At 68.1% G+C, this 51,542-nt stretch carries 81 protein-coding genes and 1 other RNA gene (1 of these 82 running past the window's edge); 30 read left to right on the top strand and 52 right to left on the bottom strand.

What is annotated here, in order from left to right; all coding sequences use genetic code 11:
* From AB0Q96_RS37585 to AB0Q96_RS37455, 27 genes are all read right to left on the bottom strand, one after another.
* Positions 1–689, bottom strand: partial view of a hypothetical protein gene (locus AB0Q96_RS37585; protein ID WP_365333598.1) — the 5' portion only. 241 nt of this gene lie to the left of the window's left edge; 689 of the gene's 930 nt are visible here — the first part of the coding sequence; the start codon lies at positions 687–689; its stop codon lies off the left edge, out of view.
* A 133-nt stretch (positions 690–822) separates the two neighbouring features.
* Entirely contained in the window at positions 823–957 is a 135-nt protein-coding gene (locus tag AB0Q96_RS37580) for a hypothetical protein (RefSeq protein ID WP_365333596.1), read from the bottom strand.
* Positions 958–1,112: 155 nt separating this feature from the next.
* Positions 1,113–1,415, bottom strand: coding sequence for a hypothetical protein (locus tag AB0Q96_RS37575; RefSeq protein ID WP_365333594.1), 303 nt, complete (start codon positions 1,413–1,415; stop codon positions 1,113–1,115).
* A 24-nt stretch (positions 1,416–1,439) separates the two neighbouring features.
* A complete protein-coding gene (locus AB0Q96_RS37570) occupies positions 1,440–2,081 on the bottom strand; it encodes a hypothetical protein (RefSeq protein ID WP_365333592.1) in 642 nt (213 codons plus the stop codon).
* A complete protein-coding gene (locus AB0Q96_RS37565; RefSeq protein WP_365333590.1) occupies positions 2,074–2,613 on the bottom strand; it encodes a hypothetical protein in 540 nt (179 codons plus the stop codon). Before AB0Q96_RS37565 ends, AB0Q96_RS37570 begins: the two co-directional genes overlap by 8 nt.
* Positions 2,613–3,047, bottom strand: coding sequence for an ATP-binding protein (locus AB0Q96_RS37560; protein WP_365333588.1), 435 nt, complete (start codon positions 3,045–3,047; stop codon positions 2,613–2,615). The genes AB0Q96_RS37565 and AB0Q96_RS37560 overlap by 1 nt, the downstream gene beginning before the upstream one ends.
* On the bottom strand, positions 3,044–3,478 hold the full coding sequence (locus AB0Q96_RS37555; RefSeq protein ID WP_365333586.1) for a hypothetical protein: 435 nt from the start codon (positions 3,476–3,478) through the stop codon (positions 3,044–3,046). Before AB0Q96_RS37555 ends, AB0Q96_RS37560 begins: the two co-directional genes overlap by 4 nt.
* Before the next feature lie 167 nt (positions 3,479–3,645).
* Positions 3,646–4,890, bottom strand: coding sequence for a helix-turn-helix transcriptional regulator (locus AB0Q96_RS37550; protein WP_365333584.1), 1,245 nt, complete (start codon positions 4,888–4,890; stop codon positions 3,646–3,648).
* A 138-nt stretch (positions 4,891–5,028) separates the two neighbouring features.
* Positions 5,029–5,412 (bottom strand): hypothetical protein, encoded by a 384-nt coding sequence (locus AB0Q96_RS37545; protein ID WP_365333582.1) that lies wholly within the window; start codon positions 5,410–5,412, stop codon positions 5,029–5,031.
* On the bottom strand, positions 5,409–5,729 hold the full coding sequence (locus AB0Q96_RS37540) for a hypothetical protein (protein WP_365333581.1): 321 nt from the start codon (positions 5,727–5,729) through the stop codon (positions 5,409–5,411). Before AB0Q96_RS37540 ends, AB0Q96_RS37545 begins: the two co-directional genes overlap by 4 nt.
* Positions 5,726–6,919, bottom strand: coding sequence for a hypothetical protein (locus tag AB0Q96_RS37535; RefSeq protein WP_365333578.1), 1,194 nt, complete (start codon positions 6,917–6,919; stop codon positions 5,726–5,728). Before AB0Q96_RS37535 ends, AB0Q96_RS37540 begins: the two co-directional genes overlap by 4 nt.
* A 7-nt stretch (positions 6,920–6,926) precedes the next feature.
* Positions 6,927–7,130 carry a hypothetical protein gene (locus AB0Q96_RS37530; protein WP_365333577.1) on the bottom strand — a complete coding sequence of 68 codons (204 nt, stop codon included), beginning with the start codon at positions 7,128–7,130 and terminating at the stop codon, positions 6,927–6,929.
* Complete coding sequence (locus tag AB0Q96_RS37525) at positions 7,127–7,282, bottom strand: hypothetical protein (RefSeq protein WP_365333575.1); 156 nt, start codon at positions 7,280–7,282, stop codon at positions 7,127–7,129. The genes AB0Q96_RS37530 and AB0Q96_RS37525 overlap by 4 nt, the downstream gene beginning before the upstream one ends.
* The gene (locus AB0Q96_RS37520; protein WP_365333573.1) at positions 7,279–7,524 is read right to left on the bottom strand and encodes a hypothetical protein; all 246 of its coding nucleotides are present in this window, start codon (positions 7,522–7,524) and stop codon (positions 7,279–7,281) included. Before AB0Q96_RS37520 ends, AB0Q96_RS37525 begins: the two co-directional genes overlap by 4 nt.
* The gene (locus AB0Q96_RS37515; RefSeq protein ID WP_365333571.1) at positions 7,521–7,856 is read right to left on the bottom strand and encodes a hypothetical protein; all 336 of its coding nucleotides are present in this window, start codon (positions 7,854–7,856) and stop codon (positions 7,521–7,523) included. Before AB0Q96_RS37515 ends, AB0Q96_RS37520 begins: the two co-directional genes overlap by 4 nt.
* Positions 7,853–8,320: a toprim domain-containing protein gene (locus AB0Q96_RS37510; RefSeq protein ID WP_365333569.1), complete on the bottom strand. Its 468-nt coding sequence runs from the start codon at positions 8,318–8,320 to the stop codon at positions 7,853–7,855. Before AB0Q96_RS37510 ends, AB0Q96_RS37515 begins: the two co-directional genes overlap by 4 nt.
* A gap of 34 nt (positions 8,321–8,354) precedes the next feature.
* Positions 8,355–8,792, bottom strand: coding sequence for a CHC2 zinc finger domain-containing protein (locus AB0Q96_RS37505; RefSeq protein WP_365333567.1), 438 nt, complete (start codon positions 8,790–8,792; stop codon positions 8,355–8,357).
* On the bottom strand, positions 8,789–8,926 hold the full coding sequence (locus AB0Q96_RS37500) for a hypothetical protein (RefSeq protein WP_365333565.1): 138 nt from the start codon (positions 8,924–8,926) through the stop codon (positions 8,789–8,791). The genes AB0Q96_RS37505 and AB0Q96_RS37500 overlap by 4 nt, the downstream gene beginning before the upstream one ends.
* Positions 8,923–9,069: a hypothetical protein gene (locus AB0Q96_RS37495; RefSeq protein ID WP_365333564.1), complete on the bottom strand. Its 147-nt coding sequence runs from the start codon at positions 9,067–9,069 to the stop codon at positions 8,923–8,925. Before AB0Q96_RS37495 ends, AB0Q96_RS37500 begins: the two co-directional genes overlap by 4 nt.
* On the bottom strand, positions 9,066–9,440 hold the full coding sequence (locus tag AB0Q96_RS37490) for a hypothetical protein (RefSeq protein ID WP_365333562.1): 375 nt from the start codon (positions 9,438–9,440) through the stop codon (positions 9,066–9,068). Before AB0Q96_RS37490 ends, AB0Q96_RS37495 begins: the two co-directional genes overlap by 4 nt.
* Positions 9,441–9,498: 58 nt before the next feature.
* Complete coding sequence (locus AB0Q96_RS37485) at positions 9,499–10,365, bottom strand: AAA family ATPase (RefSeq protein WP_365333560.1); 867 nt, start codon at positions 10,363–10,365, stop codon at positions 9,499–9,501.
* 62 nt (positions 10,366–10,427) lie between these two features.
* Positions 10,428–10,865: a hypothetical protein gene (locus tag AB0Q96_RS37480; protein ID WP_361831731.1), complete on the bottom strand. Its 438-nt coding sequence runs from the start codon at positions 10,863–10,865 to the stop codon at positions 10,428–10,430.
* 23 nt (positions 10,866–10,888) lie between these two features.
* A complete protein-coding gene (locus AB0Q96_RS37475) occupies positions 10,889–11,026 on the bottom strand; it encodes a hypothetical protein (RefSeq protein WP_365333558.1) in 138 nt (45 codons plus the stop codon).
* Entirely contained in the window at positions 11,023–11,493 is a 471-nt protein-coding gene (locus tag AB0Q96_RS37470) for a hypothetical protein (RefSeq protein WP_365333556.1), read from the bottom strand. Before AB0Q96_RS37470 ends, AB0Q96_RS37475 begins: the two co-directional genes overlap by 4 nt.
* Before the next feature lie 46 nt (positions 11,494–11,539).
* Positions 11,540–12,475 carry a hypothetical protein gene (locus AB0Q96_RS37465; protein ID WP_365333554.1) on the bottom strand — a complete coding sequence of 312 codons (936 nt, stop codon included), beginning with the start codon at positions 12,473–12,475 and terminating at the stop codon, positions 11,540–11,542.
* Positions 12,463–12,738, bottom strand: coding sequence for a hypothetical protein (locus AB0Q96_RS37460; protein ID WP_365333551.1), 276 nt, complete (start codon positions 12,736–12,738; stop codon positions 12,463–12,465). The genes AB0Q96_RS37465 and AB0Q96_RS37460 overlap by 13 nt, the downstream gene beginning before the upstream one ends.
* Positions 12,739–12,958: 220 nt before the next feature.
* Complete coding sequence (locus tag AB0Q96_RS37455) at positions 12,959–13,408, bottom strand: hypothetical protein (protein ID WP_365333549.1); 450 nt, start codon at positions 13,406–13,408, stop codon at positions 12,959–12,961.
* Positions 13,409–13,677: 269 nt separating this feature from the next.
* Here AB0Q96_RS37455 and AB0Q96_RS37450 point away from each other — a divergent pair, with 269 nt between their 5' ends.
* The 3 genes from AB0Q96_RS37450 (at position 13,678) to AB0Q96_RS37440 (ending at position 15,702) form a co-directional block, all read left to right on the top strand.
* On the top strand, positions 13,678–14,526 hold the full coding sequence (locus AB0Q96_RS37450; protein ID WP_365333547.1) for a hypothetical protein: 849 nt from the start codon (positions 13,678–13,680) through the stop codon (positions 14,524–14,526).
* Between the two features lie 44 nt (positions 14,527–14,570).
* The gene (locus AB0Q96_RS37445; protein ID WP_365333545.1) at positions 14,571–15,245 is read left to right on the top strand and encodes a hypothetical protein; all 675 of its coding nucleotides are present in this window, start codon (positions 14,571–14,573) and stop codon (positions 15,243–15,245) included.
* A gap of 124 nt (positions 15,246–15,369) precedes the next feature.
* Positions 15,370–15,702, top strand: coding sequence for a hypothetical protein (locus AB0Q96_RS37440; protein ID WP_365333544.1), 333 nt, complete (start codon positions 15,370–15,372; stop codon positions 15,700–15,702).
* 48 nt (positions 15,703–15,750) lie between these two features.
* On the opposite strand, the gene AB0Q96_RS37435 is transcribed toward AB0Q96_RS37440, so the two are convergent.
* The 24 genes from AB0Q96_RS37435 to AB0Q96_RS37320 all read right to left on the bottom strand — a co-directional run bounded on the left by AB0Q96_RS37435 (position 15,751) and on the right by AB0Q96_RS37320 (position 35,834).
* Entirely contained in the window at positions 15,751–15,978 is a 228-nt protein-coding gene (locus tag AB0Q96_RS37435; RefSeq protein WP_365333542.1) for a hypothetical protein, read from the bottom strand.
* Complete coding sequence (locus AB0Q96_RS37430; protein WP_365333540.1) at positions 15,975–16,760, bottom strand: peptidoglycan-binding protein; 786 nt, start codon at positions 16,758–16,760, stop codon at positions 15,975–15,977. The genes AB0Q96_RS37435 and AB0Q96_RS37430 overlap by 4 nt, the downstream gene beginning before the upstream one ends.
* 72 nt (positions 16,761–16,832) lie before the next feature.
* Entirely contained in the window at positions 16,833–17,183 is a 351-nt protein-coding gene (locus AB0Q96_RS37425; RefSeq protein WP_365333539.1) for a DUF2746 domain-containing protein, read from the bottom strand.
* The gene (locus tag AB0Q96_RS37420; protein WP_365333537.1) at positions 17,173–18,297 is read right to left on the bottom strand and encodes a tail fiber domain-containing protein; all 1,125 of its coding nucleotides are present in this window, start codon (positions 18,295–18,297) and stop codon (positions 17,173–17,175) included. Before AB0Q96_RS37420 ends, AB0Q96_RS37425 begins: the two co-directional genes overlap by 11 nt.
* A gap of 157 nt (positions 18,298–18,454) precedes the next feature.
* Complete coding sequence (locus tag AB0Q96_RS37415; RefSeq protein WP_365333535.1) at positions 18,455–18,685, bottom strand: hypothetical protein; 231 nt, start codon at positions 18,683–18,685, stop codon at positions 18,455–18,457.
* Positions 18,686–18,701: 16 nt separating this feature from the next.
* A complete protein-coding gene (locus AB0Q96_RS37410) occupies positions 18,702–19,415 on the bottom strand; it encodes a hypothetical protein (RefSeq protein ID WP_365333533.1) in 714 nt (237 codons plus the stop codon).
* Between the two features lie 374 nt (positions 19,416–19,789).
* Entirely contained in the window at positions 19,790–20,104 is a 315-nt protein-coding gene (locus AB0Q96_RS37405; protein ID WP_365333531.1) for a hypothetical protein, read from the bottom strand.
* A complete protein-coding gene (locus AB0Q96_RS37400; RefSeq protein WP_365333529.1) occupies positions 20,098–21,276 on the bottom strand; it encodes a siphovirus ReqiPepy6 Gp37-like family protein in 1,179 nt (392 codons plus the stop codon). The genes AB0Q96_RS37405 and AB0Q96_RS37400 overlap by 7 nt, the downstream gene beginning before the upstream one ends.
* Positions 21,277–21,304: 28 nt before the next feature.
* On the bottom strand, positions 21,305–22,150 hold the full coding sequence (locus AB0Q96_RS37395; RefSeq protein WP_365333527.1) for a phage tail family protein: 846 nt from the start codon (positions 22,148–22,150) through the stop codon (positions 21,305–21,307).
* Positions 22,151–26,134, bottom strand: coding sequence for a hypothetical protein (locus tag AB0Q96_RS37390; RefSeq protein WP_365333525.1), 3,984 nt, complete (start codon positions 26,132–26,134; stop codon positions 22,151–22,153).
* Positions 26,135–26,137: 3 nt separating this feature from the next.
* Positions 26,138–26,443, bottom strand: a complete 306-nt coding sequence (locus AB0Q96_RS37385) for a hypothetical protein (protein WP_365333523.1) — start codon at positions 26,441–26,443, stop codon at positions 26,138–26,140.
* 65 nt (positions 26,444–26,508) lie between these two features.
* Positions 26,509–26,847, bottom strand: a complete 339-nt coding sequence (locus AB0Q96_RS37380; RefSeq protein ID WP_365333521.1) for a phage tail assembly protein — start codon at positions 26,845–26,847, stop codon at positions 26,509–26,511.
* A 99-nt stretch (positions 26,848–26,946) separates the two neighbouring features.
* Complete coding sequence (locus AB0Q96_RS37375) at positions 26,947–27,687, bottom strand: hypothetical protein (protein WP_365333519.1); 741 nt, start codon at positions 27,685–27,687, stop codon at positions 26,947–26,949.
* A 69-nt stretch (positions 27,688–27,756) separates the two neighbouring features.
* On the bottom strand, positions 27,757–28,254 hold the full coding sequence (locus AB0Q96_RS37370; RefSeq protein ID WP_365333517.1) for a hypothetical protein: 498 nt from the start codon (positions 28,252–28,254) through the stop codon (positions 27,757–27,759).
* Positions 28,254–28,637: a hypothetical protein gene (locus AB0Q96_RS37365; protein ID WP_365333516.1), complete on the bottom strand. Its 384-nt coding sequence runs from the start codon at positions 28,635–28,637 to the stop codon at positions 28,254–28,256. Before AB0Q96_RS37365 ends, AB0Q96_RS37370 begins: the two co-directional genes overlap by 1 nt.
* Positions 28,637–28,972: a phage head-tail adapter protein gene (locus tag AB0Q96_RS37360; RefSeq protein ID WP_365333514.1), complete on the bottom strand. Its 336-nt coding sequence runs from the start codon at positions 28,970–28,972 to the stop codon at positions 28,637–28,639. The genes AB0Q96_RS37365 and AB0Q96_RS37360 overlap by 1 nt, the downstream gene beginning before the upstream one ends.
* A complete protein-coding gene (locus AB0Q96_RS37355) occupies positions 28,969–29,424 on the bottom strand; it encodes a hypothetical protein (RefSeq protein ID WP_365333512.1) in 456 nt (151 codons plus the stop codon). The genes AB0Q96_RS37360 and AB0Q96_RS37355 overlap by 4 nt, the downstream gene beginning before the upstream one ends.
* Positions 29,425–29,496: 72 nt before the next feature.
* Positions 29,497–30,579: a hypothetical protein gene (locus AB0Q96_RS37350; protein WP_365333510.1), complete on the bottom strand. Its 1,083-nt coding sequence runs from the start codon at positions 30,577–30,579 to the stop codon at positions 29,497–29,499.
* 96 nt (positions 30,580–30,675) lie between these two features.
* Positions 30,676–31,173 (bottom strand): hypothetical protein, encoded by a 498-nt coding sequence (locus AB0Q96_RS37345; RefSeq protein WP_365333507.1) that lies wholly within the window; start codon positions 31,171–31,173, stop codon positions 30,676–30,678.
* A gap of 1 nt (position 31,174) precedes the next feature.
* Positions 31,175–32,275 carry a hypothetical protein gene (locus AB0Q96_RS37340; protein ID WP_365333506.1) on the bottom strand — a complete coding sequence of 367 codons (1,101 nt, stop codon included), beginning with the start codon at positions 32,273–32,275 and terminating at the stop codon, positions 31,175–31,177.
* A complete protein-coding gene (locus tag AB0Q96_RS37335; RefSeq protein WP_365333504.1) occupies positions 32,272–33,696 on the bottom strand; it encodes a phage portal protein in 1,425 nt (474 codons plus the stop codon). The genes AB0Q96_RS37340 and AB0Q96_RS37335 overlap by 4 nt, the downstream gene beginning before the upstream one ends.
* 35 nt (positions 33,697–33,731) lie before the next feature.
* Complete coding sequence (locus tag AB0Q96_RS37330) at positions 33,732–34,733, bottom strand: terminase (RefSeq protein ID WP_365333502.1); 1,002 nt, start codon at positions 34,731–34,733, stop codon at positions 33,732–33,734.
* Between the two features lie 40 nt (positions 34,734–34,773).
* A complete protein-coding gene (locus tag AB0Q96_RS37325; RefSeq protein ID WP_365333500.1) occupies positions 34,774–35,385 on the bottom strand; it encodes a hypothetical protein in 612 nt (203 codons plus the stop codon).
* A gap of 20 nt (positions 35,386–35,405) precedes the next feature.
* Positions 35,406–35,834, bottom strand: a complete 429-nt coding sequence (locus tag AB0Q96_RS37320) for a hypothetical protein (protein ID WP_365333498.1) — start codon at positions 35,832–35,834, stop codon at positions 35,406–35,408.
* A gap of 678 nt (positions 35,835–36,512) precedes the next feature.
* On the opposite strand from AB0Q96_RS37320, the gene AB0Q96_RS37315 reads away from it, so the two are divergent.
* The 27 genes from AB0Q96_RS37315 to AB0Q96_RS37185 all read left to right on the top strand — a co-directional run bounded on the left by AB0Q96_RS37315 (position 36,513) and on the right by AB0Q96_RS37185 (position 50,260).
* Positions 36,513–36,986 (top strand): Pycsar system effector family protein, encoded by a 474-nt coding sequence (locus AB0Q96_RS37315; RefSeq protein WP_365333496.1) that lies wholly within the window; start codon positions 36,513–36,515, stop codon positions 36,984–36,986.
* A gap of 1,312 nt (positions 36,987–38,298) precedes the next feature.
* On the top strand, positions 38,299–38,631 hold the full coding sequence (locus AB0Q96_RS37310; protein ID WP_365333494.1) for a hypothetical protein: 333 nt from the start codon (positions 38,299–38,301) through the stop codon (positions 38,629–38,631).
* Positions 38,632–38,707: 76 nt separating this feature from the next.
* Positions 38,708–39,517: a hypothetical protein gene (locus AB0Q96_RS37305; RefSeq protein ID WP_365333491.1), complete on the top strand. Its 810-nt coding sequence runs from the start codon at positions 38,708–38,710 to the stop codon at positions 39,515–39,517.
* Positions 39,518–39,587: 70 nt separating this feature from the next.
* Positions 39,588–39,905, top strand: a complete 318-nt coding sequence (locus tag AB0Q96_RS37300) for a hypothetical protein (protein WP_365333489.1) — start codon at positions 39,588–39,590, stop codon at positions 39,903–39,905.
* A gap of 26 nt (positions 39,906–39,931) precedes the next feature.
* Positions 39,932–40,363 (top strand): hypothetical protein, encoded by a 432-nt coding sequence (locus tag AB0Q96_RS37295; protein WP_365333487.1) that lies wholly within the window; start codon positions 39,932–39,934, stop codon positions 40,361–40,363.
* 19 nt (positions 40,364–40,382) lie between these two features.
* Positions 40,383–40,703 carry a hypothetical protein gene (locus AB0Q96_RS37290; protein ID WP_365333485.1) on the top strand — a complete coding sequence of 107 codons (321 nt, stop codon included), beginning with the start codon at positions 40,383–40,385 and terminating at the stop codon, positions 40,701–40,703.
* A gap of 66 nt (positions 40,704–40,769) precedes the next feature.
* On the top strand, positions 40,770–41,117 hold the full coding sequence (locus AB0Q96_RS37285) for a hypothetical protein (protein WP_365333484.1): 348 nt from the start codon (positions 40,770–40,772) through the stop codon (positions 41,115–41,117).
* Positions 41,118–41,125: 8 nt separating this feature from the next.
* Positions 41,126–41,190, top strand: an RNA gene (locus AB0Q96_RS37280) — hammerhead ribozyme type II.
* 19 nt (positions 41,191–41,209) lie between these two features.
* Positions 41,210–41,407 (top strand): hypothetical protein, encoded by a 198-nt coding sequence (locus AB0Q96_RS37275; protein ID WP_365333482.1) that lies wholly within the window; start codon positions 41,210–41,212, stop codon positions 41,405–41,407.
* 53 nt (positions 41,408–41,460) lie between these two features.
* Positions 41,461–42,003: an antirestriction protein ArdA gene (locus AB0Q96_RS37270; protein WP_365333480.1), complete on the top strand. Its 543-nt coding sequence runs from the start codon at positions 41,461–41,463 to the stop codon at positions 42,001–42,003.
* A complete protein-coding gene (locus tag AB0Q96_RS37265) occupies positions 42,000–42,326 on the top strand; it encodes a hypothetical protein (RefSeq protein WP_365333478.1) in 327 nt (108 codons plus the stop codon). The genes AB0Q96_RS37270 and AB0Q96_RS37265 overlap by 4 nt, the downstream gene beginning before the upstream one ends.
* Positions 42,326–42,616 carry a hypothetical protein gene (locus AB0Q96_RS37260; protein WP_365333476.1) on the top strand — a complete coding sequence of 97 codons (291 nt, stop codon included), beginning with the start codon at positions 42,326–42,328 and terminating at the stop codon, positions 42,614–42,616. Before AB0Q96_RS37265 ends, AB0Q96_RS37260 begins: the two co-directional genes overlap by 1 nt.
* A 57-nt stretch (positions 42,617–42,673) precedes the next feature.
* A complete protein-coding gene (locus AB0Q96_RS37255; RefSeq protein WP_365333474.1) occupies positions 42,674–42,991 on the top strand; it encodes a hypothetical protein in 318 nt (105 codons plus the stop codon).
* Between the two features lie 19 nt (positions 42,992–43,010).
* Positions 43,011–43,559 carry a hypothetical protein gene (locus AB0Q96_RS37250; protein WP_365333473.1) on the top strand — a complete coding sequence of 183 codons (549 nt, stop codon included), beginning with the start codon at positions 43,011–43,013 and terminating at the stop codon, positions 43,557–43,559.
* Between the two features lie 8 nt (positions 43,560–43,567).
* Positions 43,568–43,771, top strand: a complete 204-nt coding sequence (locus AB0Q96_RS37245; protein WP_365333471.1) for a hypothetical protein — start codon at positions 43,568–43,570, stop codon at positions 43,769–43,771.
* A complete protein-coding gene (locus AB0Q96_RS37240) occupies positions 43,771–45,063 on the top strand; it encodes a DNA cytosine methyltransferase (RefSeq protein WP_365333469.1) in 1,293 nt (430 codons plus the stop codon). Before AB0Q96_RS37245 ends, AB0Q96_RS37240 begins: the two co-directional genes overlap by 1 nt.
* Positions 45,064–45,077: 14 nt before the next feature.
* Positions 45,078–45,491: a hypothetical protein gene (locus AB0Q96_RS37235; RefSeq protein WP_365333467.1), complete on the top strand. Its 414-nt coding sequence runs from the start codon at positions 45,078–45,080 to the stop codon at positions 45,489–45,491.
* Positions 45,492–45,505: 14 nt separating this feature from the next.
* Entirely contained in the window at positions 45,506–46,078 is a 573-nt protein-coding gene (locus tag AB0Q96_RS37230; protein WP_365333464.1) for a hypothetical protein, read from the top strand.
* Between the two features lie 204 nt (positions 46,079–46,282).
* Positions 46,283–46,606: a hypothetical protein gene (locus tag AB0Q96_RS37225; protein ID WP_365333462.1), complete on the top strand. Its 324-nt coding sequence runs from the start codon at positions 46,283–46,285 to the stop codon at positions 46,604–46,606.
* 11 nt (positions 46,607–46,617) lie between these two features.
* Positions 46,618–46,977 (top strand): hypothetical protein, encoded by a 360-nt coding sequence (locus AB0Q96_RS37220; RefSeq protein ID WP_365333460.1) that lies wholly within the window; start codon positions 46,618–46,620, stop codon positions 46,975–46,977.
* A 17-nt stretch (positions 46,978–46,994) separates the two neighbouring features.
* On the top strand, positions 46,995–47,549 hold the full coding sequence (locus AB0Q96_RS37215) for a hypothetical protein (protein ID WP_365333459.1): 555 nt from the start codon (positions 46,995–46,997) through the stop codon (positions 47,547–47,549).
* A 49-nt stretch (positions 47,550–47,598) separates the two neighbouring features.
* Positions 47,599–47,835: a hypothetical protein gene (locus AB0Q96_RS37210; RefSeq protein WP_365333457.1), complete on the top strand. Its 237-nt coding sequence runs from the start codon at positions 47,599–47,601 to the stop codon at positions 47,833–47,835.
* Entirely contained in the window at positions 47,832–48,260 is a 429-nt protein-coding gene (locus AB0Q96_RS37205) for a hypothetical protein (protein ID WP_365333455.1), read from the top strand. The genes AB0Q96_RS37210 and AB0Q96_RS37205 overlap by 4 nt, the downstream gene beginning before the upstream one ends.
* 20 nt (positions 48,261–48,280) lie before the next feature.
* Positions 48,281–48,511, top strand: a complete 231-nt coding sequence (locus tag AB0Q96_RS37200; RefSeq protein WP_365333453.1) for a hypothetical protein — start codon at positions 48,281–48,283, stop codon at positions 48,509–48,511.
* Positions 48,508–48,786, top strand: coding sequence for a hypothetical protein (locus AB0Q96_RS37195; RefSeq protein WP_365333451.1), 279 nt, complete (start codon positions 48,508–48,510; stop codon positions 48,784–48,786). Before AB0Q96_RS37200 ends, AB0Q96_RS37195 begins: the two co-directional genes overlap by 4 nt.
* On the top strand, positions 48,783–48,965 hold the full coding sequence (locus AB0Q96_RS37190; protein WP_365333449.1) for a helix-turn-helix domain-containing protein: 183 nt from the start codon (positions 48,783–48,785) through the stop codon (positions 48,963–48,965). The genes AB0Q96_RS37195 and AB0Q96_RS37190 overlap by 4 nt, the downstream gene beginning before the upstream one ends.
* Before the next feature lie 35 nt (positions 48,966–49,000).
* A complete protein-coding gene (locus tag AB0Q96_RS37185; protein ID WP_365333448.1) occupies positions 49,001–50,260 on the top strand; it encodes a tyrosine-type recombinase/integrase in 1,260 nt (419 codons plus the stop codon).
* 206 nt (positions 50,261–50,466) lie between these two features.
* On the opposite strand, the gene AB0Q96_RS37180 is transcribed toward AB0Q96_RS37185, so the two are convergent.
* Entirely contained in the window at positions 50,467–51,048 is a 582-nt protein-coding gene (locus AB0Q96_RS37180) for a Uma2 family endonuclease (RefSeq protein WP_365333446.1), read from the bottom strand.
* Between the last annotated feature and the right edge of the window lie 494 nt (positions 51,049–51,542).

Raw genomic sequence — 51,542 nt, 5'->3', positions numbered from 1 at the left:
ATCATGTCCGCACCCTCGTCGACCATCTGGCGGGCCACATGCACGGCCTGTTCGGGCTGGTTCGGCGCGATCTGGAAGGCGCGGACCCCTGAGCGCGGTGTGGCTCCCATGGAAGTCCTGAAGCCCTCGTAGAGCGACGAGGCGAAGATCAGGTGCGGCATGATGCCGACGTTGTGGTGCCCGGCGCGGTCGAGTTCCTGACGGACCCGGCGCACGGAGCCGGGGATCATCGCAGCCGGGCCGACGATGTCCGCACCGGCCTCCGCCTGCATGACGGCCTGGAAGCCCAAGGCTTCGATCGTCCCCTCCACGTCCATCCGCCCGTCACTGCCAGCGAGCCAGCACTCCCCGGTGTCGTTGTGCTGGCAGACGCACGTCTCCGTCATGACGAGCACCTTGGGGGCGCCCTTCTTGGCGGCGGCGATGGAGCGGGCCATTAGGCCGGTGGGGGAGGCGTGCTGCGATGCCCGCGCGTCCCTGAGCTTGGACCCGGCGAAGATCTTCACCGACGTGATGCCGGCCGATTCCAGGGCCTTGACCGCCTCGGGCAGCTCCTTGACTGTCATCGTGGGCATAGACCGAGACTTGGTGTCGTCCTCCTCGCGCATGAGCAGGACCATGGCGAGGTCGCCCGGGGTCAGGCCCGGATCTTTGAGAAACTCACGGACGGCTAAGCGGTGGGCGGGCATTGCTCCTCCTGCAAGATCAGACTGGATGACTGCGTGGGGGGCACGGCCCGCCCCGGCCGACGCTGCCCGCTCCGAGGGGGATGTGTAGCGGAGCGGGGAGGCATGCCGGCCGGGGCGGGTGCTTGGGGTGGTGCTAGGCGGCGAGGATGTCGCGCGCGTCGAGCGGCTCCGCGGTGTCGCCGTCGCCCGGGTCGCCCGTCTCGGGGGTCTCGGTGTCGGAGTCCACCTTCTCGACCTCGGGGGTGTCGGTCTCAACGGTTGCGGGCATGGAAGCCCCCCTCTCTTTCGTCGGTCCCGGCCCGGTTGGGCGCGGGGGCGCATCCGTCGCCACGGACACGCCGCCGCCCTGGGTGGGCATCCGGCCGTGATGGAGTGCCGGTGCCCCGGGAAGTCCCCGCCAGGGCGGAAGCTCTGCGATGTGGCCTACCGGGGCATGACGGTGCCGAGGAACAGGGCGGCCAAGACACCCATGACGGCCAGGTAGGTGTAGACGCCGTGGGCCAGGGCCGGGTGCTCCTCGCGGATGGCCCGCAAGGCGGCGAAGCCCGTCTTGCCGTGCGCCTGGGCCCGGAAACCGAACGCGCTGATCTCGACGTAGGTGACGTCAGGCGCACTGTCGGCGGCGCCCGCCTGCTCGAACGCGAGGTCCGTGATGTCGTAGGGCTCGAAGCGCCTCTGCATCTTCAGGTAGGCGAGCAAGCGGCGCGGGGTCCAGAAGGCGGCCATGGCAAGTGTTCCTTTCGGTGGGGCTTACGCGGCCAGGTCTTCGACGTTGACGCGGGTGACGTCCGTCAGCTCGACGACCATGGCCGCGCTGATCAGCGCGTGGAGGCGGGTGTCTCCGTACGGGACCCAGGCGTCGCCCGGGTGGCAGTACCACCCGCCCTGCACGGGCCGGTACAAGGAGCCGACGGCCCCCCAGGCGCGCGGGTCGGGTGTGCGCACGGCGGCGAAGGTGGGCTCGTTGGCAAGGTGCGGGCACTCGGCGATCGAGCGCACCGCGCAGGGCTCGCACAGCGGCGGCATCTTGGTGAGGGACTTCTCCGGCCAGGTGGCTGGGGACCGCTTGGTGCGCCAGTCCAGGAACAGGACGCCGTCCTCGTTCTCGCTCGCGGGTTCCTGGCAGACCTGGCACAGGAGGTCGAGCATGCACTCGTATTGCCGGCCGGGGTGCATCTCGTCGTACAGGGCCCGCCCCTGCTGGGGGGAGGAGGAGACCCGCCCGATGAGGACGCCATGAGGGTCTCGGTCCCCGGGTTGCTCATCCTTGTAGGCGATGTGGAGCTGCGGCCGGTGCCGCAGGACCAGATCGCTTTCGAGGCCAGGGATCTCGCTGTCCCACAAGGCGACGTACGGAACGACCGTAGGGCGGGTGAGCGGTCTGCTAGGCACTCACGGCCTCCTTCTCAGCCGCCTGCCACCCTTCGCGCTCCAGCAGGGAGAGCAGCTCGCATGCCGTGACCGCCGCATGTCGAGCGAGGCGTCGGTTCGACCAGTCGGGCTTGTCGGTCGCGGTCCGCGCCCTCTCGATCAACTCGCGGACCACGATGCGCCCGGTGTCCAAGAAGCCGTCCGCGGCGTCGGCCAGGGCGTCGAGGAATCCCTGCATGGTGACGACGGTCGCGTGGAGATCCTCGTCGCGGACCTCGTCGAGGTGGCTGCTCAGAACGTAGTTCGACGTCTGCCAGACGGCCTCGGGCGTGATCCGTAGAGGGGTGTCCCCCTGATCCGAGACGACTTGTCGGCGCAGGCCGTCAAGGAACCTGCGTAACGTGTCATCGTTCTGCGACCCCTCGGTCAGGTCGCCGCGCTGGGACGTGTCCCAGACCCAGGATTCGCCCGGCGTGCGTCGCTCGGCGCTGGCACCCGAACTGGCGGTGCGGCGAAAGAGGGTGAAGGTGCGCGGCTTCGCGTGCTTGCCCATTACTCCGCCACCCCCAGCGTGCACCAGGTGCTCGTTCCGGTCCTGCCCCACTGGTCCGAGAAGGCGTCCACCAGGAGCAGGCCCCGGCCGCCTTCTTCGTCCGGACCGGGAGCACGCTTCGTCGGCTGACCATCCGAGTGGTCGTCAACCTCGATGCGCACCGTGCCCGAAGGGCTCCAGGTGAGCGAGAAGTCGATGCGTTCGACATCGCTCTCGGGGTGACCGTGCTGAATCGCGTTGGTGACCAGTTCGCTGACGAGGAGCTGGACGGTGCGAATGTCGTCAGGCTCGATGCCGCCAACCTGGTTGAGGTGAGCCGCAGCGAGTCTGCGCATGTGCTCGACGCGCTTGGCCTCGGGAGGGAAGGTGGCCCCGATCCGGCTCGTCCGTGCGGGCGGGCGGAGGCCGGCATTGCGGACGGAGAGCGGCGTCATGCATCTGCCCTCGTCACTTCGACGGCGCTGGGGGCGTCCTCGTCGGGCTCGTCGAGGTAGTTGGCGAACTTGGCGACGCTGGCGAGCCAGGCCCGGAACTCGGCCTGGTCTACCGGCGTGCTCGCGATGTGCGTGACGGCCGGGGCGATGACGCCCTCGACGCTGTTCTCGCGGAGCAGCCTCGACGCCTCGAACCACCCGGGCCGCTCGCGCCGGGAGCGGGCTACCGCGCCGGTGTCGATGATGACGGCGTTGTCGGGCACGACGAAGTCGCGAGCTTCGGCGAACGCTCGCAGGTCTGCCTTTACGGGGGCGGGGTCCGCACCCTCGGGCAGGTTGGCGTAGAGGAGTACGCGCGTGCGGTCGGGGAACCCGCTCGCAGCGTCAGCGATGTTGCGTCGGCGCTGTTGACTCGCGGTGGTCCGTTTCATGCGTCAACCGTGTCGCAACCCAACGGGCTCGGGAAGTAACACCTCGTAGCACTAACGGAAGTTGCAATGCCCCCAGTGACACGAGCCGTATCACTGGGGGCAGTTGGACGCTGAAAAGTGCTACGTGGCGTATCACTACGCTCAGTTCGGCGCAGGCATATGCCAGTCTACAGAGCTGTTTTTAGGGTAGCGGGCGCGTACCCGTCGGCGGCGATGGCCGGCACCCCGATGAGTTCGGAGACCCGGCGAAGCCGAGCCGTGGAGGCGTTGCCGATCTTCTGGACGATCACGCCGGGGAGGGCCTGGTGGCGGGACCACTGCGGCGCATCGTGAAGGACGCCCTCCAGGGTGTCGAGCGCCTTGTCGTAGAGCTTCGCGTCCGCCTGGGCCATCGCCACGTCGAGCTGATACCGGTTCCGGGCCGCATCGGCCAGGCCCTCCAGGTGGACGGGCTTTACCGACTCGATCAGCTTGAGCGCCTTGCCCGGCTTGCCGATGGTCACGTTGATGCCGACCGCCTGAGTGGTCGCGGTGTGCGGGCCGAACCGAGCGCCGTGGAAGTCGCGCTCCCGCCCGAGGCGGGCTCCCACTGCGTGCAGGCGCGAGAGGTAGTCGCCGGTGCGGTCGGTGTCCTCCAGGCGCGCGGCTGTCACGGCACAGTGGTTCAACAGGTTTCCGTAGACGGTGAGTTGTTCCGCGCTCTGGTCTGAGTAGCGGGGTTCGATCTCGTCGGCCGCGGAGGCCGCAACCTCCATCGAACGCTGAAGGCGTCCGTCACGGAGGTAGACCCAGGACCGAGCAGAGTCGACCCGGGCGGTACGCAGTGGATCACCCGCCGCCAGCGCGGCGCTGCGTGCGTGGCCGATCGAGGAGTAGGCCAGATCCCGTGCGCCGAAGAGGTTGGCCACACATGCTGCAATCTGATAGCCGTCCGAGAGGTACCCGAGGACCGGGTGGGCGGCGTCGCCGTTGAGGGTCTGCGCGGTGATCGCTGCATCGCGGAGCAGCGGCCCCAAGATGGCGCCAAGCTCCTGGTAGTCACCAGCCCAGTAGAGAGCCCAGGCCCTCTCCGTCGCGCGACGCAGCTCATCGGCCAGCACCGGATCGCAGTCAGTGGGGAGGAAGCCCGCCGCTGTGTCGTGGACGCTGGACGAGATGTGGCGCAGGGTGGCCCGGTCGTCATGCCCCATGGAGCGCCGAGGGGCCTGCTGGCCGAGGACGACGCTGGTGTCGACGCTGAGTGCGTTGGCGATCTTGAGCAGTGTCGGGAGGGAGAGACGACGGTTCTGCTCGGCAGCCCGGATCGTAGGGAGGGCCAGACCCGTCTTGTTCGCGAGCTGTTCTTGCGACATTGCTTTGCCGCGCAGGATCTTGATCCGCTCGCCGTTGCTGTAGTCACTCCATTGGGGCATTCCCGACTCCCAGTCCGTTCAAGAACACGCGCCTGTATTTGAACGGTACCCGCACGAGCGGGGTGAGCGGGCAGCCAAGCTCCCAGCCGCCGTAGGAGGCCGGGAACTTGGCTTCTCTGTTCGATTGCGGATGGGTGGTCAGTCAGGGACGACGAGGGTTTCGTATCCGTCCACGTAGGGCTGGCCGTTGAGGTGGGCTGCGATCTTCCCGACGCCGCGTTCGAGCCGGTAGCGCACGGCGCGGTCCGTGACAGCGTCGCGGGCGGCGATCAGCTCGTCCGGCCAGTCCAGGGCGTACCGCAGGAACAGGGACCGGCGTTCTCCCAGCGAGAGGTCGCAGGTGACCCACGCCTTCCGGATGTCGGCGAGGTGAGCGAAGAGCGTGCCGGCCGTTCGAGGGTCGACGGAGCCCTTTGGCATATCGGCGTCCGGGGCCTGGGCGTTCCGGATGCCATACGCGGCCCCTGCGTCCCAGACGGCGGGAAGGAGGTGCTCGACGAGGCGCCGCTCGTACCCGCTCACATCCGTTCCCCGTCCGAGTCCGCGCGGGCGGCCTCGTAGGAGACGTGGCGGGCGCGGTGCCGGGCCTGGGTCTTGACCTGATCGGTGAGGTCACGGACGAGACGGTGATGCAGGACGCCGGGCCCCAGCTCCGGGTCGGCAAGGCACCCGCGCACCATGTCCGCCTTCGTCGCCAGGAGGAGAAGAGCTTCCTGGAACGCGTCGTCGTACTCCATCGTGAGCCGGGACCCGTACCCGTCTGCGACCCGGCGGGCAGCGCGGCCGGCAATCCCCGCCGTCTCGCGGGTGATGACGGACCAGTCGACGGATTCGGTCACCGGACCACCTCCTTGACCGGGACCGCGCCATCCTTGGTGACCATGACCATCAGGCCCGGGGCGCCACGGGTGCCGGTGCGGTGCCGCCACCATGTGCTCTCGGACTCCAGGGCCGGTACCTGGATGAAGGTGCGGGGCCCGTCGGTGTCGACGAATTCGTGGTGGAGATGACCGGCCAGCAGGACGTCGGCCTGGTGCATGGCGGAGGTCTTGTCGAAGGACTGCCCCTTCCACCACTCGAAGTGCTTCCCCGGCCTCCACTGATGCCCGTGGGCGTGGGCGATGACCGTCCCGGAGCACTCGACAACGACGGTCAGCTCGTCGTTGTCCGGCACGAAGACTTCGACGTGCTCGTAGTCCTCACCGGCCAGCGACAGGGCCTCGGCGACCGAGATCAGGGCGTCCGTGTCGTGGGAGTCGTCGTACCGCGTGACTCCGCGCCCGTTGGGGCGGACGGCCTCGCCATGGTTCCCCGGGACGGCGACGACGGTCAGGCGGGAGGCGTGCGGGGCGAGCTTCAAGACGGCGTGCGCCATCAGGCGCCGGGTAAGACGGATCTGCTCGGTCAGGGTCAGGCCGGTGCGCCAGGTGTTCGCGCCGTTCTGGCTGACGAAGCCTTCGATGTGATCACCGAGCCAGCAGAGGTGGACGTGGTCGATGGTGAAGCGCAGCCGGTACTCGGACAGGAGATCCGCGGCCTTGTCGATGCAGTCCATCGCCCGGCGGAGGGTGCCTTCGGGGCCGTCGCCGTCGACCTTGCCGAACTGCATGTCTCCGAGGGCAACCACGAACGTCCACTCGCCCTCGGTGTCCAGGGCGGTGCGGGCGGGTGGGGGGTGCTGGTCGAAGACGGCCAGCAGTTCGTCGACATCGAGGCGCTGGGGCGGCGAGTGCTTCCTGCGGGCGAAGGAGAAGCGGGTGCTCACGCCGGGCTCCCCGTTCGGCATGGTCCATTCGCTCGACCGGAAGCCGGAGACCTCCCAGTCGGCGGGATCGAGGCGGTGCGCGCGCAGGACGTCGGCCGCTGAGGAGTCGGGGTCCATCTCGGCCGGGCCGCGCACAGTGACCTCGGCGGAGTCGCCGGAGACTTCGATCTGGCGGGTGTAGTCGCGGTCGGGGTCGGCCTGGCGGGCGGATATCGGGGGCGGAGTGGGGGTGGTCAGAAGGTCGGCCAGAAGCGTGTCAGTCACAGGTTAACTAAACCTCCGTGAGGGATCGTCGGTAGGTGCGGATGGTGGAGGCGGACACGCGGTGTCCGTGCTTGCGAAGGACGAGCGCGAGGCGCTCAGCGGAGGAGCCGTCGAGGAGGCGGATCATCACGGACTCGCGCTCGTCGGGCTCCAGCTCGTCGTAGATGCGCTTCAGGGTCGGACCGGGGTTCCCCGGCAGGGCCTCGCTCACTCGGAGCTGCCTTCCAGCTCGTCGGCCCGCGCGCGCAGGATCTTGGCGGCCTCGCCCATCCCGAGCCCCGTATAGAAGTCGGCGCCCCACGGGTCATTCGGCACCCACCTGTCTAGCTCGGCGGCAGCCTGGCGGTAGTGCTCGGCACTCATATCGGGAGCCTCCTTCGCTCGGCTTCCATCAGGGCGAGGAGCTGCTCGGTGCGTCGTGGGCGGACGTAGCCGACCTCCCGGCGGATCTCGCTCTCCGACCAGACCTGTCCTCCGTGCCGGCCGCGCAGGTGGCCTCGGAGCTGCTCGCGGGCGGCTGCCCGGTCCTCGCCCTGGACCGGTTGCATGTGGTGGCAGCCGCGGCCGTCCATGAACACGGGGCACGCGAGGCTGTAGTCGTTCACGCGGCCTCCTTGTCGAGGGATTCCACGGCCGCCACGGCGAGGGCGGCCAGTCGGACGAGTCCGCTGCGTACGTGTGCGGGGTCCCGCTCGGCCAGGGCGCCGAAGAGCCCGGCCAGCAGGGTGGAGTCCCAGCCGGGCACGCCGTCCAGGTCGCGGCTGATGTCGACGGAGCGCCAGCGGTTCGCCTCGCGCTGGTGGTGGTCGCGGCCCTTGTGCGGGTGCCGGCCGCCGCCGACGGGGACGAGGCGGTCGTCGATGAGCTTCCGGGCAGCTCGGACGTCGGCGAGGATCGCGGTGATGGGTGTCGGCCGACGGGTCTTGGCCTGGGTCACTGCTGGCCCTCCTTGGCTATGTCGAGGAGGGTCTGAGCGCCTCCGTGCAGGTAGGTCTCGGTCACGTCGCCGATCCGTAGGCGCATCGCCCTGGCCGAGCGAGGGAGGGCGCGGCAGACCTTCGCCGTGAAGTCGCTGCCCGCGTCGTCGGGGTCGCCCCACACGCGCACGACGTTGAACCCGGCCAGCATCCGTCGATGGCGGGGGAGCCAGAGCGCGGCGCCGGGGATCGCCGTGGCGTACAGCCCGATCTTCCGTAGGACGATGCGGTCCAGTTCGCCTTCGGTGACGTCAATGGTGTCGGCGGCCTGGTGGATCGAGTCCACGCCGTACATGCGGGGCGGGTCGTCCTTGAGCGAGTTGTACTTGCCGTGGAAGTGGGCCCGGTGGTCGTGTTCTTCGAGGCAGCGGAACCGGAGGGTCAGCGGGTGGCCGTCGTGGGCCAGGTAGGGAATCGCGAGCATCCCGCGAAAGCGTTCGTGCCCGGGGAAGGTGTCGTCACCGACGACGCCAAGCCGGTACGTATCCGCCTCGGCCTTTCCGATCCCGCGATTGAGAAGGTACCGCGCGGCGTCCGCCGTAAGCGCTGCCTGATAGGTGCTCGTCGCCTCCTCCAGCATCGCTCGTTGCGAGGCCGAGAGAGGCTGCAAGGGACTTGGCTCCGACAAAAGCTATCTCGTTCCCGTTGACGGTCGTCTCGTAGTGGATGATGAATTCGTAGCTGTCCCCGCTCGCCTGGCAGGAGTGGCATTTCCAGAGTTGCCGGTCGAGGTTGTAGGAGAAGCTCGGGGTCCTGTCCTCATGGAAGGGACAGGGGGCCATGCCCGTGGCCCGCTCGGGGTTGTAGTCGAGGTCGTAGTGGCCGAAGACCGCTTCGAGGGCAGGCTTCTCCTCACGGTCCTCGTCGCGGCCCCGGTCGATTCGCCTGATGTTCACGGCAGCATCCAATCCAGGTCTTCCATGGGGACCTCGAAGAACTCCTCGATCGCGAAAATTGTCTGGGCGTCGAATTCGTGGTCGCCCAGGCAGTCGAGGAACGCCTCGAAGGCGAGGATTTCGAACTCGATCAAGCGACTCGCTCCCCTCGGAAGAATCCGCCGCCCGGGTCGAATCCGAGACCGGTCAGCCCGTCCGGGGCGGCGAACTCTTCGAAGAAGGACTCAAGCTCGGCTTGGAGCCTGGCGAGTTCCGCCTTCTCCTCGTGGGTGATCATTCGGGGTCCAGGTCGAAATACTCCTCGACCGTGGTCAATACGAACGCTTTTCGCCACGACTTGCCGCGCCGCTTCACCACCACGACCGACTCGACGACGTCCGGGTCCAGGCCGCGGTGCTTGGCGAAGTTCTCGCGCTCCCGCATCGCCTCGTCGAGGAAGGGGCCGGGGGTGAACTTCGCGTTCTTCGCCTCGATGACGAGGTACTGGCCGTCGGACTCTCGGACAACGAGGTCTCCCTCGTCCTCGATGCCGGCCAGGCGGAGGCTCTCTACGTCCTCTCCGGCGGCCCGCAGGCCCTCACGCAGGTCCGTCTCCCACTGGGCACCCTTGCGCCGGTTCGCGCGGTTGCGGCTCGCTATCTCAGTCACAGGTTAATACCCTCCCCTAAAAGAAACCCGCCTTTGCGGGTAGACACAGGTTAACACGTTAGGCGTTTTCGAGCACCCTCGTTGGCGACCACGGCTGTGCGGACGAGGCCAGCGGCACGCGCCGCTCCAAGCGGGAGAACCTCGTCGACTCCGGGTGGCAGCGCATCGACGCGTACCGCTTCGCCGTCGGGTCGCAGGGGCCCATCCGTTGCTTGATCACGGCCACCCGGTACTCCAGGCTCGTCGGGTCCAGCGCCACGGAAAGGCTCAGCTCCGGTTTCTCGCTCAGTCCGCCCTTGACTTGATCGCGGGACGGCGGCGCCCACGGATCAGACTTCGCCTCCCAGGACTTGTCGCTGGCATGGTGCAGGACCATCACCGTCGCGCCCGTCGCGCGGGCCAGCTCGGTGAGCCCGCTCATCACGGCCATCTGTTCGGTGTAATCCGACTCCGCGGAGTCGAAGTCCATCAAGTTGTCAAACACTATGAGCTGGGGAAACGCGTCCCATAGCTCGATGAACGCCTGCAACTCCTCGTCCACGGCCTTCCAGGTGATCGGGCTGCCGAAGGCGAAGGTGATCCGGCTTCCGGCGAGGGCGGAGAGGTACTCCTGCCGATGCCGGCCGCCTGCGGCCATCCCGGCCTCGACCATCTCCGTAGAGTCGCCGGTCGCCATGCTGGCCAGACGGGACGACGCGGTGAAGGCGCTCATATCGGCCGAGAAATACAAGGTGGGCAGGTTCATCATCGCGGCCCAGTACAGGGCGAACCCGCTCTTCTGGGTGCCGGACCGTCCGGCGATCATGATGACCTCGCCGTGACGCGGCCGACAACCCAGGCCGTACAGCGCCTCGAACGCCTCGACCCTCGGCAATTCCTTGCCGGACTCGGCGTGCAGGGCCAACGACCGTGCAGGGGTAAGCAATTCGCTCCTCCTTCCGGGGGCGAGGGGGCCGGTCGAGCGGACCGGCCCCCGTTCGGCGTGCGTCAGTCGAAGTCGGGCGCCGAGGCGACGGCGGCACTCACCGCGGCCTCCCGCTTCGTGGCGTAGTCGATGACGGCCTGGCGGACCGTCGCATCGCTGACCGGGCGCCACACCCACGCGGGATGCGCGCCGGGACGCTTCGGGGGTACCTGCGTCACGGTGGCGATGGTGGCGCTTCCGACGACCGTCTCCAGGTCGCGGGCGAGGAGGGTCTGCTCCACACGCGTGCCCTTGTTGACCTCGGGGGTCGCACTGTCGAGCTGCTCACGGGTCTTGAAGATCGCGATATCGCAGAGCACCGAGTCCTTCGGGCCGTTCGGCGTCGGCCGCTGGCGGTCGAAGCTGTTGACCTCGATGAGGATCGCGACGGCGTCCTGGGCTTCCTTCGGCTTGAACCAGCCGCCGCCCTGGGTGGGGATGTCCTTGAAGGTGAGGGTCACTAAGTCTGTCTCCTGCTGTTCGGTTACTCGTTGGTGTGCTGGGCGGGCGTCGGGCCCGCCTCGGCGTGGAGGGGCACCCCGTAGGGGGCGGCTATCCAGCTCCAGATGGACGCCGCGAGCAGTGCTGCGGCGACGGTGAGGACGAGGGCGGGGCGGCTCATGCGGCCTTCAGGGCGCGGCCCTTGGCCTTGTACGCGGCCATGACGCCCTCGTCGGAGAAGAAGGTCTGGTTGGCGGCCCAGAGCCGCTGGAGGTCAGCGATCGAGGTCTGCTTGTCGATCTCGCCGAGAATCCAGCCGCTGGAGTCTTCCTTCGGTGCCGGCCGGTCGTTCTGCGCCTCGGCCCACGGGTCGGCCGCGCGGGTCGGCGCGGAGTCCGCCGTGGTCTGGGGGATGACCCGCCCGCCGAGGAGTCCGGCGATGTTGCCCGCGCCGTGGGCCATGCTGGTCGCTTCGACTACCAGCTCGCTCAGGGTGAGACTGGTTACAGGTTCACTATCGAAGCCGAAATAGTCGATAATCTGTCCCCGGATGGCCGGAGGGGACCCTCGGAAGACGGCCCACGTGTCCTCGTAGCCCTTGCCGTACTTGATCGTGACGCTGATCGTGTTCTCGCTCGACTGACTCACTCCGTCCCTCTCGGATTGTTGTTACAGGTTAACACGTTGGGTATTGCTAGGCGGCCAGTGCTTGCGTGATCCGGCTCACCCACGGCCTCATCGCGGTCCGCACGCCCCGCATCTGGCGGATGTCGCGCGCGAGCACGGCGGCCCGCCAGCCGATCTCCAGATCCACCCAGTACAGCGTGCACTCGCCCGTCCCGGCAGGCAGGTGGATGATGATGCCCCAGCGCTGCGACACCTCCGGCAGTGGTCGGTACGCCTTCGCCGCCTCTGCGGCCGGCACGGCCGTGCGCTTCCATGAGGCCAGGGCCTTCTTGTCCGCAGTGTCCACGGGGTGCAGGCCGTAGTCGTAGAACTCGCCCCGGCTGTAGACGGCGAGCTGGGAGGCCATCTTCAGGGCCCCGTACTCGACCGACCCCGTCTTCAGGTCGCCGATGAACAGGCCCTCCAGGTGCTTGCCGTCCGGACCGGGGCCGCTGTAGGAGAGCAGGCGGTCGAAGGTGCCTCCGGTGCCCAGTTCGGGCACGACGACGAACTGCTCGACCGCCCGCACATCGAAGGCGGTCGTCTCGGCCATGTAGGCGGCCATGTCGCGCACGTCGGACGGTGAGGCCGAGGCTGGCAGAGGCTCTCCGCGGTCGACGTACTCGGACAGGGTGTGCAGGTGCGTGCCCCGCTCGCGCTTGTCGTGGGCACCAGACAGGTCCACCGCGCGGTCGGCCAGGGCGTTCAGGCGCCGTTTGTCCTCGGGGTTCTCGGGGTCCAGCTCGCGCGCCGCCTCCAGCAGGGACGGCCGCCGGGCCGTGCCCACCAGGGTCATGCGTCTGCCCCAGGCGGCGAGGGCCGTCTTGTCCTCGATCGCGTCGATGAAGGTGGTCGTCCGGGTCAGCGCCTTCGGCTTGCCGCCCTCCTTCGGGATGACCAGGGGCCGGTCCCAGCCGTCGCGCGGGACGTCTGGCGCGGCTCTCGGTATGTCTACGAACTGCACTCGCTGTTCTCCTCCTCGGGGATGAACTCGAACCGGGCCAGCTCCATGCGGATGCGCCCGTCTTCCAGGAAGAACGGCTCACCTTCGTCCTCGTCCAGCGGCTCCAGGCCCAGGGCCCGGATCGCTGCGAGAGCTGAGCGCACCCCTGCGGGTCTCACGTCCTGGTCGAGGGTCATGTGGTAGTCCCACGCCTCGTCGTTGACGTAGAGCGCGACGCCCTCGGCGACGCGCATGGTGTCCCCCCGGGACACAGTTGCGCTCATCAGGTAAGTCTCTCTGTGAACCTGTGACTGCACCAGTTGTACGTCGGCTGTGAACCTGTGTCAACTGAACCGCCACTCCCCGGGCAGCTCCCCTGACCTGCCCCCTAGGGGTGGTCTAAACCTAATGTGGAGTGTCTGATTCCGGACTCACCCTGAAGAACGAGAAGCCCCCGTCGGTAGTCCGACGGGGGGATGATACGAACGAGTGTTCGAGGATGACTCAGTCCTGCGCCTTACGGCCGGTGGCCACGTCCGGCGGGTGGATCAGCTCGTCATCGTCCTCGGTGCGGGGGATCAGGAACCACCCGTCAGTGGTCTCTGGGTCGTAGTGCACGACGAGGCCCTTGGTCCGCAGCTCCTTCTTCCAGGAGGCCAGCCGCTTCGCGTCCAGCGGGGTCAGCTGCTTGCCGGCCTTCCGGCGCCCCTCGGCCCGGAGCATCATCACGGGGTACTCGTACCGGTGCTCCTCCTCGACCTTCCAGGGGATCAGCTCGGTATCTCGCACGTTCCGGCGCGGCAGCTTCTTACGACGGCGGAACGTGGACCACATCGCCTTAGTGGTCTCGGTGTTGTAGTGCTCCTTGTAGTACTCGATCATCCATGCGTACGTCTTCCCCTCGAAGAACCACTGAATGACCTCGTCCTCATCGACGATCTTCTTGGCGCCCATGTTCCTCCTTCCGTCGCGCAACCTGTCATCCTTCGGGATGATCACTGACTTCGGCCATGGTTGCGTAAGGTTCACTGAGCTGTCAAACTGTGACCGCTACAAGATCACCGGTGCTCGAACGCCGGAACAAACGAAACGTGGCCCCGGCTTGCGCTCGAACGCTGCCCAGGGCCACAGCCATGAGTGCTCGAACACTCTCGGCGTACACAAGGAGAAGAGACCTCCACGTGCGTATTCAGCGTACTCCGCGGCGTGCCAATTTCACGATCGTGGGCAATGACGTGCTCCGCAACAGGGGCCTGTCCTTCACGGCCCGAGGCATCCTCGGCTACCTGCTCAGCCTCCCCGACGGGGCTGACGAGGACGTGCGCAAGCTCGCCGACAAGAACCCGATCATCGGACGCGACGGCATTAAGGCGGCGGTGGACGAGCTGATCGAGGCGCGGTACTACTTCCGCCACACCTACCGGAACGCTCAGGGCCAGGTGCGGACCGCCGTCTACGTCTTCGACACTCCGCAGGACTCCTTCACGCCGCTTCCCGACCTGCCGGGAACCGGCCCGGCGACCCCCAGGGCAGCGGGAAGGCTCCCTTCGGTCGGTAAGGATCTTGACTCTAAGAACGAGACCAAGACCCCTCCCTCCTCCCCAGCCGCAGCCGTCCAGCCGCGCGAAGAGCGGGAGGGCGACGGCGGCCAGGAGAGCGAGGCCGCCCGTCTTCTCGGCCGCCTCGGTTCGATCGACAGCCGCCTGGCCCTGTCCGCCAAGCAGGCGACCGCGCTGATCCCGCTTGCCGCCCAGTGGCTCCACCGTGGTGCAACGATCGCGGAGATCACCGACGCCCTCACGCAGGGCCTCCCGCCGCGCGTCTACTCCGCGGCCAAGCTGATCAGCGACCGCCTCGGCCGCAAGTTGCCCGCGCCCCGTCGCCAGTGGAAGTCGTACACGGACTGCGCAAAGGACTGCGGCCGTCTCCTGCCCGCTGAGCAGGACTCCGGCATCTGCCGCCACTGCGCCCTCGGCCCCGCCGACATCCCCACGCCGACCGCGACCGTGCCCGACATCGGCGGCCCCAACGGCGCCTGGCACGCCGCCCGCGCCGCGATGCGCGCCGCCTGAAGGCCCCCTCGACTCCTCCTCGCACCACCTTGAAAGGCACAGCCATGCCTCAGCACAACCGCCTGCCCTGGTACGCGTACGTCGTGGGCGCAGTCGTCCTCATCGTCGCCCTGGCCATGTCCGCCCCCGGTGAGTACCAGCTCGCCCGCACCGCCGGATGGGGCGAGTGGGTCGCGGCCGGCATGCCGGTCTGCCTCAGCGTCTACGCCGCCTTCGCGGTGTGGTTCGTCGAGACCCGGAGCAAGGGAGAGAAGGGCCGCGGAACCGCGATCGTCGGTGCCGTGCTGGCCCTCGCGATGACCCTGTCCGGTCAGGTCGTCGCCCACTGGATCGCCGCCGGATACATGGGATCGTCGATGGCGCTGACCGCCGCAGTGTCCGCCGTGCCCGCGATCGTCGTCGGTCACGTGGCCCACATGATCATCCGAGCCGCTCGCCCGGCCCTCGTAGCCGAGCAGCAGGCCGACCAGGCTGAGGACCAGGAGCCGATACAGCCCACCCTCGACGAGGAACTGCCGGTCGACGAGGTCGCCGAGGCCCGCCAGCGTCGCGGCCCCGGCCGCCCGGGTCCCTCGATCGAGGACCTGAAGAACGCCGCCCGGACCATCAAGGCCGAAGGCAAGAAGGTCACGGGCCCTGCCCTGGCCAAGGCCATGGGACGCGACCGCCGCCAAGGCTCGCGCTACCTCCAGCGCCTCAACGAGGCATCGACCGGCTGAGTAAAACCGCCCACCCCTCGCCGTACGGGACAATCCCGAAGTCGATGTCCCGTACGGCGAGGAGACACAAGAAGTGGAACTACAGGTCACCGTGCTCATCTGTGACGTATGCAAGGAGCGGGACGTGCCCGCGAAGAAGTACCTCTTGGCCATCGGAGAGTCCGAGCCCAAACGTCGCGACCTGTGCGACCGGGACGCCGCACCCGTGCTCGCCGCGTTCGGCCTGGCGGCCGAGCAGCCGGTTGCGGAGACGGCCTCCGAGACCGAACAGTCTCCGGCCCCGGCGAGGAAGACCGCCGCGAAGAAGACGGCCGCCAAGAAGACTGCCGTGAAGAGGACGGTTACCAAGAAGACAGCGGCGAAGAAGGCGACAGCGAAGAAGACCCTGGGCGCGCGGGAAACGACGCTGGAGGAGATCGCGGCCGAGAAGGCGAAGAATGCGGCCGGAACGGCCTGAAACGCGAGAAGGCCCCCGCCGACCACGAGGGTAGGCGGGGGGCCGGTGCTACTGGGGCTCCTCCTCGGAGCCGTCCTCGCTCGGCGCGACGACGCCGAGGGCGGTGAGGATCTGCACGATCACGGCCACCTCCGGGCTGTCGGCGTAGACGATGGACGCGATACTCACGATCACACCCAGCGCGGCGAGGGCCGCGCCGACGCGCGAGCGGTAGCGGACGGGAAGCAGGGCGACCAGGCTGATCGGCTTGAAGCCGGGGGTCTTCATCTTGCTCATCGGCGGCCCGCCAGCTTCTGGAGAGCGACGAAACCGCTCGGTCCGATCTTCGGGTCATGGGCGACGCCGACGGAGCGGTACCGCGGATTGGCGTCGTGGAAGCGGGCCACTGCCCGCTGGGTCTCGGGGCCGTAGAGGTCGGTGACCGCGCCCTTGATCGGGCCGAAGCCCGCCTTGATGAGGAGCTGCTGAAGCTCGCGGACCTGGGCGTGCCGGCCGCCGGGCGTCACGCCCGCAGACAGGGCCACGATGTTCGAGGTGGGCTTGTTCGGTACGTCGTCCTTGCCCTTGTAGGCCGGGTCCGCCGAGACGATCCCAGCGGAGAAGCGCGGGTAGCCGTACCCGTACACGTACGAGCTGCGTCGCTCGCGCTTCTTCAGGTAGACGCCGTCGCCTTCGGCCGAGCCGTCGGCGTTGGTGTTGCCCTCGACGGTATAGACGAAGCGGTCGTCGTAGTCGTAGACGAGGCCGGTGTGGGTGCCGCCGTTCGGGCCGAAGAAGATCTGCGCCCCGATCGCCGGGTAGGCGCTCCACCGGCCGCGCTGCTTGAACCAGGAGACGCCGGTCGCGCAGGACGCGGTGCGCGGGTAGAGGTCGGAGAGTCCCGCGTTCAGTGCGCACCAAGACACGAAGGTCGCGCACCATGCCTGATTCTGGCTCCACTCCAGGCCGGGGACGGCCGGGGAGAACTTCTGCGAGTTGTTCCAGTGGCCGCCGGACTTGCCTTCGTGGTAGCCGACTTCGTTCTTGGCGATCTTGATTATGTTCTGGGCGTCGCCCATATAAGGGGGTCTCCTTCGGGACATGCGAAAGGCCCCGTCCGGCGGGACAGGGCCTCGTGGGGAAGTGGGGTCTTATGCGGTGGGGACAGAAGTCGTAATGTGCGAGTCGAGCCGTTCGGCGACCGCGAGCCGCTCTGTCCGTTCGTGGGCCAGATCGGTGCGCAGGGCCGCGATGTCCCGGCTGTGCTGGGCCTGACCGTCGAGAACCCGATCGAGTCCGTGGATGACCCGATCGAGGTCGTCTCGGAGATTCGTCTCGTGAGTGTTGGAGACCTGATCCCGGGCCTCCTGGGTGTGTTCGCGGACCTCCGCCAGCGCGGCGCCCTGGCGGCGCACGAGTTCGACGAGGACACCAACGAGGGCGACCGTGACGGCCCCGCCGGCAGAGACGAAAGCGACCTGCACCGAGGGCTCAAGAGGCACGGGCCAGCTCCTCGATCCGGGCCTCCAGTGCCTTGATGCGCCGATCCTGGTTCTGCACGACGGGGAGGAGCGCGACTCCGAGCAGGTCGTACCGCAGCCCGTCAATCTCGCCGTCGAGGTAGTTCACGATCCAGGGCAGGTGTACGGCGACCTCCTCGGCGATGAGGCCGACTTCACCCTTCGCGCCCTCCTGAGCCGTGCCGTCCTCATCGAGCTGAGCCTTCCGGTCGTAGACCCTCGGCTTCAGCGCGAGCACGTCCGCGGGGTCCATCATGAAGTCGCGGACGTTCTCCTTGAACTTGATCGAGGAGGTGTTTCGGCAGAAGCCGCCGTCACCTCGCACCCACACCGCGTAGTAGGTACCGGACCCGCTGACCGCGCGAGCGTGGGGCTGCTTCGAGCCGTTGGCCCACGCGATTGTGTCCCCAGCCTCCAGATAGCCTGAGTGCGAGTGACCCGACGGTGGGAACGTGGTCGGCTTCGAGGTGATCGAGGACCAGGTGTGTGAATGTGTCTCGGGCGGATACGCGGATGGCGTGCCCGTGACGTCGCCCCACGCGTGCTTGTGCGCCGTGGGAGGCATCGAGGTGGGACGGCCGGTGAGGTCGTCCCACGCGTGGGAGTGAGAGGACGGCGGGAAGGTACTCGGCTTTCCCGTCAAGCTCGACCACGAGACGGACGCCACGAGCGGCGCCCAGGCAGCGCCGTCCCAGAACTCCCAGGTGTCGGTGTCGTAGTTCAGGCCCAGCTTTCCGAAGCGCGGCGTAGTCGGGCGGGTCCGGTTCGTCCATGCGCCCACCGTGTTGCCGACGAACGCGCGCTCCTTGTCCACGGCTGCGCTCGTGATGGCGGTGATGTTCGCGCCCACGGTGATCGTTGCCAGGGGGAGTTCGTACACCCCGGTGTCCGTCTGGGTAGGGGAGGGGATGGCGCCGCCCGCCACGCCCTGAAGGACGGCCAGCGCGATGCTGTTGGACGCGGGGTCCAGGCGGAGGACGACGCGGTCGGACCGTGCAGAGGTGCCGGCCGTCGCGATCGTCAGCGTCTCGACGGCGGTGGAGAGCACAGCGTGCCCACGCAGGATGGCGAAGCCGGGCTGGACCTTCACGGTCATCGTGGCGCCGTCCGCGCTGACGCTGAAGGAGCTGGCGGTGGAGGAGGAGGCGACGCCGCTGTCTGCGGCCTCGCGGAAGAGCTGAGAGAACTGGGACTCGGTGACCGTCTGGCCGTCGAAGGGGTAGGACGTGATCGCCACGTGTGGCGGTCTCCTTTCAGAGGGACTGGTCTTCGGCGGCGCGCAGGAGCGGGAGCGCGGACTCCAGGTCGACGGGCAGGGCACCGCGCACTGCCGTGACCGCAGCGCGCAGGATGGCCTCCCGCTCGGCGGCGGTCAGGTCGGGATAGGGGGCATGGGGTTCGCTGATCGTCACCTCGACGGTGCCGAAGACCTTCTGCACTTCGCCGACGGGGTGCACCGGGATGGTCGCGGAGATGGGCTTCACGGGGGTCCTTCCTCCGTCACGCCAGGCCGACCCAGAAGCGGTTGGCGCCGTTGAGCATGGACGAGACGGTGATCGAGGCAGGGGCGGTGGTGCCGCCCGAGGCGTAGTAGCCGAAACGGCGGGTCGTGTTGAGCCCGAAGAAGTTGGGAGGCGCTCCGGCCGACGACTCGCTGGCCAGGAGCATCGGCCCGTCACCAGCGGTCGTGCTGTACGTCATCCGCCAGGCGACGTAATAGATGCCGGGGGTCAGCGTGGCGGCGGCGGAGAGGGGCGAGCTGATGGCCGCCCCGCCGCCCGTGTGAACCTCGGCGGGCTCGTAGGTTGCAGTCGACATGTCCCCGGTCGCTCCGACGCGGGTTCCGGACGAGTTGTAGATCGCGGCCCAGGACCCGGACGTCAGGCCACCCGCGTAGCCGGTGGCGTGCCACACGATCCGGCTGACCTGGGTGGACTGCCGCATGCGGACGGCGGTGACGCGGATGGGGCCCGAGCCGGGGAACAGGCCGGTGCTGTGGGCTAGCGCGGGGTCGAACGCCCAGGCGACCAGCCCGTGATCCTCCGGGCCCCACTCGTCCGGCAGCCACGTCGCGGGGTCGGGGAGCTGGGTGGTTGGCACGCGACCGGCCGAGTCCAACGATGCAACGCCGTTCACGGCCCCGCGCGCCGAGGTGGCCAGCGCGCCGACGTTGGCCGCGGTGAGCGTGATGGAAGCGGCGCTGATGCCGCACACGGACTGAACGACACCCGCCGCCCCGGCTGGCCCCTGCGGACCCTCCGCCCCCTGCGAGCCGGTGGCTCCGGCGTCGCCCTTGGGTCCTTGCGCCCCTGTGGGTCCGGTCGAGCCCTGCGGCCCGGCCACCCCCTGCGGTCCGGCTGGTCCGGTATCACCCTTGGGGCCTTGTGCTCCTGCCGGCCCGGCAGGGCCGGTGTCGCCCTTCGGTCCCTGCGGCCCGGTGGCCCCGGCAGGGCCGGTGACTCCCGCGTCCCCCTTGGGGCCTTGCGGCCCGGTCGGGCCGGTGTTGCCCTTCGGGCCCTGGGCGCCAGTCGCCCCGGTCGGGCCGATGACGCCCTTGTCCTCGGGGGCTGGCCAGACGGTCAATCCCATCAGACCACCTCCACGCCGCTGATGTGCAAGTGCGCGATGGCGCCTGAGCCCCGCACGTTGATGAGTTCGCCCGCCTTGAGTACCTGGCGGACGTCGAAGGTGAGGACACCGGATGGGGGGATGCCCAGGCCGGGCAGCAGAGCGGTGTCGCCCAGGTGCACAGTCACGCTGGCAGCGGTCGCCGGGTCAGGGTTGGTGGCAACGATGTTCGTCACGATGGCTTGGCCAGACGCGGGTGTTGTGTAGACGTCCGTCCAGATGGCGGGGACGCTGCCTCGGTAGAGCGCCTTCGGTGTGCTGGGCAGGGTTACCACGCTCCCATGAGACTCATGACGGGATCTCCCCCGCCTCCTTCGGCGGTGCGCTCCAGCGCGGAGACGCGGCGCTCGGTGCTCTGTGCGTGCCGGGCGGATGCTGCGCGCGGGTTGAAGCCGGTCGGGTCGCCGAACAGGGCGCCGACCTGGAAGCCCTGGTCGCCCGCCTTGAGGACCAGGCCGGTTACGGGGGCGGTGAGTTCTTGGCCGCCCGCGATGACGCAGACGCGGTCGCCGAGGCCCCAGTCCTTGCCGAACTCCATGGCGCTGTCGGCCACCGGTACGGCTTGGACGGCGGTCCGGGTGAAGCCCTCGTCGGCCAGCAGCTCGTCGCCCGCCTGCTTCAGCTCGGCCTTGTCGTCGGTGTTGCGCTGGTCGACGAATCGCTCGATGCGGCGGCCCCAGTCGCCCTCGGCCTCCACGGAGGTGGCGTTGTCGACAGGTACGAAGGTGCGGTCGGCTTGCTCGCCCTGGCCCGCCACGATGACGCGGGTCGCGCCCGGGGTGGAGACTGCGACGCGCTGACCGGCGAGAGTGCCAGCCAGAACGTCGAGTCGGACCTCGCGGGTCCGGTCGGCCACCTGGGCCGTCTCGAAGACGAGCTGCTTGCCGCGCTGCACGATCCGGAAGGCGATGTCGGCGACGGTCGCGATCCCGGTGAGCAGCTCGCCCAGGGTCGGGAAGCGTGCGCTCTTGGATACGACGGGGCCGCGCGCACCGTCCGGGCCCATGACGAGTCCTGCCCGGCGCCGGGCTGCCGGGGCGGCGGGGCCGCAGTTGGCGTTGACGTACGCGTGCATGAGCGACTCCGCGGGGCCGCTGCGCTCATCGTGGCCGGTCTTCTGCGTGGTGACGTCGGGGTTGGACGGCTCGGGCCAGGCGAGCATGTCGAGGAGGATCACCGAGTCTGAGACGCCCTCGAAGACGATGGAGCCGAAGCGGTCCTCCGGGCTGGCCGCGTACTCGCTGGAGGTGACCGGCCCCGACATCAGAACGTCGCCGGGGCCGGTGATGATGAGCCCCGAGCCGGGCAGGCGCAGGGTGTCGGCGAGCGGATGCTCGGAGGGGAGCGTCAGCTTGAACGTGCCGACGTTGTTGAACGCGTCCTCGACGTCGAGGGAGAGATCCTCGGGGCGGATCAGGCCGACGCGAGTAAGGGTGCGGTCGCGCACCTCGACCGTGAGGTCCGTGAGCTTCAGGTCAGATCACCATCCAACGGCGCGGGCGCCAGGAGCAGACGACGCGGGAGGCCGCAGTGGTGTCGAGGAGGCGGACCGCAGCTGTGGAGACGCCCGGCGGCACGGTCCAAAAGCGCGGTGCGGTGTCGAGGAGCGCGTACCGGTTCGCGCCCTTGCCGTCCGTGACGGTGCCTGTGCGGGTGTCGACGATCAGCTTCTCGGTGCTCGAAAGGGAGCCGGTCCAGCGCAGCGTCTCGCCGGTCGGGGAGACCACGGTCAGGTCACGGCCGGGGCCGTACACCTCCCACACCGGGTAGGCCGGCACGTCGCCCGTGTTGTCGAGCTGGATCTCGCCGATGGCCTGCGACGCCGCGACCGGCAGAGAGACGATGCTCGACAGGAACGGCGTGGTGCCCACGTCGCCCCCAACCCGCTGCGTCGAGACGGTGCTCGCCGTGAAGTACGGGTCGGGGGCGCGGAATGAGATCGTCGTCTGGACGTCGTTGGTGCCAGCGAGGTCGATCTCGCCGCCACCGGTTCGGTAGACGGGCGTCGACCAGCGCACCCCTGCGTCGTCCACCAGGATGAGCGAGCACTCTTGTGCCACCGCGCGCGCCAGGCGCGAGATCAGACTGCTCAGGTGTCGGCGGCTGCGGCCGACGATGTCCAGGGGCAGGTCGATGTCGCGAGACAGGACCCGTTGCCCCCGGAAGCGGGAGCCGTCTCCGGCCCCCTCCAGCCACTGCGCCGAGACAGACGGCAGACCAAACCCGGTGGCGCCCACCGTGGCCTGGTAGCCGTAGCCGGTGCCAGCCACCTCATTGAGGTCGAGCGAGTCACGCTCGGTTTCCAGTAGGAGTGCTGTCACTCACCACCCCACCATTCGTGCACGGTGGGCCGCCGCGAACAGCTCCTCCTGGGAGCTGAGCGAACTGCCCGCCGCTGCGTAGTAGTTGAGAACCTTCGTCGTGCCGCCCCCGGCGGCGGAGAGGCCGCCTGTGATGGCGGCGGTGGCCGCTCTCGCGGCGTGCGCGTAGTCCGCGGAGGCGGGCCGCACCGTGATGGCGTCTACCGCCTTGGCCACGCGGTCCGCCTGGCCCTCGATGCCCTGGGCGAAGCCCTGGCCGACGTAGCCGCCGAGCTTGGCGAACACCCGGCTCGGGCTGTGGATGCCGAGGCTCTTCTTGATCGCGGCCACCATCGCGTCGGCGATCTTGAGCATCTGCTTCTCGATCGCCGCCTGGTTGGCCTGAAGGCCCTTGACGATGCCCTCGGCCACGGCGATGCCGTTGGCGTACATCGCGTCCGAGGCCGTCTTCCCGGCCTGCTGCGCGTACTTGGCCAGCTCGGCTTGGAGGCGGTTGATCTCGTCGATGCCGTCCTTGCCGGCCGCCGCGATCGACTCGGCCGCCGCGAGTCCGGCCTCGGGGCCCGCGCTGGCGATCTGGTCGATCGCGGTCTGGCTCAGGCCCTTGGACTTCAGGACCGCCAGAGCCTTGGCGAATCGTTTCGCCTGATCGACTGCCGCCTTGAGGTCGGTGACGATGCCGCCGAAGGAGGAGTCCTTCGACTTCGTCACGTCGCCCGTGGCGATGATGCGGTCAGCGACCCGGCCGGCATAGTCGGCGGCGTCGTCGCGCAGCTTGTCGAGCTTGTCCCGCGCGGCTTCCAGGCGCTTGGCGCCCGCGTCCCACTGGGCGGTGAGCTTCAGCAGCTCGGTGCGGTCGCGGTTGACGCGGTCCTTCAGGCCCTTCGACGCGTTCGCGGGGATCTTCGCCGTGAGGTCCGTGAGCGACTTCTTGACGTTGTCGTACTCGGACTCCAGGCCCTTGATCAGGCCCTTGATGATCAGCTTGCCCGCGTCGTAGAGAAGGACGGCATCCTTCTTCGGCGGGCCCTTCCATGAGGTGAGCTTGTCGGTGAGGTTGCCGAGGGTCTCCTTGACACCACCGAACATCGAGGTGATGCCCTTGATGAAGCCCTTGATCAGTTCCTTGCCCGCGCTGAGCAGGGTGGAGCCCAGGTCGGACAGGGCCGACTTCGCCTTGCTCGGCAGCTCCTTGACGAACTTGATCGACTGGTCGACGCCGTCCTTGATGGCCTGCCAGAGTGCCTTGGCTCCCTCGACCGCCTTGGTCTTGATCGCGTTCCAGGCATCGATGAAGAACTGCTTGACCGCGTTCCAGCCGGAGGACCAGGTGGAGCGGACGCTGCGCAGTCCGTCGTCGATGTAGCCCTTGATCGCCGTCCAGGCGACGCCGAGACCACCGCGGATCGCGTTCCAGATGCCCGTGAAGAAGGTGCGGATTCCGGACCAGCCGAACTCCCAGACGCCCTTGACGAGCGCCATGCCCTTCTTCAGGACGCCGAAGATCCCGATGTTGATGATGATCTTGAAGGCGCCGACGATGATGTCCCAGATCCCGCTGAAGATCTGCTTGACGCCTTCCCAGGCGCGGGACCAGTCGCCGGTGAAGACGCCTGCGAAGACCTCCCAGACGCCCATGATCACGTCGAGGACGCCGGTGATGACGTCCACGATGCCGTCGAGCGCCATCGCCAGCGCGCCGATGATGAAGTCAGCGACGAACTGCAACGCCGGTACCAGGACCGGCATGATGAAGTTGACGACCTGGATCAGCGCCTGGAGGAAGGGCTGAAGGGCCTCCGAGACTCGGTTGAAAGCCTCGACGAGCGGTGGCAGGCACGCCGCGACGATGTACTCGAAGAGCGGGATCAGCGGCGTGATCACCGCCGCGAAGAGCTGCGTCAGCAGCTCCACGACCGGAGTGACGGCCGTGATGATCGCCGAGAAGGCCGTCGCGAGAAGCGGAAGGATCGGGGCGAGGCCCTCGATCAGCGACGCGGCGAGCGGGGCGACCGCCGCCAGGATCGTCGTGAACAGCTCCGCGATGGGCGGCAGGATCGTACTGAGCGCCGAGAACGCGGTGCCGAGCGCGGCTCCGACGATCGGAACGAGCTGGGCGAAGATCGGCGCGACCTGCCCGATCGCCTCCGTGAGGGCTCCGCCCAGCAGGGCGATGATCGGGATGACCGCCGGGGCCAGCGCCGTGAAGGCGTTGGCGAGGGGGACGAGCGCGGCGGCGACGAGCGGGCCGAGCATCGTCGCGAAGGCGCCGACGACCTCCATCAGGGCGCCGAACGCCTGGCCCAGCGGGGCCATGGCGGGGGCGAGCGCGCCAACGGCATTCTGGATGCCGTTGAACATGGCGACGACGCCACTAAAGACCGCAGGCTGCGCCAGCGCGCCTGCGACCGCCGCGAGGGCCTGGCCGATGGTCGCGCCGACCTGCGGGAGGATCGCCGTGAGCAGGTGCCCGAAGGTCGTGAAGAACTGCTCGACCGCCGGACCGGAGACGGTCGCGATCTGCTGCATCGCGGCGTGCGCCGCCGCGAAGACGTTGGTCAAACCCTCCTGGAAACCAGGGGAGTCGACCGTGGTGTGAATCCGCTCCAGGGTGCCGGCCAGCATCCCGAGCGAGGAGCCACCCGCGGCCTCTGCCGCGCGAGCGATACCGGCGAGGATGCCGCCCGTGTGCTGGAGGACGGAGCCGAGATCCTGGAGGGCTCCGATACCCTCGTCGATCTCCTGCTTGAGTCCGTCCTCGCCCTTGCGTTTGAGGAAGTTGTCGAAGCGCTCGCTGATCTGGACGAACCAGTTGGCCAGCGAGGGAAGGTAGCTGGTGCCGACCTTGCCCAGCGTCGCGATGATCGACGCGAAGGTGTCGGTACCGGCCGAGGCGTTCGCGATGGACTCGGACAGGTCCGAGAACATCTGGTCGAGCGCCGGGGAGAGCGAGGTCCCCAGATTGGTCGCGAAGCTCCCGAAGAAGCCGCCCAGTTCGGTCGCGGTCTGCGAGACGCCGTCGCGGAAACGCGGCAGCAGGTCGTCGACGACCGTGCGGATGGGCTCTGCGGCCTTGGCCCAGAAGTTCTCCGAGATCGTGTCCTGGAGGCCCGAGAGGGCCCCCTTGACCTCGGGGAGAACCTTGTTGAAGTCGCGGAAGGCCGCGATGGTGACGCCGAGGCCGACGGCCATCCCGCCAAGAAGGCCGGGCAGGAGGAGACCGGTGTAGCCGATCTGCGCCAGGCTCGCCGACAGGGCGGCGAGGTTGGAGGCCGCGGTGAGGCCCCAGCCCGCGAGACCGGCGATGGCCAGGCTCAGGGACCCGATGATCGGAACGCTCTTGTCGAGGTTCCGCAGGGTCCGGCCGAGCTTCTCGAACATCGAGTTCAGGACGCGGGCGCCGGACAGGGCGGCCAGGGCCGCGCCTACCTTGGCGACGGCCCCGTTGTCCAGGTCCGGGATGATCGGGACCGTGCGCGGCCGGGTGAGGACCTGAAGGCGGGTGGAGATTGCGAGGCCGGAGCCGTGCGCGAAGTCGGGCTCGACCTTGACCTTCAGCGGGCTGAGGTCATCGGCCCAGTCCTTGAGCTTGTGCTTCACGCGGTCGGCGGACTGCTGGTCCAGCTCCAGCTCGACCTTGCCGGCCGCCTTGAGGTTGTCGACCTTGAACGAGACGCGCTCGCGGTTCGCCCGCTGCTGAAGCTCGCGGGCCGCATTGCGGACGGCCGTTGCCATGCCGTCGGTGGAGATCGTCGTGTAGAAGCGGATCTTGCGCGCGTCGCTCTGCTTGTTCCGCTTGTTGATCTTCCGCAGCTCTTCGAGGAACTCTCGGCTCGCGCCGCTCATGTCGATCCGCGTCGACACCTTGAGCTTTTCGAGCTGCTGCTCGATGCGGTCGAGCTGCTTCTCGGCATCCCGCTTGAAGTCGCGGGTGTCGGGGGACACCTTGACGGCGACGCGGCCGATGATCTGGCCCGCTGACAAGGGCTACCTCCGCTGAAAGTGCTGGTAGAGCTGGGCCACGGTGGTGGGCCGCTTGGCCGCCTTCTTCGCCGCCTTCGCCTTGGGGCGGGGGAACGGCGGGATCTTGGGGGCCTTGTTCTTGCCCCACTGGCCGCTGGCCCGGGTGTTGGCGTTGAGGGCGTCGAAGAGGTCGGCGGCCAGGTGCCGGTCGGCGCCCCAGCCGAAGTGCTGTCTGCCGCCCGCCGCCAGGGCGACGGTCAGGGAGGTGTCGGGCAGCCTCGCCACGAGGAGGAGGACGAGAGCGGGCGAGGGCCCCCGGCCCGCGATCACGTCGGCGAGGTCAACGCCGTAGTAGTGCCGCAGGTCCCCGTACAGGCCCTCGCCGTAGTCGTCGATCAGTCGCGCGAGGCCGAGGCTTCCCCCACCTGGGCACCCCGGCCGTACCGGTCGAAAATCTCGGCGAGGACGGCGAGATCGCCGGACACAGCGGTCAGGAGCCGCTCTGCGGCCTTGGGGTGCTCGGCGACCAGGCGGATCGCCTCCGACAGAAGCTCCTCCTGGTCGGCGTCGTCAGCGCCCATCCGGTCCTGGAGGTCGGAGAGCGCGGTGCGGGACGCCTTCGGCAGGCGCAGCGGGTTGAGCAGGCGAATCGTTTCCTCGCCAAGCTCGATGTCGGTGGAGCCGTACTTCGCCTCGGCGGCGGTGCGGATGCTGTCGAGCGTGAAAGAAGCCATGGGGTGCGGACCTCCAGGTGTCGGGGGTGGTGGGCGGACCAGGGGAGAACCCCGGCGCGAGCGGGTCCGCGCGCTCGCGCCGGGAGGAGGGGGGAGGGGTCAGGTCGCCTTGCCGGCCGCCCAGGCGGTGCCGTTCCAGAACGCCGTCGAGGAGTCCGCGAGGTCGACGTACTGGCCGGTGGACCACTTCGCCGTGGGAGTGGCGATCACCGAGGCGAGGGCCGCGAGATCCGCAGGGGCAACGGCGCCGGTCGGAGTGAAGGAACCGGGAGTCCCCGCCGAGGCGCCCGTGGCGACAATGCCGCCGAGCGGGGTCACTGCGTAGGTCCAGACGTTGTTGCCGTAGACCATCGGCTTCACGGCCAGGGGCAGGCCCGCGAGGGATTCCGTGTCACCAATGGCCATGTCGTCCGCGCGGTAGATCTCCGCCTTCGGGGCGTAGACCGCGAAGTGCGACTCGCCATCGACGAAGACCGCGAGGAAGGCCGACTGGGTGGGGTGCGGGTCGGCAGGCACGCCCACCGAACCGTCCGGCAGGAGCGGCGCGTTGGCGCCGAAATAGAGCCGGAGCGCAGCCGTATCGAACTGGTTCAGGGTGAAAGTGATCGACTCGGTCCGGGCCGAATACTTCGTCCGGAGGCTCTTGTTCTGAAGCGTGCCGATCGTGGTGGCCTCACCGCCTTCGGAGGTGATTCCGAAAACATCCTCAAGCGAGGTATGGCCGACGTTCTGCCACGGGGAGACCGGTACGAGAAGGTCATCGGGCATGGAGGTGCCGACGGGAGCCGTCAGATAATTTCCATTGCCGACAACCAGAGTTGCGTTGTCGTTGAGCGCCAAGAAGGAACGTCTCCTAATTCGCGCACGCCAGAAACCCCGCAGAAAAGGGCGGGGCGCGTGCGGGTTGGACTAAGGGAGGGGGAAGGGGCGCTGCCGGGGCTTGCGAATCTGGATGTCGAAAACCGACTCGTATCTCCACACGCCCGTGGGCAGATCCGCGTATTGCACGGGCCCGGTCGCGGTGGCCCAGTCGCTCGCCCTGCGCGGGGAGGAGTTCATGTCCACGCGGGTGATGTGGCCCCTGCCGGGAATCACCTCGTGGTTCAGCCAGGAGTCGCGCAGGACGACGCGCACGGCCTCGGAGAGGATGGCCGCGTCAGAGTCGCCGTCGGGGTCCTCGGCGAAGCAATTCACGACGACCCGGGCAGCGTCGGTGAATCGGGTGTCGGCCGCCCACTGCCCGAATGTGGGGTCGCGGCGCACCAGGACGAGCGGGAATTGCTCGTGGCGGTCGATGAGGGATTTCACGCGAACGCCGGGGAGCCCCTTGCGGAGGATGGCCAGCAGGAGGTCTTCAACCGGGGAGAGTTCGGCGAGTGCCTTGATGTGGTCGGGTATTCCAGCCACTAGTCGAGCTTCACCTTCCCCTTACGCTTCTTGGGGAGATTCGATGCGGTGGCGAGAATGTAGAGGCCGTCCATGGCGGGGAGTACGTCGAGGTACTTCCGGCCGTGCTTGTCTTCCCGGACGATGACGGACTCTTCGCGGCCGTACTCGATGCTGAGCGCCGCCTTCTGTCCGCGATCATCGGAGAGGATCACGTACCGGTTGTTGTCGCCCGCCTCGATGTCGATTTCGGCATGGCCGTCCGCGCGATGCGCGATCAGGATCTCCTCGGCTCGAACGCCGATCTCGAATGCGCGGCGCGTCAACTCGGCCTGTACGCCGTCGTGTACGGCTATCGCCTTTGCGAGGCTGCGGGCCCCGATCGTCGGGTAGACCTGTGCCATTAGGGCCGCTCCCGAATGTCGATGGACCAGTGCCGCGTGCGGCGGGAGCCGTGGTGGTAGGCGGGAGGGGAGACGATGTCCCACTGGCGGCCCGCGTACTCAACTCGGGACCACAGCGAGACGCCCTCCAGGTGCGCGTCCACGACCATCCTGGTCACGTTGATCTGCTGCTGGCCCGGCACCTCGGCGCGGGCCGAGCGCTGTGGAATGAAGGCCGCCCGCACCTCGACGGGACCTGTGGGATCGGGCATGGTGACCTGATTGCCGCGCGAGTCGGTGACCTCGACGGTGCGCCAGACCCGGGCCCGCTGACCGCGCCTGCGCTGAAGGCTCACCAGGGCCCCCGATCGGAGGAGAACATCGGGAAGCGGGCCCCGTCGTAGTCGACGGGGACCAGGCCGCCCACGCCGGGGCGGATGGTGGAATCCCAGGAGCTGACGACCACGCTGACCAGTCCGGGCCGGGTGCCGGCCAGCCCCTCCAGGAGGCGTTTCTCCTCGTGCGTGAAGAAGACGGTGCCCGCGTCGTGGCCCAGGTCGGACCAGGCGAGGGTCTCGTCCCCGGCCCGGCTCTGGGTGTAGCCGCTGGGGTTGCTCATGTAGCGGGCGGCGGCCTTGAGGACGAGGGTCCGTACGAGCTGCGGTGCTCGGTCTGCTGGCCAGTCGCGGCCGTAGGCCGCGGCGAGCGCGGATGCGTCCTCCAGGGCCCCGGCGGCGATGCGCAGCTCGTCCTCGTCCGGTTCCCAGTCGAGGCGCCCCCGCAGGTCGTCGAGTGTGGCGTACGCCAAGCTGACTCCTTTGGTCAGGCCCGGCGGCCGTGCGAACCTTTGTTACAGGTTCACACGGCCGTCATGGCTCGATCAGGCGTTGGCCGGGTCGCCCTCGGGGACGCGGCCGGTCGGGGTCCAGACCTTCGCGTCGCTGATGCCCGTGATCTTCGACAGCTCGGAGGCGGCCTCGGGGTAGTCCGACTTGCCGTCGAGCGTCAGCTTGATGCCGCGCACGAAGTGCTGGTCGGTGGAGATGACTTCCTTCTCCTTCGCCGAGTCCCAGCCGACGAGGGTGTCCTCGACCGAGCGGAAGCCCTGGTAGCAGTTCACGATCGAACGGTCCTGGAAGAACTCGCTGTCGTAGTCGCGCAGCCAGCGAAGGGCCAGGCCCTCGAAGCTCGTGGTCGCGCCGAAGGGAACGGACTGGGGAACGGACGGCGCCGCCGAAGCGAAGATGAAGCCGCTCTGGGCGAACGCGTAGGCGCTGTCCGCCGGAATCGTCTGGTCGACGATGAAGCGGAAGCCGTACCGGTTTCCCAGAGTGGCATTCACGAGGGCGGACTCGGCCTGACTGTCGCCGACGTTCGACGCCAGGTTCAGGTCCGGGTCGGACAGCAGGACGGTCTCGAAGTCGGAGCCGACGACCATGTAGCGGTTGCCCTCGGGTACGTTGAACTTGTTGAGCACGCGCCGGGCCTCAATGATCGCCTTACGCATGGCCTTCTCGGTGTTGCCGATGGTCACCGCGTACGGCTGGTCCACCAGGGTCTTCACTGCTCGCCGGGCGAGGCCGCGGGCGATGGCCTTGACCTGGGGTCGCAGGAGCTTGCCCCACTGCGGGATATCGAAGTCGGCCTGCTCGTCGGTGAGCTTGACACCGTTGTAGACGTTGCCGCCGAAGGTCACCGGGATCGTGCGCTCGGCGTACTCGTCGAAGATGACGCGCTGACGGGTGCCCGGAGTCGAGCTGCCGGCCGAACCGGAGCGCCACTCGTAGTCGTGGAAGGGCAGGACACCTTCAACGGTGACGTTGATCGTGTCGTTCTTGGCGCCCTTGAACTTGTCGACGCCCTCCTTGGTGAAGAGGTTCGGAACGACGAGTTCCTGCTCCAGCATTCCGATGGCCGTAGCGATGAGCTTTTCCGGCTTGACCACCATGTGTTCGGCTGTCACTTAGCCTCCTGGGGCATAGAAAAAGCCCCCGGAGACCGGAGGCGTGGAAATGGGAAAAAGAGGCAACCTGTTACAGGTTCACAGCCTGAATGTGGGTCAACGGCGGGTGAGCCGCGCGAGCTTGCGCGGGTCCATCTCGCCGTCGTCCTCGTCGGCGGGTGTCAGCCCGCCGGAAAGTGTGGGGGCGACGGGCGGGGCGACGAGAGCCTGGAGCGCCTTGGCGTGCGCTTCCAGCTCCTCTGGGGTGTCGCCCTTCAGAGCGTCGGCCAGGATCTCGGGCAGCTCGAACTTCCCCGCGACGCGGGTCACCAGGAGCGAGCGCTCCAGGGCGGCGTTCTGCTGCTTCACCTCGGTCAGGGCGGCCTCGAACTCCTCGGGCGACTTGGCCTGGGAGAGCTTCGTCTCGGCGTCGCGCAGGCGGGTGCGGTATCCGGCCGCCTCGTTGCGGACCTTTACCAGTTCCTTGCGAGCCCACTCGGGGAGGCCGTCCTCGGCCGCCTCGGTGCCGGCTTCCGTGGCGAGGGGCTGCTCCTCGCTCGGCGTGCCGGGCTTCTCGTCGTCCTGGACAGGCTCGTTGGGGGTGTCTTCGGGCACGTCACGCCTCCTGGGCTGTGGTCGTGGTCTGCCGCGCCTCCAGGGCTGCGGCTCGCTGCTTCTGGCGGATGAACCGGCGCCAGACGCTGATCGCGTCCTTGCCGGTGTGGCCCTTGGTGACCTTCGGCCACAGGGCCTCGTACTGCCGTGAGAGCGCGGTGAGTTCGCTGGACTGATACTGGTCCCGGGACCACACCGGCATGGCGTAGCACGCGCAGTTGTCGTGGTACTTGTCGCCGTCGTTGAACGTGGCGGACTGGCGGCTCTTGTAGACCGGCCCCCGGCTGATGAGCATGGCGCACCAGCCGCATGGGGTACCTGACCTGGATAGACGCACATAGCCGAGCGCCCGTCCGTCCTTGCGCATGTGGCGCCAGGTGCTCGACCGCCCGCCGTTCATGGCGACGCGGCTGGCTGCGGCGGCCTGCCGTGCTCCGGCCTGCCGGTGCGCGTGCGCGCGGGCAGCGTCGGCGTCCCTCGCGGGTTGCTCGTCGTCGACCTCGGCCAGACGCCGGTTCAGGTTCCGAGTGCCAAGAGCGTCGAGCGCGGAACGGAGTTCCTCCTCTGCCTCGCGCTCGGCCCGCTCTTCCTCTTCACGCAGCCCGTCGAGTTCCTCGACGGTGATCTGCTCCCAGTCGTCATCGGCATCGTCGTCGCGGCGGGGCCGGTCGGCTTCGTCCTCGGCCTGGTCGTCGGGCGGGGTGGAGGAGGCTTCCCCGGGCTCGCCGGTCGCGGCCTCCTCTGCCCGCGAAGTCGCAGGCCGGTACGTGCCGGCCAGGGCCCCGAACTCCCGGCGAAGATCCCCGAGCGTGATGTGCTCGGGCTCCGGGTGGTACGGGTCGGCGACGGTCGTCCCGGTCTGGAGTGCTCGGGCCAGCCGGTAGTACGCGCGGGCCAGGTCGCGGGCCTGGCGCCTACGGCTCATCACCATCGTGATGGCCTTGCGGAGCCAGCCGCCCGCCGTGGCCGCGCGGAGGTCGGCCGGCACGTCCGCCCACAGGGACAGGGCCTCGACCGTGGTCTGGGCGCCGATCTCCACGAGCGCCGCGTGGAAGGCTGCGGATGCCTCGTCCGTCTCGGACTGCCGGGCGGGACGGCTCACGCAGCCACCTGCTGAACGCCGGTCTCCTGCTCGGGAGTTGCCCGCGTGAGGGCGCCCGCGAGCTGTGCCACGGAGTCGTCGTCCTCACGCATCTGCTCCCAGTCCTCAAGCTCGGTCTGGGTGACGCCGGGGACCCTGCGCCACAGTCCGCGCTCGGGGATGCCGAGCTGCGTGCGCAGCTTGCCGAGGGCGTCTGCGGCCTGGCCCAGGCTGCGCGACTCCATGTCGCGCCAGACGACCTCGCCCTTGTAGTCCTCGGCGGCCGAGGCGTTGCCGGCCAGCTCGGCCGCGAGTCTGAAGACCCTCTCCCAGGATTCGCCGAAGCTCGTACGGAACTCGGCGATCTTCCTGCTCAGGGCCACTTCCGCGGCCTGGAGCGCCTCCGCCGACAAGTTGGCGATCTGCCCAAGTAGGTGATGCGGCGGCACCTGCGCGAGGGCGCTCAGGTGGCGGATACTCATGTCGATCGAGTCGATGAAGCCCTGCAACGGGGTTTCGTCCAGCGAGCCGAAGCGAACGTCCGGGTCCTCGGCGAACAAAAAACGCCTGCTGTTGTGGTTGATCCGGAGCGGGATCGGATTGCCGTCCGCGTCGAGGACGGGCTCGCCAGTCTCAGGGTTGCGCTGGACCGGCGGGGCCATGCCGGTGACCGTCCGTACCTTCGTGCTGCCGTAGCTCTGCGCCAGCAGAAGATCGAAAACGGTCTGGTTGATGCGGTCCTGGAGGGCGATCATCGGCTCGATGACGCCCAGGGTGCGACCTTCCAGGTCGACGTAGGCGGAGAACCGGGTGACCGGGCACTCCGCGGCTCCGTGCGGGCGCCGGGCCTGCACGCGGATCGACTTCTCGTCGTTCAGCGCGAGGAAGCTCACGGCGTACTCGCGTCGGGCATCCCACAGCCGGGCTTCGCCCGGCTGCTCACCCTGCGGCCAGGCCGTCACCGTGAGGGCCGCTGCCGGGGTGTCGTCGTTGGCCGCGTCCTCGAACAGCGCCGCCGTCTTGAGGGCCGACAGGCCCCGCGTGACAACGCCCCCGGCCTGGTTCCGCTCCGTCACGGTGAAGCTGTGCCCATAGGCCAGGGCGCCCCGGTAGATGGCGGCCTGACGTGCGTCGAGTCGGGATGCCTGCCAGTGCTCCCACTCGGGAGTTGTCGAGTCGGGGCCGCTGGACTCGCCCGACCCGCCGCCCTGGCGGTGACCGTCCACGTAGAGGGCCTGTGCGGGCGTTCCGACGAGCAAGGGCATCCAGTTCGAGACCGCACGCCGGGCCAGCAGGCGGTACTCGTCGTCCGCCTGGGGCGGCATGTACGGGTCCGCGTGCCGGCCGTGGAGGTAGGCGTCGATGTGACGCAGCCGGTCGCCGTCCCGGTGCAGGATGCCCAGAAGCTGTCGCGCGAGCGACAGGGGAGAAGGGCTGGCCATGGATCACCGCCCTTTGTTACAGGTTAAGAGATTGGTCAGAGGAAGTAGCCGCGTCCCGTGCGCTTGCGCGCCCGCTTGCCCCGAGCCCGAAGGTCCACCAAGGCTTCGTGCGCCAACATGAGCGCCGCGTAGGCGTCGACCTTCCGCGGGGACTCCCGGCTTTCCTTGCCGAAGGAGAGGCCGAAGTTGTTGCTCCTGCGCCTGGCGTTGAGCACGTGGCGGCGCAGGCGCCGGTCGCCGTCGTGGACGATCTTTCGGTCAAGCACCGACCGCACGAGGCGCTCGTGCGCCATGGTCGATGCCTTCAGGCTGGTCCTCATGTCCCAGCCGATCGCGTCCTTCCCCGGGGCCTTCACGGCCAGGCCCTCGCCGTACAGCGCGGACCACTCGGAGATGTAGCTCTCCCAAAGGGCTACGTCGGCGTACATGCCCTGCACATTGAACGTGCTGAAGGCTTCGTGGACGGCACTGTCGACCTGCTCGCGGGAGACCTCCCAGTCCTTGCCGGCCGGGCCGTCGGGCTTCTCCCAGAGGCCGAGGATGCTGGCGTAGCCGTCGCTCACGCGGAGGGCTGCCAGGCAGGTGCTGTCGTCTCGGAGGCCGCCGTCGAAGCCGATCACGATCTCGTCACCGGGCTGAAGCACCCGGGTGTCGTCCCGCAGGACGTCCCAGTCGGCGGGGGAGTACACCGCGTCCTCGGACGCGACGATCTGGTTCAGCCACATTCGACGGCTGCGACTCGGCGCGATCGTCGTATCGAGAATCGACTGAAGGATTGTCTCGACCCGCAGCCAAACGGCGTCGCCGCGAATCTTCGGGAGAACAATCCGAATCGCTTCCGGCGTCAGCGGAGTCGCGGGATGCGCCTCTACGCTGTCGTACATGAAGCCGATGTCGGCAGCCCGGCCTTCGAGAATCTTCTCGAAAGCCTCACGCATTCGCTCGGCGACGCTGTCCTCACCGGGCAGATATGCGTTGGTGATCGCTAGGTAGCGCGAATCCTTTTTCGTAGCATTACCGTCGATGGTGGCGTACATCTTGTCGCCGTTATTGCCCTCGACCCAGTGATGCGTTTCGTTAAGAACAACGAAAGTGGATCGCTAAAGACCGCGCCCCTTCCAGGGCGCGATAACTACTTGTCACCGCCTCAAGGCGCTGTCGGCCGCCGTTTGCACGGATTAGCTCGGCTCCGGCCTTGATGCCGTACGTCTCAATGAGTTTGTCGCTCATGAGGCCCGGCATCACGGTCATGGTGTTGCGCGTCTGGTCGCGCGAGACGGCCGCGATCTGGACCCACGCCTGGGGGTGGGGGATGCCGACCGGCTGCCCGTTCTGCCAGTGCGAGAAGCGGGAGGGGCCGACGAACTCGACCAGGGAGACCACGGCCAAGAGCGGGTCCTTGCCCCAGCCTTTGAGGCGCTGCAAGACGCCCTTGCGGTAGGTGAAGCGGCCGTTCTCGTCGACGGCGTACCACCAGAGCACCCAGCGGAGCTGCTCACGGGTGAAGCGCCAGGGCCCGCCGTCGTCGGCCCGCAAGAACTCGGCGCACCAGCCTGCGATCTGCCACCCGAGCGTGTGCTCGGGGAGCTTCCACGAGCCGTCCGGCCCGCGTAGCCACGTGGGCCCCAGGAAGCTCGGTTCGAGGGCGTCGATCTCCTCCTCGGTGAGCTGCGGGGGAGCCTTCACCATGTGGGCTCACCTCCCCGGAGCTACTCGGCGAGTCCGAGATCCTTCTTGTAGTCGGCGATGGCGAGCACGGCCGCGGACTGCTCCTCCGGCTCGGGCTCGTGGAGTTCGATGCGCACGCGGCGTCTGTCGCCTTCGGTGACGAGGAGCCGCTCGAAGGTGCTGTAGATGGTCTGGAGCATCTGGCCGCTGCGCTTGCCGGCCTGCTTGTAGTGGGAGAGGTCTTCACAGAGTGAGAAGGCCATGGCCCAGTCGCTGGCCTGGTAGTAGTCGGCCTGACCGGATTCCTTGAGGGAGTCCCACAGCCGCTTCGCGATGGGGTGCCAGCTCCGGTCGCCGTTGGGGATTTTCGTGGGGCGCGCGATTCCGCGGGTGACCGCCTGGACGTCGCCGCCCTTGCGCTCGCGCGGGCGGGCGAGGTCGGACTCGCGTGCCGGTACGGGGCCGGGCATGGGCTCACCTCCTAACCAACCAGGCCGGGGTGAGTCTCCGTCCGCCGGAACCTGTTTCTCATGCGCCGTCGCCTGGCGGCCTGAGCCGCCGCGCCCTCACGCGATGACTTGACCTGGTGATGAAAACCGCAGAGCGCTCGAAGGTTGATCTCTCGATGGTCATCACCAGGAAGAATGTGGTCGACATCCGTTGCGATCTCAGGGCAGCGGTCTCCGTACTGGTTTCGCGCCGTGCAGCGGTGTCCGTCTCGCCGAAGTACCCTCTTGCGAATCTGGGGCCAGTCCGGCGGTAGCTCTGATCGCCTGCTGGAGCCGTTCCAGTTAGGAATTCGAAACTCCAGCCTGCGAAGTACGTACATACGTACTTCGTCTTCATCAGGCGAGCCCCGATAGGGGCTCAAGCCTTGCGACTTACGTACTTACACTTATGAGTCGCTAAAAGATCTTGCTTTCGGAAACGACTAGCCGCGTGATCGTGCTCACACTTACGTGAAGCGGCGGCGGCGAAGGGCAGTGGCGCCCAAAGGGCGCACAGCGGTAAGGCGGAAGGGCCGCCCGGAGGGCGGCGCAGAGCGAAGACGCCCTACGTACATGCGCTGGCGCGGCAGCGTGGCGGCCGATCTTCGTGGCGCAATGAGTACCGTTTCGGTCTGACGCCGCCCCGGGTAGCTTGCGGCCATGACGAGCGACGAGCGCCCTTCAGCGCACAGTGGGGGCGACCAGCTCGCCCAGGCGCACGCAGAAGTGATGGCCGAGGTAACCCGGACAGACGGCAAGGCGTCCGCGTTGCTCACGGCGCTCGGCATCCCGCTGGCCGTCCTGGTAGCCGTTCTGCCTGGCCGGGAGCTTCCAGCCGCCGGCACGGTCCTTGCCGGGTTCGCGGTAGCGGGAATGGTCGCAGCGATGCTGTGCACCCTGCGTGTCCTGCTGCCCCACATCGGCAACGCGACCCAGGGCTCCTTCCTGCACTGGGCGGACTGCACGCCGGACGAGGCGATGGCCGACCTCGCGGTGGACCGCCGCAAGGCGCAGCTCGTCGTCCGCTCTCAGATCGCCCGCCGGAAGTTCGCCATGCTCCGGGTCGCCATCCACGTCACCGCGGCTTCTGTGGTCGTCCTCGCGCTTGCGCTTCTGGTCGGCCTGGCTGCCTAGGGTTCGTTCCTGTGCAGTGCCGGCGCGGGGTCGCAGGGCGCATTTAGGGCTTCTGAGCTGCGGATACGCCGGGGGCGACGCAGGGCGCAGGAGGCTCTCGTCGACCTTGGAACCGTGGCAGAATCCGAGCTGCTATGACAGGGCGGTCCGCGCGCGTGCGCACCGGGGATCATCCCCCACCCCTACCGGCCGCCGCTGCACACGCGTACGCGCGCGACGCGCGGAGCTGAGGAACGCGCGCACCTTCCGCCCTTGGGCTGCCTCGGAACGGCTGAGATCGGGCCCTAAACAGCCTCTGACCTGCACGATTGGACATGCTGTGAACCTGTGACTAATGTTCTCGGTGTCGCAACGACGCAGGCCGCAAGGCAGGCAAGGGGCGACGGGCAAGGCGAAGTCACAGGTTGACACTCGCCGGGCCAGCCGCCTAGAGTGGGGCTCACCGCAAGGCCGACGAGAACGGGGCTCACGAGAGTCGCCGCCGTAGGCCAGCGGGAATCGCCCACCATGGGCACTCGGTTCGACAGCAGGTGTTAACCTGTGACAGGATCGAATCGCCGGGCCACACGGCCCAGCACACCAACGTTGCAAGGACGCTCGATCCGGCCCCTGTCCCGCAAGCGGGACGCCGGATGTCGCAGCCGGGTCTCTCCGGTGTGGATCGAGCGCAAGAGCGGAAGGCTGTCCTCGGACGGTCCAGGCTCGCTGACCCTTCGGGGTCTGAGGAATCATCGCCCGGCCAAGGGGCGTGAAAGGTCTAGCAGGGTGACCCTGCGCGGTACGGACTGGAAGCGTTCTGGACTGTTCGGGTACGAGGTTCGGGTACAGACGACTGAGTGAACGCAACTGCCGTACCGGCTGGGGACTATCCACCCCGGCGTAACGGGAGCGCTCTAACCGGCTGAACCCATGCTGACCTGCGGAGGGCACCCGATGCAGGTTCGGTATGGGGTCGGGGACGGGCGTGAGGTAGGGGCCTGATTGGTCGCCCAGGGCTCACCGTCCATCGGACGGCCGGAAACGGACCGAACGGGAGGGAAACCGCCCGGAAGGAACGTCACCGGCACGATGACGGACGGTGAGACGGGCGCTTGAGTGAGCGTCCGTCCCGTCAAGCGAAATCACTCGATCTGTTCTACCGGCTAGCGCAAGCGGCCGGGGTCGCTCACCGCAAGGTGAGTGGCCGCGAAGCCCCCCACAGGGTCAAACCTCTGGGGGGTACGGACTCGCCCCGCCTTCGGGCGGGGGTGAGTCGGGCTCCTGCCCAATTTCACGCTGGTTCTGTTAACCTGTAACTGAAAGGTAAGGTCACATGGCCGTCTCCCTGATCAAGGACAACCCGCTCGCCTACTCCGGCCGCTCCCTCCTGGAGGTCGCCATGGAGTCTTCCGCCAACCTGAGTGAGCGCACCTTCCAGCTCGGCCGCGAACTCGACGAGACCCGCCGGGAGTTGGACGCCGCGACCTTCGTGGCCGAGCTGTTCCACGAGGCGGGGCGTCAGCTCGCACTCGACCTGGAGATGGCGGATCTCACGATCGAGCTGCTCCGTGAGTCCCTCGACGAGACCCGTCGACTGCGCGACGAGCGTGAGCGCGTACTGCGGGACGAGGTGGCCTACTACAAGAACCTCGCCGACGCCCGCTGACGTCCAAGCTGTTAACCTGTGACCGGCCTGCCCCTGTGAGCATGGGGCGGCCGGTCCATACCGAGAACGAGGACGCATGTCGCCTCACAGGCTCGACCCGGTGTCGGACGAGACGCTGGTGAAGTATGCCGAGAAGCTCGAAGACGACCACGCCGCATGGCCCACCTGGTGCACCGGCACGTACGCCCACGATGACGTCCCCACCCACGTCGAGATGTTCACCTGGAACAGCGACCGCTCCGGCTGGATCGGTGACAAGTCGAACTTCGAGGTCGCCCGCGACCTGATCCGCTCCGCGGCCGATGCCGGCCGGGTGGATACCGAGGTGTCCGACGAGCAGGTCTATGAGTGTGGGGGAGGCTCCTCGGCCTGGGACGTCGCCCAGCTCTTCGTGCAGGTCTACGAGGGTGGCTGCTCCGAGGACTGCCTCGGCACGCACACCTCTGAGTGCCGTCCGGGCTGTGACCCGTACGTCGACTTCTGCCACGGGCAGGAGTGCGAGGGGGACTGCCACGGCACCCGTACGTACACCCCGGCCTTCCGTGAGGCCGTCGCGCTGGTCGAGTACGTCAAGAACGACCACCCGTTCCTCAACGAGGACGACTACTACGAGCAGCGGAACGAGACGTTCGAGAAGAACCTCACCGAAGCGCTCGATGACATCAGGCTGAGCTACCCGTACGACACCGCAGCCGACCACAGGAGCATCGTCGAGCACGCCTCCGATGCCCTGTGGGAGCTGTCGCACTGGGACCCCGACGGCCTCGTGGACTGGAACGGCGCGGGCGAAGCGTACGTCCACGGCCGCACCCAGCACTTCCTTGAACTCGGGCGCGAGGTCATGCGCAACGAGATCCCCGGCCAGCTCGCCATCACATCTGCCTGACTTCCCTGAACCGCCACTCCCCCCTGGGCACCCCCTCCCGGGGAGGGCTCCCACCTGAATACGAGGACACATGCGAACCGCCGCCCGCCCCTACGAAGTGCGCGTCTGGAACGAGATCGCCGACCTGCTGGGCCTGTGGGAGGTCGAGCGGGTCAAGCGGGGCCAGTACGTCGTCACCCACGACCACCGCGAGGTGACCCCATTCGCCACCGAGGACGAGGCGTTGTCCTTCGCCCGCTTCGGGGCCGAGGCCCTCGTGGAGACCTCACGCCGGGACTGCCCGTGCGGGGACGACCCCGAATGCGGGGTCTGGGAGCCCCACGGGATCTCGATCCAGGAGGTCGAAGGCGACCTCTCGCTGATCACCCCGCCTCTCCTCTGCCTGTAGACATCCATCACCAGGAGCAGCACACCATGAACGCCTTCAAGCGCCTCGCCCCTGCCTTCACGGCCGTCAAGTCCACGGTCAGCCGCATGCCGGCCGTCTGGGGACGACTGCGCCCCGTCGTCAACCCGTGGGCAGTCCTGCGCGCCGAGCGGCGGGCGGCAGTCGAGTGCATGACCTTGGCCTCGGAGATCGTCACTCTCTCCGAGGCGGCGCTGAACGACTACCGCCTGGCCGCCGGTGACCTCGCCAACCTCTTCGACGACGGGATGCTGGCCTCCCATGTCGCCGAGCGGTTCACCTGCGGCGAGATCGAAGGGATCGCCGCGTTCTTCCGGGCCGTCGACTACCCGACCATCGCTGACCTCTGGCTGGAGTGCCACGCCGAAGGCGACGACGACGAGGACGACCTCCACTACAAGGCCCCCGAGCACTCCGACGAGCTGACCCTCGCGGCCTAGGCGAGACGGAGTCGATCCCGTGAACAGCTGCGACTTCTGCACCATGCCCACCGCCCGCTGGCTCTACATCCCCCAGGTCCGAGCCCTCGCGGCGCTGATGACCGACGAGGGCGTGGTGGTCCCGCTCCCCAACGACGGCCGCTGGAAGGCGTGCGATCTGTGCTCCGACCTCGTCGACACCGACGACATGGAGCGCCTGATCGCCCGCGCCCTCACCACCATGCGCACCCTCGGCGTACCTCTGCCGGACGGCGGGCCTGACCTTGAGTTCATGGCCACGGTCGTCATGACCAACTTCGCCACCGTGCTGGCCGGTGCGCCTACCAAGCAACCTCTGTGACCTCTTAGTGAACCTGTAACAAGGCTGCCTCCGCCTCGTGCGGGGGCAGCCGGAACCGGAGACAACATGACCACGCCCAGCACCCCCGAAGCCGAGAAGGCCGCCCGCGAAGTCGTCGACCGCCTCGTCCGTGAAGGGCAGATGCGCCGCTCGGAAGGGGCGCGGCTCCTGCGCGACGGCCTGCCGATCATCCTTCAGGGCTTCGCCCTCGGTCGGCTCAGGGGGAAGTCCGAGGACGCCATCACCGCGGACCTGGAGGACGAGCGCGACAAGGCCGAGCAGCGCCATGCCTCCGCCCGGACCATCACGGCCCGCCGCGCCGCGCTCCTGAGCCTGACCACGGCCGAGTTCGCCATCGCCGCGTGGGAGGGCGTGCAGCGCGATCTCGCGGCCCACCTCGCCGCCACCTCCTGACGACGCAAAGGCGAAACCTCCGAAGGGAGGTCGGCGGGAGGCGGTCCCTCCCCCCTGACGATGCCAGCCCGCATCGCGCAACAGGAGTGTGCATGAACACCAGCACCCTTAACGCCCTCATCAAGGGCGTCGCCGCAGTCGCCGTGGCAAACGCCGGATGGGTCCTCTCCGGGAGTGACCCGAACACGTGGGAGTTCGCAGGGTCGGCAGTCGCCGCCCTCGTCGCCCTGGAGGCGTCCATCGAGTTCCGAAACCGCCGGGCGCTGAAGAGCCAGGCCGCCCAGAACTGACCCCCCAGCCGCCGGGCTGGGCGACCGGCCCGGCGGCCCACGTGAGGAGCAACATGTCCGCCCTGTCCAACACCGTCCAGCCGACCGTCTGGATCGGCTGCCTGGCCTGCTACAACGCGGGCCGACTCGTCGGCGAGTGGTACGACGCCGACACCGCAGACCTTGTCACCCCCGAAGACCTCCACGGCCGGCCGACCCAGCACGAGGAGTTGTGGGTCATGGACCACGACGACTTCTGCGGAGCCCTTGAGGGGGAGTGCTCGCCCTCCGAGGCCGCAGCGATAGCCGAGGCCCTGGCCGGGCTGACCCACGACGAGGCCGCAGCGTTCTCAGTCTGGGTGCGCGAGTGGGGCGAGTCCGACGACCGCTCAGGGTGGGTCGACCGCTTCCGCAGTGAGTACCGCGGATTCCACCAGAGCGAAGGGCACTTCGCCCAGGACTGGGCCGAGGACACCTGCGAGTCCGAGGACAAGGCCCGGATGACCACCTGGCCGTTCAACGCCATCGACTGGGACTACGCCGCAGCCGAGCTGTTCAGCGGCGGCTTCCAGTCCGAGGAAGTCCTCGGTGGCGTCCACGTCTTCTGCCCCCGATGAACACCGAACCCTGCGTCGAGTGCGGCTTCGTGCCCGAGCTGCTCGACGAAGACCTGACCTGTGCTTTCTGCCGACTGAACCTGTACCTGAAGGACGCCCTTATGAACATGACCGTGAGGTTCCCGGTCGAGATCGTCACCCACGGGGACATCGAGATCGACCTCGACGTGCCGGAGGAGTTCCTCGACGAGGACGGTGAACTCCGCGACGAGGACGGCCTCCGTGACTGGCTCAACGACAACGAGGACGAGTGGTACGAGCTGGTCCCCGCCTTCGAGGAGATCCAGTCGAAGGAAGTCATCGAGATCGCCAACGCGTACTGATGACGACGAACATCCCGCTGAGCGACCGGATCAAGCACCTCGTCACCGAGCTGGACGAGGCCGTCGCTGCCATGCGCCAAGAGCCCGACGAGGGCGACAGCCCCTGGTCCTGGGACGACGAACACGCGGCAGGGCTGAACCTCGCCGACGCCGCCGAGGCCCTGATCCTCGCGCTCCCTGCCGATCTCTGGCCGCCGTCCTGGTTCAAGGACGAGCCCCAGCAGGCCCACGTGCTCACCCCCGAGGACAACCGCCTCGTCGACGAGCTGCTCGAACAGCTCGGTTCCTGATCACCCCACCACGTTGACGGCGCCCGCCTCCGTGCGGGCGCCGTCCGAAGGATGCCCATGAGCGCCATGCAGTGCCGCGAGTGCGACCTCGCCCCGTACGCCGTCCACCCCGACGCCCATCTCGAATGCGACGAGTGCGGTCACCGCCTCGACATCCACGACTTCTACCTCGACCCGGACGAGGTCTGGTCCGTGGACGAGACCAGGACCGTGCACGTCTTCCTCGCCCCGGCCGCCTGCCTGAAGTGGCTCGACGACATCGCCGCCCTGCACACCGGTGACTGGGCGGCGGCGCATCAGGCCCTCTGGCAGTACCGCAACGCCACCGCCGCGCTCGTCGAGTCCCTCCGTGCCGGCCTGCCCCTCCCCGCCTGAATCACCTCAAGGAACGATCATGACCCACGACGCCAAGTACGAGTTCCCCGAAGGCGAGCTGTACGTCACCATCCTCCCGGCGGTCACCAAGCACGAGCGGTGGGGCTACCAAGACCTGACGCTCCCCGAAGCACGCCTTGGGGTCAGCTCCTCGCGCGACGAGAAGGACGAGCCGGGATTCGTGAAGATCCGCGGCCGGTCGTACCGCGTCGCCTCCCGCCGAGAGCGGGCTCACGCTCGCCGCGAGGCCCTGCTGCGCCGCAACGACAGGGACGCGTCCCTGTGGATCTACCAGAGCCCTCTTCGGCGCTACGAGTTCACGAACGACCGCGACCAGGAACTGAACCACGGCACGGTTGCCCGGGAGCGCCTCAAGGCCATGGTCAGTGAGGCCGCCGACCGCTTCGAGGCCGAGCACCCCGGGTGGCAGCTCATCAGCGAGCGTCTGGAGCTGGAGGCCGACCTCCGTAACGCCGAAGTCGGCGTGGCCACCGCCCGAGACGGCTTGGCGAAGGCCGAAGCCCGCGTCGCATACGTGGCCGCCCGCCTCACGGCCCTCGCCGCCTAGGGGCCGCTGTGATCACCCTGCCTCCGCCCACCAACGTCGTGCGCTGCGTTCAGTGCACCGGCCCCATCCGCTACCCCGCCAAGTACCAGGCGTACGAGTGCGCCGACTGCGGCCGGCACATCTACATGAGCGACGGCCTGATCCGGACCGGCTACCACTGGGAGATCGTCGGCACCTGGCTGACCAGCGTTGAGACCGTGGACGTGGACTGATGTCCCTCACCCGCCTCGACACCGCAGGAGCCCTCGGCGTCCCCGAAGAGCTGGACTTGACCGGCAAGACGCCGGAAGAGCTGGCCGAGATCGCCCACCCCTGGCCCGTCGACTGGCTCTTCCCGCCGACACCCTGGGCCCCCGATCGCGTCATCAACCTGTTCGCCGGACCCGGCGGCTGGGACGTCGGGGTGCGCGACGTCCTGGAGCACGAACTCGACACCGTCGGCGTGGAGATGCACAAGGACGCCTCCGCGACCGCTAGGGCAGCGGGCTTCCAGCGCATCACCGCGGATGTCCGCTCCCTCGACCCCAGCCACCCTGCCCTGCGCTGGGTCGTTGGCCTCGTCGTCTCGGCCCCATGCCAGTGCTGGAGCCCGGCCGGCAAGCGGGCTGGACAGGACCCGCGCAATCAGGAACTCCTCCTGGACGTGTTCACCATGGCGTTCGAAGCCACCTTCGGACACTGGCACGACAGCGGAGACTGCGGTGCCTGCGAGTTCGCCGACATCTGCCTGATCTGCTCCGATCCCGACTGGGACGGGTTCGCCGGGTTCACCGGCCCCCTGCTCACCTTGGACGAGGTCCGGGCCCCAATCGCACAGATGACAGACGAACGGATCGGCCTCGTCGCCGAGGTGCTGATCTGGGCTCTCACCCTTACCGCGCAGTGGGACAACCTCCGCTGGCTGGCCATGGAGCAGTCCGCAGCACTGCCCGAGTCCATCCTCGACGGCATCCGCGAGGAGCTGTGGTCAGCGGACTGGTGCAGCGCGGAGTACCGCGTCCTGGACGCCGTCGACTACGGCTTGGCCTCCCGCCGCAAACGCGTCTTCCTCATGGCCGCCCGTCACTCCTACGTCGACATGGACGCGCTCACCCCCGCCGAACCGCTGCCGACCACCACGGCCGCCAAGGCCCTTGGCTGGCCGGAGGGCATCAGCGTCAACACGCGAGGCGTCCGCAGGACCATGGGCGGCAACTGCTGGTCGGCGGACAAGCCCGCGACCGGCATCACCAGCAAAATCCGCGGCTGGTACTGGGAGCACGACAAGGACCGGAAGTTCTCCCTCGACGAGGCCGCGCTGCTCGTCGGCTTCCGCAACGGCTACCCCTGGACGGGCGCCCGGTCGAGCTGCACCCAGCAGATCGGCGATGTCGTCGCCCCGCCCATGAGCGCGGTCGTCATCGGCAGCCTCCTGCGCCGGTCCTGGGAGAAGCCGCTGCGGCGATACCTCGCAGAGATCTACAACCACGCCACCCCCGAGCCCGAGCACGTGCTCGCCGCCTGACCGAACGAGAGACCATGCGCGCAAACCTCCTGCTCATGCACTACGCCCGCACGCCCCTGAACTGCGCGGTGTGCGAGGCCGACCGCCTCACCTCCATGGCCGACGCCCGCGCCGGCATCTGCATCGCGGCCGGGGTCGCCATCGACGACATCGACCCCGCCAGCGGCTACGACCATTCTCGTCGCGGCTACAGCCTCGTCCGCGCCTCCTGGGTCGACCTGATCCGCCAGCACGGCGCCTCGGAGTTCCACGAGATCCGGGACATCGAAGAGGTTCGTGCGTCCTGGGCCGAGAGGCGCCCGGAGTTCGTCGAGGGCGACGACTGGCTGGCCGAAGCCTCCGCGGCTCACCGCGAGTTCATCGACTCCCTCGGCGTGCCCTGCCGCCGAACGACCTGCGTTATCCACTACCCCATCCACAGCCTGTGAAGACGAGGAAGACCATGAGCGAGACCATCTCCACCAGCACCGACGGACGCCTCCGTGTCCGCCTCGTCCACGACGAGTACGCCACGAATCCGCGGGAGGACTTCGACCACCTGGCGCACGTGATCACCATCGACACCCACCTTGGCCACTACGCCCCTGTCGACCAGGACGGAGGCCCCCTGGCTGAAGCCTGGGAGCGCGTGAGCTGGAACCGCTGGCAGGGCATCGACATCTTCACCCGCTGGGCCCGGATCTTCCACGGCGCGATCGTCATCGAGTCCCGGCCGGCACGCGGCCCGGTGTCCCTCTGGTACCTCATGCGCGACGACGCCGAAGACCTCGGCATGCTGCCCGAGGCGTACCTCGACACCGAGCGCGCGGAGTACGAAGCGTGGGCCGAAGGGGACGTCTACGGCTACATCGTCGAAGAGGCTGTCGACTGGGTCCGCACCGACGACCAGGGCGCCGCCATGACCACCTGGGAAGAGATCGACGCATCCTGGGGCCACTACGGCTTCACCTGGGCCGCCGCCGAGGCCGAGCGGGCTCTCACCCGCCACGCCAGCCGTCGGCTGGTGGCGGCATGACGGCCCGGGACTACGTCTGGTGCGGCCCCTGCGGCCGTGGCCGCCTGTACGCCGTCCCGAGCGGGGAGTTCGTTTGCTCCCGCTGCGGGTCAGACATCGACGCTGACCTCGACCTGTGGCTGGACCCCGGCCACGTGTGGTGCGTCGACTCCGACGGCCGACTGTACGGCCAGCCGGGCCCCCAGTACCGACCGTGAGGACGACATGAGCACCCACACCGAGACCATCACCCTGTCCAATGGCGCCAAGCTCCGGGTTCGCATCGAGCGCGGCCTGACGAACGGCGTCGTGTTGCACGAGCAGAACGACCTCAACCGCTTCGGCGGCGGCCGGATCTACTGGCTGGGCCGGGCGCTCTTCCTGATGTTCGGCGACGAGCTGCTGCGGATGCAGAACGCCAGGTACGAATTCGCCGAGACCGAGTCCGAGGCTGCCGAGAAGGCTCTCGCGTTCTTCCTGGAGTGCGCCGAGACCTGCATCCAGCACGCCAAGGCCGAAGGCGTCGACATCGAGACCTGCTATACCTAGATGGTTAACCTGTGACCGCCCACGTTCTGCGTATGCGGCCCGAGGGGCGGCTCCAGTGCACACGGTGCCGGGCCGCCTTCCTCGACCGAGACAACGCGGCCCGCAGCCGTTTCACCTGCCCCGGCGGCCCCTTGGCCCACGGCCTGATCGGCCGCCGGGAGCACGTCCTGTACCCGACGTGGAGTAAGGACCGCTCCTGCTCCGCCTGGGGGTGCCCCGATCCGGACCCCAGCCACGCGTGGCACGGCCCGGACCCCTTCTGTGACGAGACGACCTGTTCCCTCTGCCTGCATGACTGCGACTGCGACGTGTGCGAGGGCCTCGTGCACGCGCCGGGCCTCTACCGCCTCGTGGACAGCCGCGAGGCGTGACCGAAGGAGAAGACGATATGAAGCCCACCCTGATCGGACTCGCAGGCGCCGCGAGGTCCGGCAAGGACACCACCGCCTCGTTCCTCGTGGACATGGGCTGGCAGCGCAAGGCGTTCGCCGACCCCATCAGGGAGTTCCTCTACCGCATGGACCTCTGGCTTGCCGACGGCGAGGGCGGATCTCTGCCGCTCAACGCCACCGTGGACGAGCGCGGCTGGGAGGCGGCCAAGGAGGAGCACTTCGAGGTGCGAGGGCTCCTCCAGCGCTGCGGCACTGAAGCCGGGCGGGAACTGCTGGGCCCGGACGTCTGGGTGGATGCCCTCTTCAGGGGCCTCCGACCCGGAGTGCCCACCGTCATCTCGGACGTACGGTTCCCGAACGAGGCGCGGGCCATCAAGGAGCGCGGGGGCCTGGTTGTGCAGGTGTGCCGGCCGAAGCAGGTACTCATCGACGGCGCGTCTCACATCAGCGAGAACGCCCTTGCTGATTGGGACTTCGACGTCGTCCTGCTGAATGTCGGCACCCTGGACGACCTCCGCCTCTCCGCGGAATGCCTCACACGCAAGCTGTGAACCTGTGACTGATGTGTTAACGTGTAGCAAGAACGGAAGGGCAAACCAGATGCACCCGAACCCCGGCGTCACCGACCAGATCGCGCAGATCGTCGCCGACATAGACGCCCTCTACGAGCAGCAGAGGGCCACCCTCACGGAGCAGTGGGGCGAAGAGGTGGACGTCCCCACCGAGGAACTCTCCGAGTACGACGAGATCACCTACAACCAGCTCGTCGAGGACGCAGACCTCCTCGGAGCCACCAGGCGACGCCTCGTCGCCCTCCTCGAACCGGCTCCCGCGTGAGGATCACCCCCCGCAGGGAGGAGGTGGCCGCGATCGTGGCGCTCCTGGAGGACCCGACCTTCGAGAGCGCCAACCACCTGGCGAAAGCCGTGATCAAGGAAGTCGGCGAGATCCTCCAGATGCGCGACTGGGTCGCCCTGGTCCACACCTGGAGTGACGGAAGCCGCGGCCTGAACTTCGCCCCCTTCGCGAGCGAGGCCGAGGCGAAATCCTTCGCTTCGAAGATGGCCTTCGGTGGCTCCGGGCGCCTGGTGAAGCTCAACTCGCCGGGCGTGATGCTCGCCAACCACGACGGCAAGAAGTGGAAGGGCTACTGCCAAGACGAGCAGTGCACCCACGCCCCCTTCACCCATTCCGCCGCCAGCTCCGCGCGCGGGGCCTGCCAGATCCCCACGTGCCCCTGCACCAAATTCCGGCCCACGTAGAGCAGAAAGATCAGACCAGCATGAAGCCCGTCGAGTGGCAGACCTGCGAGTGCAGCTCCAAGCGCGCCTTCGCCGACCGCCGCGCCGCCGAGAAGGCCCTCGGCAGGGCGCAGGCGAAGCGAGACCGGCACGCGGACCGCCACGGCGCCCGCCGCGGAATCGCCCGCGAACACCGCATCTACCGGTGCGACCACGACCGCTACCACCTGACCAAGCAGAGCCGACGCGACTACCACGGAGCCGCCGCATGAAGCCCAGCCAGAAAGCCCTCGACAACGGGTGGGGGTGGGTGCTCGGCGTCAGCGGTGAAGAGTGCCGCGTCCGCCGACGTCCGCAGCCCAACCACGCCGAGATCCTGGCGGAGGTCGCCGAGATCCTTGGCGTCACCGACCCTGCGAGCGTGCCGGCCAGCGTGCGACAGCTCCGGACGGAGCATCGGCAAGCACTCGCCTCGGCGGCGACAGCCTGGTCTGCGGTGCACAACTTCGTACGCCTCGACGGCGCCGACCCGGAGGGGCGGGGTTGAGCCAGGGCGGCAGTAACCGGCTTCTGACGCCTGAAGAGGTGGCCTCGTGGCTGAAGGTCAGCGAGACCACCGTCAAGAACAAGTACCGGACGTGGGGGTTGAAGGCCCAAAAGGTGGGCCGCCTCCTGCGGTTCCGCGAGCGCGACATCGTCGCCTACCTCGAAGACAACTACGGGTAACGGTTCAGTCCTGCCCCGGCAAGAGAGAGGGGCCTATGGCTACCGTTTTTCAGAGATGCAAGACCGACAAGCGCAGCCCGCTCTACCCCTGCGACAAGGTGCGCTGCGGCCACGACTGGACGGTCAGGTACAGGGAACCCGGCGGGCGCACGGCTCGCCAGCGTGAGGAGTCGTTCACCAAGAAGACGGCGGCGGACAACTTCGCCAACAAGATGGAGAACGACAAGAGCGTAGGGACGTACATCGACCCCAACGCCGGGAAGATCACCGTCCGTGCCTACGTGGAGGACTGGCTGAGCCGCCGCGTGATCGGCGACTCGACGTTCTCGAACTACCGCGGATTCATCGACAACCACCTGATACCCCGGCTCGGCCGCAAGACGATGGCCGGAGTCGCCAAGCGGGACATCGAGCACTTCAAGGCGGCCATCAGCAAGGAACTCGCCGCCAGCACGGTGTACGACCGCATGAAGATGGTCAAGCACATCTTCTGGTCCGCCAAGGAAGAGAAGATCATCCAGGAGGACCCCTCCAAGGAGGTGAAGAACGCTCCCGGCAGCCATGCAGTCGACGAGGACGAGATCCCCACCCTGGCTGAGGTCCGCCTCCTGCACGAGCACATGTCGCCGCAGTACAAGCTCACCGTCTGGCTCCAGGCCGGGGCCGGGCTCCGGGTCAGCGAGGCCCTCGCCTTCCACACCGGATGCCTCCGCGACGACGTCATCCGCGTGCGCTGGCAGATCAGCTCGAAGGCCCACCGCGAGGACTGCAAGACCCGCCTCGTGCCGCTCAAGCACCGCGAAGAGGGCGAGTACCGCGATGTGCCGGCTGCGCCGTTCGTCTGCGACGAGATCGACGCCCACGTGGAGCAGTGGGACCCCATCCCGCTCACCTTCCAGAACGCCGCAGGGAAGTCCCGACAGGTTGAGGTGTTCTTCGCGCCGCGCGAGCGCGGCAAGGGGATCATGCCGACCGCGAACACGTACAGCTACCACTTCCGGAAGGCGTGCAGGCTAGCCGGGCTCGTGGACGCTGACGGCAAGCCGAAGTACCACCCGCACTCGCTTCGCCACTTCTTCGCCTCGACCGCCCTTGCGGCCGGCATCCCGATCCACGAGGTCTCCCGATGGCTCGGCCACAAGAGCATCAAGACCACGGTCGACATCTACGGGCACCTCGTCCCCGAGGCGTGGGACCGGTGCCGTGCCATCATGCAGAAGGCTATGGGTCCGGTGGCCGTGGAGGTCGCGAGCGAGGCTGCGGACGAGCCCTCCGGGTACGCCCCGGTGGCCTGACGTGCTGGATGTGCTGGATAGGTTTCTACCGTGCTGGATCTGTGCTGGATGCTCTCACCAGGGGTGGCGTTTCCGCAGGTCGCAGCTCTGTACTCGACGTTCCGCTTCAACGTGTAGTCGTTTCGTCGAGCATGCAGGTGAGAAGGGGTCGGACTCTGGCGAGTCCGACCCCTTCTGTATTCCCGTGCCGACGTGGTGCGGCGTTCTCAGCCGCTTCGGGGCGGCGTGAGCTTGTTGAGGTCCAGGCTGATCTCGAAGGGCACCGGGCGCTGGAGGGTGCCCCGGAAGATCCCGGCGGGCGCATAGGCACTGGTGGGTTCGTCGAGCTCGTAGACGTGGACGACAGGCGCCCCGTCCACGTCCTCGATGCACCAGTAATGCGGGATGCCCGCCTCCGCGTACTTGCGGAGCTTTACCGTGCGATCGCGATGGGCTGACTCGGGGGAGACCGCCTCCACGACGAGCTTCACATCCTCCGGGGCGTACCAGGTTCGGTCGGGGTCATAGGGCAGGTCCGTCAGCAAGAGGTCCGGCTCGGGGCGGTTGCGGGCATCGAGCCGGATCGTCATCTCGCGCTCGACCTCGAAGCCGGCCGGAGCTTGTGCCATCAGTGTGGTGGTCAAGGCGGTGACGAGGCGGCCGTGCCAGGCCCTCTGGGGCGACATCATGAAGACGAGGGCTCCGTCGATCAGCTCGGTGTGGCGGGGTGCCTCGGGGAGGCGGTCGAGGTCCTCCGCGAACCAGCCTTCCGCGCGCGGTGGGCGCATCCAGTCGGGCAGTGCGGTCATGGCTTCACGGTAGCGGCCCGGGGATCAAGGCGGAGGGCCAACGAGAGAGGCAGCCCCTTCGTCGTGGGGTGGGCGGGCCGAGGGGGTGAAGTTGACACGGCTTCCCCCGGTGCGTAATGTCCTCCGAGCTGTCCGACGTGAGCACCGATGCAGATCGGCCCCGGACAGTCATCCCGCAAGACCCACAGAAGCCGACGGTTCTTTGTCGTTCCGTCACTTCTTCTCGTGCGTTTTTGCGGAATGGGGAATCCATGTCCGAAGGATTCGAGCGCGAGTCGCTCGATTGGCTTCGGGGGCAAGGAATCCGCTAAAGTCTCACTCGTCGGAACGGCCCAACAGCCGAGAAGACAAACCCCGCTGACTGGGAGTCAGGCCCGAAAGGATCTGATAGAGTCGGAAACGCCGGAAGGGCCCGGAGCGAAAGCAAAAGGGACCGGAAAGCACCGAGGAAATCGGATCGGAAAGATCTGATAGAGTCGGAAACGCAAGAACGA

This window comes from Streptomyces sp. NPDC093111 (genome assembly GCF_040683955.1).
Classification (GTDB): domain Bacteria; phylum Actinomycetota; class Actinomycetes; order Streptomycetales; family Streptomycetaceae; genus Streptomyces.
This window is presented reverse-complemented; position numbering and strand designations above follow the sequence as displayed.

Bases quoted from the DNA above. Each gene is read 5' to 3' on its own strand.
- AB0Q96_RS37555 (WP_365333586.1), bottom strand. From the start codon at position 3,478: ATGAAACGGACCACCGCGAGTCAACAGCGCCGACGCAACATCGCTGAC.
- AB0Q96_RS37510 (WP_365333569.1), bottom strand. From the start codon at position 8,320: ATGCTCGCGATTCCCTACCTGGCCCACGACGGCCACCCGCTGACCCTC.
- AB0Q96_RS37475 (WP_365333558.1), bottom strand. From the start codon at position 11,026: ATGAGCCGCCCCGCCCTCGTCCTCACCGTCGCCGCAGCACTGCTCGCG.
- AB0Q96_RS37260 (WP_365333476.1), top strand. From the start codon at position 42,326: ATGACGACGAACATCCCGCTGAGCGACCGGATCAAGCACCTCGTCACC.
- AB0Q96_RS37365 (WP_365333516.1), bottom strand. From the start codon at position 28,637: ATGGCACAGGTCTACCCGACGATCGGGGCCCGCAGCCTCGCAAAGGCG.
- AB0Q96_RS37255 (WP_365333474.1), top strand. From the start codon at position 42,674: ATGAGCGCCATGCAGTGCCGCGAGTGCGACCTCGCCCCGTACGCCGTC.
- AB0Q96_RS37185 (WP_365333448.1), top strand. From the start codon at position 49,001: ATGGCTACCGTTTTTCAGAGATGCAAGACCGACAAGCGCAGCCCGCTC.
- AB0Q96_RS37330 (WP_365333502.1), bottom strand. From the start codon at position 34,733: ATGTACGCCACCATCGACGGTAATGCTACGAAAAAGGATTCGCGCTAC.
- AB0Q96_RS37230 (WP_365333464.1), top strand. From the start codon at position 45,506: ATGAGCGAGACCATCTCCACCAGCACCGACGGACGCCTCCGTGTCCGC.
- AB0Q96_RS37565 (WP_365333590.1), bottom strand. From the start codon at position 2,613: ATGGGCAAGCACGCGAAGCCGCGCACCTTCACCCTCTTTCGCCGCACC.
- AB0Q96_RS37295 (WP_365333487.1), top strand. From the start codon at position 39,932: ATGAACGCCTTCAAGCGCCTCGCCCCTGCCTTCACGGCCGTCAAGTCC.
- AB0Q96_RS37195 (WP_365333451.1), top strand. From the start codon at position 48,508: ATGAAGCCCAGCCAGAAAGCCCTCGACAACGGGTGGGGGTGGGTGCTC.
- AB0Q96_RS37275 (WP_365333482.1), top strand. From the start codon at position 41,210: ATGAACACCAGCACCCTTAACGCCCTCATCAAGGGCGTCGCCGCAGTC.
- AB0Q96_RS37495 (WP_365333564.1), bottom strand. From the start codon at position 9,069: ATGATCACCCACGAGGAGAAGGCGGAACTCGCCAGGCTCCAAGCCGAG.
- AB0Q96_RS37225 (WP_365333462.1), top strand. From the start codon at position 46,283: ATGAGCACCCACACCGAGACCATCACCCTGTCCAATGGCGCCAAGCTC.
- AB0Q96_RS37210 (WP_365333457.1), top strand. From the start codon at position 47,599: ATGCACCCGAACCCCGGCGTCACCGACCAGATCGCGCAGATCGTCGCC.
- AB0Q96_RS37250 (WP_365333473.1), top strand. From the start codon at position 43,011: ATGACCCACGACGCCAAGTACGAGTTCCCCGAAGGCGAGCTGTACGTC.
- AB0Q96_RS37550 (WP_365333584.1), bottom strand. From the start codon at position 4,890: ATGCCCCAATGGAGTGACTACAGCAACGGCGAGCGGATCAAGATCCTG.
- AB0Q96_RS37200 (WP_365333453.1), top strand. From the start codon at position 48,281: ATGAAGCCCGTCGAGTGGCAGACCTGCGAGTGCAGCTCCAAGCGCGCC.
- AB0Q96_RS37270 (WP_365333480.1), top strand. From the start codon at position 41,461: ATGTCCGCCCTGTCCAACACCGTCCAGCCGACCGTCTGGATCGGCTGC.
- AB0Q96_RS37240 (WP_365333469.1), top strand. From the start codon at position 43,771: ATGTCCCTCACCCGCCTCGACACCGCAGGAGCCCTCGGCGTCCCCGAA.
- AB0Q96_RS37435 (WP_365333542.1), bottom strand. From the start codon at position 15,978: ATGAGCAAGATGAAGACCCCCGGCTTCAAGCCGATCAGCCTGGTCGCC.
- AB0Q96_RS37560 (WP_365333588.1), bottom strand. From the start codon at position 3,047: ATGACGCCGCTCTCCGTCCGCAATGCCGGCCTCCGCCCGCCCGCACGG.
- AB0Q96_RS37380 (WP_365333521.1), bottom strand. From the start codon at position 26,847: ATGGCTTCTTTCACGCTCGACAGCATCCGCACCGCCGCCGAGGCGAAG.
- AB0Q96_RS37235 (WP_365333467.1), top strand. From the start codon at position 45,078: ATGCGCGCAAACCTCCTGCTCATGCACTACGCCCGCACGCCCCTGAAC.
- AB0Q96_RS37460 (WP_365333551.1), bottom strand. From the start codon at position 12,738: ATGAGCGCAACTGTGTCCCGGGGGGACACCATGCGCGTCGCCGAGGGC.
- AB0Q96_RS37320 (WP_365333498.1), bottom strand. From the start codon at position 35,834: ATGCCCGGCCCCGTACCGGCACGCGAGTCCGACCTCGCCCGCCCGCGC.
- AB0Q96_RS37445 (WP_365333545.1), top strand. From the start codon at position 14,571: ATGCCTCAGCACAACCGCCTGCCCTGGTACGCGTACGTCGTGGGCGCA.
- AB0Q96_RS37315 (WP_365333496.1), top strand. From the start codon at position 36,513: ATGACGAGCGACGAGCGCCCTTCAGCGCACAGTGGGGGCGACCAGCTC.
- AB0Q96_RS37215 (WP_365333459.1), top strand. From the start codon at position 46,995: ATGAAGCCCACCCTGATCGGACTCGCAGGCGCCGCGAGGTCCGGCAAG.
- AB0Q96_RS37285 (WP_365333484.1), top strand. From the start codon at position 40,770: ATGACCACGCCCAGCACCCCCGAAGCCGAGAAGGCCGCCCGCGAAGTC.
- AB0Q96_RS37420 (WP_365333537.1), bottom strand. From the start codon at position 18,297: ATGACCGTGAAGGTCCAGCCCGGCTTCGCCATCCTGCGTGGGCACGCT.
- AB0Q96_RS37265 (WP_365333478.1), top strand. From the start codon at position 42,000: ATGAACACCGAACCCTGCGTCGAGTGCGGCTTCGTGCCCGAGCTGCTC.
- AB0Q96_RS37455 (WP_365333549.1), bottom strand. From the start codon at position 13,408: ATGGGCGCCAAGAAGATCGTCGATGAGGACGAGGTCATTCAGTGGTTC.
- AB0Q96_RS37575 (WP_365333594.1), bottom strand. From the start codon at position 1,415: ATGGCCGCCTTCTGGACCCCGCGCCGCTTGCTCGCCTACCTGAAGATG.
- AB0Q96_RS37305 (WP_365333491.1), top strand. From the start codon at position 38,708: ATGTCGCCTCACAGGCTCGACCCGGTGTCGGACGAGACGCTGGTGAAG.
- AB0Q96_RS37335 (WP_365333504.1), bottom strand. From the start codon at position 33,696: ATGGCCAGCCCTTCTCCCCTGTCGCTCGCGCGACAGCTTCTGGGCATC.
- AB0Q96_RS37580 (WP_365333596.1), bottom strand. From the start codon at position 957: ATGCCCGCAACCGTTGAGACCGACACCCCCGAGGTCGAGAAGGTGGAC.
- AB0Q96_RS37180 (WP_365333446.1), bottom strand. From the start codon at position 51,048: ATGACCGCACTGCCCGACTGGATGCGCCCACCGCGCGCGGAAGGCTGG.
- AB0Q96_RS37430 (WP_365333540.1), bottom strand. From the start codon at position 16,760: ATGGGCGACGCCCAGAACATAATCAAGATCGCCAAGAACGAAGTCGGC.
- AB0Q96_RS37325 (WP_365333500.1), bottom strand. From the start codon at position 35,385: ATGGTGAAGGCTCCCCCGCAGCTCACCGAGGAGGAGATCGACGCCCTC.
- AB0Q96_RS37310 (WP_365333494.1), top strand. From the start codon at position 38,299: ATGGCCGTCTCCCTGATCAAGGACAACCCGCTCGCCTACTCCGGCCGC.
- AB0Q96_RS37525 (WP_365333575.1), bottom strand. From the start codon at position 7,282: ATGAGTGCCGAGCACTACCGCCAGGCTGCCGCCGAGCTAGACAGGTGG.
- AB0Q96_RS37300 (WP_365333489.1), top strand. From the start codon at position 39,588: ATGCGAACCGCCGCCCGCCCCTACGAAGTGCGCGTCTGGAACGAGATC.